51 protein-coding genes (2 of these 51 only partly in view) are annotated in these 57,671 nt (G+C 49.3%); 4 read left to right on the forward strand and 47 right to left on the reverse strand.

Going from position 1 to position 57,671, the window contains the following annotated elements:
* The 5 genes from ADS79_RS33080 to ADS79_RS33100 form a co-directional block, all read right to left on the reverse strand.
* Positions 1 to 138, reverse strand: the beginning of a protein-coding gene (locus ADS79_RS33080) for a cytosine permease (protein ID WP_049742735.1). It extends 1,344 nt beyond the left edge of the window; 138 of the gene's 1,482 nt are visible here — the first part of the coding sequence; it begins with the start codon at positions 136 to 138; its stop codon lies beyond the left edge, outside the window.
* Between the two features lie 143 nt (positions 139 to 281).
* Positions 282 to 1,706, reverse strand: a complete 1,425-nt coding sequence (locus ADS79_RS33085; protein WP_049742736.1) for a YlbE family protein — start codon at positions 1,704 to 1,706, stop codon at positions 282 to 284.
* Between the two features lie 2 nt (positions 1,707 to 1,708).
* Entirely contained in the window at positions 1,709 to 3,253 is a 1,545-nt protein-coding gene (gene fdrA / locus ADS79_RS33090) for an acyl-CoA synthetase FdrA (RefSeq protein ID WP_049742737.1), read from the reverse strand.
* Positions 3,235 to 4,137 (reverse strand): oxamate carbamoyltransferase subunit AllH family protein, encoded by a 903-nt coding sequence (locus ADS79_RS33095; protein WP_049742738.1) that lies wholly within the window; start codon positions 4,135 to 4,137, stop codon positions 3,235 to 3,237. The genes fdrA and ADS79_RS33095 overlap by 19 nt, the downstream gene beginning before the upstream one ends.
* 7 nt (positions 4,138 to 4,144) lie before the next feature.
* Positions 4,145 to 4,753 carry an ankyrin repeat domain-containing protein gene (locus ADS79_RS33100; RefSeq protein ID WP_049742739.1) on the reverse strand — a complete coding sequence of 203 codons (609 nt, stop codon included), beginning with the start codon at positions 4,751 to 4,753 and terminating at the stop codon, positions 4,145 to 4,147.
* A gap of 214 nt (positions 4,754 to 4,967) precedes the next feature.
* Between ADS79_RS33100 and ADS79_RS33105 the strand changes: the two genes are divergently transcribed.
* Both ADS79_RS33105 and ADS79_RS33110 read left to right on the forward strand, forming a co-directional pair.
* Positions 4,968 to 6,662, forward strand: a complete 1,695-nt coding sequence (locus tag ADS79_RS33105; RefSeq protein ID WP_049742740.1) for a PucR family transcriptional regulator — start codon at positions 4,968 to 4,970, stop codon at positions 6,660 to 6,662.
* A 179-nt stretch (positions 6,663 to 6,841) separates the two neighbouring features.
* On the forward strand, positions 6,842 to 7,696 hold the full coding sequence (locus tag ADS79_RS33110; protein WP_049742741.1) for a DNA/RNA non-specific endonuclease: 855 nt from the start codon (positions 6,842 to 6,844) through the stop codon (positions 7,694 to 7,696).
* Positions 7,697 to 7,724: 28 nt separating this feature from the next.
* On the opposite strand, the gene ADS79_RS33115 is transcribed toward ADS79_RS33110, so the two are convergent.
* The 17 genes from ADS79_RS33115 to ADS79_RS33200 form a co-directional block, all read right to left on the reverse strand.
* Positions 7,725 to 8,459, reverse strand: coding sequence for a GNAT family N-acetyltransferase (locus ADS79_RS33115; RefSeq protein WP_236700184.1), 735 nt, complete (start codon positions 8,457 to 8,459; stop codon positions 7,725 to 7,727).
* Positions 8,460 to 8,624: 165 nt separating this feature from the next.
* A complete protein-coding gene (locus tag ADS79_RS33120) occupies positions 8,625 to 9,182 on the reverse strand; it encodes a nitroreductase family protein (protein ID WP_049742743.1) in 558 nt (185 codons plus the stop codon).
* Between the two features lie 125 nt (positions 9,183 to 9,307).
* The gene (locus ADS79_RS33125) at positions 9,308 to 9,565 is read right to left on the reverse strand and encodes a hypothetical protein (protein ID WP_049742744.1); all 258 of its coding nucleotides are present in this window, start codon (positions 9,563 to 9,565) and stop codon (positions 9,308 to 9,310) included.
* A gap of 518 nt (positions 9,566 to 10,083) precedes the next feature.
* A complete protein-coding gene (locus tag ADS79_RS33135) occupies positions 10,084 to 10,818 on the reverse strand; it encodes a PIG-L deacetylase family protein (RefSeq protein WP_049742746.1) in 735 nt (244 codons plus the stop codon).
* Between the two features lie 10 nt (positions 10,819 to 10,828).
* The gene (locus ADS79_RS33140; protein ID WP_049742747.1) at positions 10,829 to 11,839 is read right to left on the reverse strand and encodes an N-acetylglucosamine kinase; all 1,011 of its coding nucleotides are present in this window, start codon (positions 11,837 to 11,839) and stop codon (positions 10,829 to 10,831) included.
* On the reverse strand, positions 11,839 to 13,347 hold the full coding sequence (gene argH / locus ADS79_RS33145) for an argininosuccinate lyase (protein ID WP_049742748.1): 1,509 nt from the start codon (positions 13,345 to 13,347) through the stop codon (positions 11,839 to 11,841). Before argH ends, ADS79_RS33140 begins: the two co-directional genes overlap by 1 nt.
* Before the next feature lie 153 nt (positions 13,348 to 13,500).
* Complete coding sequence (locus tag ADS79_RS33150; RefSeq protein ID WP_084766168.1) at positions 13,501 to 16,032, reverse strand: NEW3 domain-containing protein; 2,532 nt, start codon at positions 16,030 to 16,032, stop codon at positions 13,501 to 13,503.
* A gap of 177 nt (positions 16,033 to 16,209) precedes the next feature.
* The gene (locus tag ADS79_RS33155) at positions 16,210 to 18,747 is read right to left on the reverse strand and encodes an NEW3 domain-containing protein (protein ID WP_049742750.1); all 2,538 of its coding nucleotides are present in this window, start codon (positions 18,745 to 18,747) and stop codon (positions 16,210 to 16,212) included.
* A 97-nt stretch (positions 18,748 to 18,844) separates the two neighbouring features.
* On the reverse strand, positions 18,845 to 20,572 hold the full coding sequence (locus ADS79_RS33160) for an ABC transporter permease (protein ID WP_049742751.1): 1,728 nt from the start codon (positions 20,570 to 20,572) through the stop codon (positions 18,845 to 18,847).
* 14 nt (positions 20,573 to 20,586) lie between these two features.
* On the reverse strand, positions 20,587 to 21,663 hold the full coding sequence (locus tag ADS79_RS33165; protein ID WP_049742752.1) for an ABC transporter ATP-binding protein: 1,077 nt from the start codon (positions 21,661 to 21,663) through the stop codon (positions 20,587 to 20,589).
* 99 nt (positions 21,664 to 21,762) lie between these two features.
* Positions 21,763 to 22,866, reverse strand: coding sequence for an extracellular solute-binding protein (locus tag ADS79_RS33170; protein ID WP_409362419.1), 1,104 nt, complete (start codon positions 22,864 to 22,866; stop codon positions 21,763 to 21,765).
* Between the two features lie 56 nt (positions 22,867 to 22,922).
* Positions 22,923 to 24,104, reverse strand: a complete 1,182-nt coding sequence (locus tag ADS79_RS33175; protein ID WP_049742754.1) for an ROK family protein — start codon at positions 24,102 to 24,104, stop codon at positions 22,923 to 22,925.
* 139 nt (positions 24,105 to 24,243) lie between these two features.
* Positions 24,244 to 25,125, reverse strand: coding sequence for a LysR family transcriptional regulator (locus ADS79_RS33180; protein WP_049742755.1), 882 nt, complete (start codon positions 25,123 to 25,125; stop codon positions 24,244 to 24,246).
* Positions 25,126 to 25,309: 184 nt separating this feature from the next.
* Positions 25,310 to 26,281, reverse strand: a complete 972-nt coding sequence (locus tag ADS79_RS33185) for a threonine ammonia-lyase (protein ID WP_049742756.1) — start codon at positions 26,279 to 26,281, stop codon at positions 25,310 to 25,312.
* Between the two features lie 74 nt (positions 26,282 to 26,355).
* Positions 26,356 to 27,504 (reverse strand): M20 metallopeptidase family protein, encoded by a 1,149-nt coding sequence (locus ADS79_RS33190; protein ID WP_049742757.1) that lies wholly within the window; start codon positions 27,502 to 27,504, stop codon positions 26,356 to 26,358.
* Positions 27,505 to 27,825: 321 nt separating this feature from the next.
* Entirely contained in the window at positions 27,826 to 28,947 is a 1,122-nt protein-coding gene (locus ADS79_RS33195) for an aminotransferase (protein ID WP_049742758.1), read from the reverse strand.
* Positions 28,948 to 28,980: 33 nt separating this feature from the next.
* On the reverse strand, positions 28,981 to 30,030 hold the full coding sequence (locus ADS79_RS33200; protein ID WP_049742759.1) for an ornithine cyclodeaminase family protein: 1,050 nt from the start codon (positions 30,028 to 30,030) through the stop codon (positions 28,981 to 28,983).
* A gap of 323 nt (positions 30,031 to 30,353) precedes the next feature.
* Here ADS79_RS33200 and ADS79_RS33205 point away from each other — a divergent pair, with 323 nt between their 5' ends.
* The gene (locus tag ADS79_RS33205) at positions 30,354 to 31,091 is read left to right on the forward strand and encodes an SDR family NAD(P)-dependent oxidoreductase (RefSeq protein ID WP_049742760.1); all 738 of its coding nucleotides are present in this window, start codon (positions 30,354 to 30,356) and stop codon (positions 31,089 to 31,091) included.
* Between the two features lie 70 nt (positions 31,092 to 31,161).
* Here the strand turns inward: ADS79_RS33205 and ADS79_RS33210 are convergent, their stop codons facing one another.
* The 18 genes from ADS79_RS33210 to ADS79_RS33295 all read right to left on the reverse strand — a co-directional run bounded on the left by ADS79_RS33210 (position 31,162) and on the right by ADS79_RS33295 (position 49,015).
* Positions 31,162 to 31,923 carry an IclR family transcriptional regulator gene (locus ADS79_RS33210; protein WP_049742761.1) on the reverse strand — a complete coding sequence of 254 codons (762 nt, stop codon included), beginning with the start codon at positions 31,921 to 31,923 and terminating at the stop codon, positions 31,162 to 31,164.
* A gap of 273 nt (positions 31,924 to 32,196) precedes the next feature.
* Entirely contained in the window at positions 32,197 to 32,928 is a 732-nt protein-coding gene (locus ADS79_RS33215) for an IclR family transcriptional regulator (protein WP_049742762.1), read from the reverse strand.
* 25 nt (positions 32,929 to 32,953) lie between these two features.
* Positions 32,954 to 33,640, reverse strand: coding sequence for an amino acid ABC transporter permease (locus ADS79_RS33220; RefSeq protein ID WP_049742763.1), 687 nt, complete (start codon positions 33,638 to 33,640; stop codon positions 32,954 to 32,956).
* 123 nt (positions 33,641 to 33,763) lie between these two features.
* The gene (locus ADS79_RS33225; RefSeq protein ID WP_049742764.1) at positions 33,764 to 34,567 is read right to left on the reverse strand and encodes an ABC transporter substrate-binding protein; all 804 of its coding nucleotides are present in this window, start codon (positions 34,565 to 34,567) and stop codon (positions 33,764 to 33,766) included.
* 35 nt (positions 34,568 to 34,602) lie between these two features.
* The gene (locus ADS79_RS33230; RefSeq protein WP_049742765.1) at positions 34,603 to 35,325 is read right to left on the reverse strand and encodes an amino acid ABC transporter ATP-binding protein; all 723 of its coding nucleotides are present in this window, start codon (positions 35,323 to 35,325) and stop codon (positions 34,603 to 34,605) included.
* 357 nt (positions 35,326 to 35,682) lie between these two features.
* Positions 35,683 to 36,735, reverse strand: a complete 1,053-nt coding sequence (locus ADS79_RS33235) for an aromatic acid exporter family protein (RefSeq protein ID WP_236700185.1) — start codon at positions 36,733 to 36,735, stop codon at positions 35,683 to 35,685.
* Complete coding sequence (locus ADS79_RS33240; protein WP_049742766.1) at positions 36,719 to 37,129, reverse strand: zinc ribbon domain-containing protein; 411 nt, start codon at positions 37,127 to 37,129, stop codon at positions 36,719 to 36,721. The genes ADS79_RS33235 and ADS79_RS33240 overlap by 17 nt, the downstream gene beginning before the upstream one ends.
* A 91-nt stretch (positions 37,130 to 37,220) precedes the next feature.
* Positions 37,221 to 37,499 carry a hypothetical protein gene (locus tag ADS79_RS33245; protein WP_049742767.1) on the reverse strand — a complete coding sequence of 93 codons (279 nt, stop codon included), beginning with the start codon at positions 37,497 to 37,499 and terminating at the stop codon, positions 37,221 to 37,223.
* A 162-nt stretch (positions 37,500 to 37,661) separates the two neighbouring features.
* Positions 37,662 to 39,911, reverse strand: coding sequence for a YcdB/YcdC domain-containing protein (locus tag ADS79_RS33250; protein ID WP_141260960.1), 2,250 nt, complete (start codon positions 39,909 to 39,911; stop codon positions 37,662 to 37,664).
* Between the two features lie 124 nt (positions 39,912 to 40,035).
* Positions 40,036 to 40,788: a hydrogen peroxide-dependent heme synthase gene (gene hemQ / locus ADS79_RS33255; RefSeq protein WP_049742769.1), complete on the reverse strand. Its 753-nt coding sequence runs from the start codon at positions 40,786 to 40,788 to the stop codon at positions 40,036 to 40,038.
* 125 nt (positions 40,789 to 40,913) lie between these two features.
* On the reverse strand, positions 40,914 to 41,672 hold the full coding sequence (nagB, locus tag ADS79_RS33260; protein WP_049742770.1) for a glucosamine-6-phosphate deaminase: 759 nt from the start codon (positions 41,670 to 41,672) through the stop codon (positions 40,914 to 40,916).
* Between the two features lie 15 nt (positions 41,673 to 41,687).
* Complete coding sequence (locus ADS79_RS33265; RefSeq protein ID WP_049742771.1) at positions 41,688 to 42,581, reverse strand: MurR/RpiR family transcriptional regulator; 894 nt, start codon at positions 42,579 to 42,581, stop codon at positions 41,688 to 41,690.
* A 255-nt stretch (positions 42,582 to 42,836) separates the two neighbouring features.
* Positions 42,837 to 43,193, reverse strand: coding sequence for a YisL family protein (locus tag ADS79_RS33270; protein WP_049742772.1), 357 nt, complete (start codon positions 43,191 to 43,193; stop codon positions 42,837 to 42,839).
* A gap of 181 nt (positions 43,194 to 43,374) precedes the next feature.
* Positions 43,375 to 44,379 (reverse strand): proline racemase family protein, encoded by a 1,005-nt coding sequence (locus tag ADS79_RS33275; RefSeq protein ID WP_049742773.1) that lies wholly within the window; start codon positions 44,377 to 44,379, stop codon positions 43,375 to 43,377.
* 32 nt (positions 44,380 to 44,411) lie between these two features.
* A complete protein-coding gene (locus ADS79_RS33280; protein WP_049742774.1) occupies positions 44,412 to 45,851 on the reverse strand; it encodes an aldehyde dehydrogenase family protein in 1,440 nt (479 codons plus the stop codon).
* Positions 45,852 to 45,866: 15 nt separating this feature from the next.
* Positions 45,867 to 46,751 (reverse strand): dihydrodipicolinate synthase family protein, encoded by an 885-nt coding sequence (locus tag ADS79_RS33285; RefSeq protein ID WP_049742775.1) that lies wholly within the window; start codon positions 46,749 to 46,751, stop codon positions 45,867 to 45,869.
* Positions 46,752 to 46,793: 42 nt separating this feature from the next.
* Positions 46,794 to 47,819 (reverse strand): 4-hydroxyproline epimerase, encoded by a 1,026-nt coding sequence (locus ADS79_RS33290; RefSeq protein WP_049742776.1) that lies wholly within the window; start codon positions 47,817 to 47,819, stop codon positions 46,794 to 46,796.
* Positions 47,816 to 49,015 carry an NAD(P)/FAD-dependent oxidoreductase gene (locus ADS79_RS33295; RefSeq protein ID WP_049742777.1) on the reverse strand — a complete coding sequence of 400 codons (1,200 nt, stop codon included), beginning with the start codon at positions 49,013 to 49,015 and terminating at the stop codon, positions 47,816 to 47,818. Before ADS79_RS33295 ends, ADS79_RS33290 begins: the two co-directional genes overlap by 4 nt.
* Before the next feature lie 177 nt (positions 49,016 to 49,192).
* On the opposite strand from ADS79_RS33295, the gene ADS79_RS33300 reads away from it, so the two are divergent.
* Positions 49,193 to 50,911, forward strand: coding sequence for a sigma-54 interaction domain-containing protein (locus ADS79_RS33300; protein ID WP_409362418.1), 1,719 nt, complete (start codon positions 49,193 to 49,195; stop codon positions 50,909 to 50,911).
* Between the two features lie 220 nt (positions 50,912 to 51,131).
* Here ADS79_RS33300 and ADS79_RS33305 read toward each other — a convergent pair whose 3' ends face one another.
* The 7 genes from ADS79_RS33305 to ADS79_RS33335 all read right to left on the reverse strand — a co-directional run.
* Entirely contained in the window at positions 51,132 to 51,848 is a 717-nt protein-coding gene (locus ADS79_RS33305) for an ABC transporter ATP-binding protein (protein ID WP_049742779.1), read from the reverse strand.
* Complete coding sequence (locus ADS79_RS33310) at positions 51,845 to 52,618, reverse strand: ABC transporter ATP-binding protein (RefSeq protein WP_049742780.1); 774 nt, start codon at positions 52,616 to 52,618, stop codon at positions 51,845 to 51,847. The genes ADS79_RS33305 and ADS79_RS33310 overlap by 4 nt, the downstream gene beginning before the upstream one ends.
* The gene (locus ADS79_RS33315; RefSeq protein ID WP_049742781.1) at positions 52,584 to 53,588 is read right to left on the reverse strand and encodes a branched-chain amino acid ABC transporter permease; all 1,005 of its coding nucleotides are present in this window, start codon (positions 53,586 to 53,588) and stop codon (positions 52,584 to 52,586) included. Before ADS79_RS33315 ends, ADS79_RS33310 begins: the two co-directional genes overlap by 35 nt.
* Positions 53,589 to 53,591: 3 nt before the next feature.
* Entirely contained in the window at positions 53,592 to 54,494 is a 903-nt protein-coding gene (locus ADS79_RS33320) for a branched-chain amino acid ABC transporter permease (RefSeq protein ID WP_049742782.1), read from the reverse strand.
* A gap of 43 nt (positions 54,495 to 54,537) precedes the next feature.
* Positions 54,538 to 55,683, reverse strand: a complete 1,146-nt coding sequence (locus ADS79_RS33325; RefSeq protein WP_049742783.1) for a branched-chain amino acid ABC transporter substrate-binding protein — start codon at positions 55,681 to 55,683, stop codon at positions 54,538 to 54,540.
* A gap of 21 nt (positions 55,684 to 55,704) precedes the next feature.
* Positions 55,705 to 57,369: a peptide ABC transporter substrate-binding protein gene (locus tag ADS79_RS33330; RefSeq protein ID WP_049742784.1), complete on the reverse strand. Its 1,665-nt coding sequence runs from the start codon at positions 57,367 to 57,369 to the stop codon at positions 55,705 to 55,707.
* Between the two features lie 258 nt (positions 57,370 to 57,627).
* A protein-coding gene (locus tag ADS79_RS33335) for a M24 family metallopeptidase (protein ID WP_049742785.1) crosses the window boundary here: on the reverse strand, positions 57,628 to 57,671 show its 3' portion. It continues 1,030 nt past the right edge of the window; the window shows 44 of its 1,074 coding nt (coding positions 1,031-1,074); the start codon falls outside the window, past its right edge; it ends in the stop codon at positions 57,628 to 57,630.

Consider the following 57,671-nt stretch of genomic DNA (forward strand, 5'->3'; position numbering starts at 1 on the left):
GTGCACAGCGCCCATCCAAACGGTAACGTAGTTATAGACGCCCCAATCTCGTGTCTCAGCTGTTTTTGGCAAAACTTCCTCTGAATAGCCGTACGACTTCAGTTCTTCATGAGAAATCGCAATCTTCGCTTGCTCCATATTCGTTCACCTTTCTACGGCATCATCTATAAATTCGACTCTCGCAGCGATACACAGAAATGATTCGTTCCCAGCAACTGCACATAACCGATGCAAGCTGCGAAAGTCGGAGTCTTTACAGAAGAAAGCCTGGCAAATTGGTATTAGCTGATTTTCTCGCTCAATGCAAGCAGCGCTTTTTCAAACGCTTCCATCGGTGGGTGCGTAATGCCCGCACCAATCATGCCAATTCCTGCGTCCTTATGGGCAATTGCTGTGTTGATAATCGGCAGGATGCCTGTTTGCACCACTTGGCGAATATCGATACCAGTAGGTACACCCTGGAAGTTCAAAAGTGGAATCGTCACGTTTGGATTTTCACCCAATGTGATTTCTTTCATTTTGGTAGAATAGCCGATTGCTTCATCAACCGTTCCACCGACCAGTGCTACGATCGCTGGTGCTGCTGCCATCGCAAAGCCGCCAATTCCATAAGTCTCGGTGATCGCACTGTCCCCGATATCCAGACCGGAATCTTCTGGTTTGTAGCCGGCAAACATCGGTCCAACTACTTTTTGTGCTGGACCAACGAACCATGTATTGCCTGGCAAACCACTTACACGAATACCGAAATCTACACCGTTACGAGCCATGGTTGTGACAACAGTGGAGTATTCAATTCCATGCGCTGCGTCAAGCGCACATTTGCTCATCGCCATCCAGGTCGGACCGGAGAAGTAGTCGCTGCTTGCTACGAAGTCGAATACTTCACGCTTTTGTTCCTTGGTGAACTCTGTCTCCAGAATGTAAGGAGTCAGTGCTTGAATCAACAGGCTTGTTCCTGCATTGTTGCGGTTGTGGCACTCGTCACCCATGTGCAGAGCTTGGGCAAGCATTAGGCGCAAATCGATTTCGCCTGCAATTTTCATCGCATCGCGCAGCATTGGACCCAATACGTCGCGCATCCAGTTCAAACGAGTGATCACACTTTCATCGTTTGCACCCATGCGCAAGATTTTCGCCATTTGCTCACTCAGGTTGGTGTAAGCGATGTTGCCATACGTTTTGTTTTTCACCACGTGCATGAACATAGAAGCGGAAGTCACACCCGCCATGGAGCCTACGCAATCGTGCTCATGGCAAGGAGAGAACGTAATCTCGCCAGAAGCGGCTACCTTTTCTGCTTCCTCGATATCTTTTGCCAGTCCTTCGAATACGATCGCCCCGGTAACAGCACCTCTCATGGCACCGCACATGCGATCCCAGGTAATTGGCGGACCCGAGTGCAGGATCGTTGTTTTGGTCATACCTGGAACGACATGAATCGCTTGGTCGTAGCCGATCAGTACAGGCTGGGAATTGATGATTCGTTCAACAGCCAGCTTGTTCGCTTCCTCAATTTTTTGTTCCAGCGTAGCGTTTTCCAGGCTGTCCAATGCTTTGATGATTTCAGGCTTTCCGCCGCCTGGTGGCTTCCATTCCAAATGAATGGCGTCAGCATTTTGCTTTTTGATATCATCTTTAAAAAATTCGATCCCTACGTTGATCGCATGAATTTTACTGGTAAAAAGCTCGTTGATTTTACTCATGGTTAAACCCCTTTCGCTACAAATTCTCTAGCCAGCAGACCAGCATTGGTACTGCTGCTTGCGATTGTCACGCCTGCGTCCATCAGCTTTTGCACTTGATCCTCGAATTTAGGGCTGTCGAGATCGGTTCCCATCACATAGCCGAGGATTTCCAAATGTCTGCCTTCCTTTTCTGCCAATTGCTTCGCTTCGATAATCGCCGGCAGCATCACCCCGACTGGATCTTCATGAGAACCAAAGCCAAGAATGAAGTCCATCACAATAACGCCAACAGAAGGATCTTTTGCTTCCTGCAAGAATCTGGAGATACGCGTGGATGGGTCAATCATTGGATGCGGCTTGCCGTTTGTGAAATCGTCATCACCCATGTCTAGGAACGTATGAGCGATACTCTCGTGCAGGTTTTTCAGCTTGTATTCTGGTTTCTTCTGAATGTTGCTGTATACATCTTGATAAGTGTCCATCGCGAGGTACATCGCTTCATCACACAGCGTTCCGCCGCAGAACAATCCGCGAATGTACTTTTGCTCCGGTGTCAATTTTGCGCGTACTTCCTCGATCAACGGCCAGTTGAGTGCACGCTTGTTGAGCTCGTCCTCGTTGGCACCTGCCAGTACAACTGCTTTGAGGGCAGCTTCTTTTGTCGTTTTGGCAAAATGTCCGCCCGCTGCTACGACTGCGGTTTCTTCTCCGCCGATGAAGTAGACAACGACTGGCTTTTTGCAATTTTTGATCTGTGCCAGCACTTTTTCTTCCACACTTGGTGCCGGTGGCTTGGAGATGAGCACGATTACTTTTGTCGCCTCGTCCTCGTCCAGTGCCTTCATTCCGTCCAGCATCATGATGCCGCCTACTTGCTCGCTCAAATCACGGCCACCTGTACCGATCAGCTGGGTGATACCGCCGCCGAAGTCGTGAATACGCACGCTTACTTCTTGGCTGCCAGTACCGGATGCGCCGACGATTCCAATGTTGCCTTTGCGAACAGCGTTACCGAAGCACAGTGCTACGTTGCCAATAATCGCGGTACCGCAGTCAGGTCCCATCATCAACAGGCCTTTCTCGTGTGCGAACTGCTTCAGAGCGATTTCATCCTCGATGCTTACGTTGTCTGAGAACAGCATCACGTGCAGGTCGTTTTCCAACGCTTTTCTCGCTTCTCTCGCTGCAAACGCACCATTCACGGAAATAACAGCCAGATTTGCTTCTGGAATGGATTTTGCCGCAGAATCGATCGTTGCGTATTTGATCTCGCTTTTGCCTTTGGTGTCGCTTTTTTTTGTGAACAGTTCCTCGATTCCTGCATATGCGCTCTCGCACAGTTCATCGGTCGCTGCTTTTACCACGATCATCAAATCGCTTGTTTTCGCTGCTTCCAGCTCAGGTGTGATTAGCCCTACGTTGCGCAGTACCTCTTTGTTCATTTCTGTACCCATGGCAATAACTGCTTGCTCTACGCCTTCAATCTGATTCGCTTTGGTCGAAAGCGACATCAGAGACACGGAGTCAAAATACGTGCTCTCTTTAATCACGACTTTAATAGACATGCCCTACCTCCTGCTTCAATATTGAGTTCCAAGCCACAGACCAGCCCCAGTGCCATGTCGGTTCCTGAAGATGAACCGATGGCCAGCACCTTTTCCAAAGCGCTAAGCAGCTCCTCTACCGTGCCCTTGGATAGAGCTAGCAGCAAATTCACTACTGACTCTCGCACTTGTCCGCATACTGCTTTTTTTACCATCATGTAGCTGATTTCGTTCGTCAACACTTTTGCTTTCGTTACTATTTCTTCTAAAAAATGGCATGACAAATAATAGGGGGCTCCTGGCATATTCACTATGCTGAACAAACCCACTAAAAAATCGTCACCAGAAGGTGTTAATCCTGGTCCCAGACCCACAAGCCCTAGTGCATACTGCACAGCATCCTCACTTTTGCCTGCTGCCAATGCCTCTCGCAGCAAGCCTGATCGCTGCAGGAGCATAGTGGACATTTCCTCTTCAAACGGTGTCGACGGTCGGAAATTTCTTTTCATGCCGCCGCACTTGCCATGAGTGGCAATATATTCCTTCATGAACGCTATATCAACTTTAAGAGTTTCTATGTTGGAAGGATAGGGAGGCAGTGTGCACTCCCACTCTTTTGCTTGCGTAGCTGCGATTTCTATTTTATTGCCAATCCATAGCGTCTGCCCTTGTGAAAGAACGCGGTCGCCCACTTCCAACCCCATCTCGTGAAAACGCTTTACATCAAGGACTAGCGTATTCGGCCCGTTATCCAGTTGATCACAGGCGACCGTGTATAGCTCGTCATTTTGATCACACTTCAGATTGATCGTTCGTTCGAAAATACTGTGAACCTTCCCGCTAAAGCTTGAGCTTGCCAATATCCGCAAAAACTCGGCATCGCCAGACAATGCGTGAATGTGCATGGAGGAATTACTTCGCTCCCGCTTCCAAAAGGATTTTCTCGATTTCGGTGTAGCCTTTTCTTCTAGCCAGCTCAATTGGAGGAACGCCGTGTTTATCAACCATGTGAACATTGGCACCATGCTCAATCAAAAGCTTGATGATCGTTTGTTGTCTTTCTCCGCCGTCATTTAGGATGATCGCTTCGATGAGTGGCGTCCAACCACAAATGTTGGTATGATTCACATTGATTTCAGTCGTAGTCAAAAGCTCATGTACGATTTCCACGTGACCTTTTTCACTTGCAGGCGTAATCCCTACCCCGCCAAAGCGCGTGAGCAAATCGATGTCTGTATTTGCTTGAATCATCATTTTGACAAGCTCCAGCTTGTTGTTGATGCAACCGTACAAGAACGGATTGAAGCAAGTTTCATCCTGTAAATCAACATTTGCACCTGCGTCTACCAAAAATTGCACGGCTTCATACTGGTCGTTCATTGCAGCAATGAGGATGGCTGTGCGCTTTTGTCTGTTTCTGACATTGATATCAATGCCTTGCTCCAGATGCTGTTTCAGTGAATCGATATTTCCTTGGGCTGCAGCATCGTGAAATGCCTGTACTACGCTTTTGTCCGTCATATTCGCCCTCCATGTACCTGTATTCAAAAGCTTGTCTTTTTCGCTTACTCGCCTTTTCCTTGAAAATAAATTAGACAAGTAAACCATTCTTACAGCATTATTTTAGACAGGAAGTATGCAAACGTCATTGTGTATCGAAACTAAAAAAACTCAGGTTCAGTTGTGCACATTGCACAATCACATGCATGTTCAACATACCAAAGGAGTGAATACGATGCTGACCATAAAAGATTTGCTCCAGATCAAATCAATAGACGGAATCAAGATCATCGCAGGAGAGCAAGGCATCGATAATGTCGTCTCCATCGTCAATATTATGGAGAATCCGGATGCGTTCGACTGGCTTTCCTCCAATGAATTGCTTTTATCGACTGGGTATATTTTCAAGGACAATGAGGAATTGCAAAATAAAATCATCAAAGAGCTGGCGGAAATCAATTGCTCCGGGCTATGTATAAAAATGCACCGGTACTTTGACCAAATTCCACAAAACATGATCGATCATGCAAACAGATACGGTCTGCCGCTTTTGGCTCTACCGTTTGAATATACCTTGTCCAAAGTAATTGCGATCATCAATGAAAAGGCTTCTGGGCGCTATGATTTGTTGAACCGTAAAACATTGGATATGCATAATGCCCTCTTTCGCATTGCACTTGAGGGAGGGGGAATCGATCGAATTTCCTCCGAGCTGGCTGAGACGATAGGCAACCCGCTGCTTATTTTGGATAGAGACTGGAACCTGCTGCACTACACCGAGATCAAACAAAATCCCGTCCCGCTTAAGTCCTGCCTGACGCTTGCGAAAAACAGGCCAGTCTTCACCCGTGAGTTCACCGAAAGCATTCCGATAAATATTAGTCAAATCAAAAAATCAATCAAGCGTATTTATCATGGAAAAGACCAGGAAGTCAAATGCCGTGTGCTTCCCGTAGCAGTAGCCAACTACATTTACGGCTTTATCGTTGTCTGGCAAACGGTTCGGGAGCTGAACGAATTTGACTATATCGTGCTCGAACAAGCCTCGACGATCATGGCGCTGGATCGCATAAAAGCACGGGAGATTGAGGAAGTAAAGCTGAAAATCAGGCAAGACTTTTTCGATGATCTGCTTACGGGAAAAATTACATCAAGCGATTCGATCCAGACGCTGTGCGACCTGCACGGCTTAAACTCGACGTACATGTACTACTGCGCCGTCATTACTATCGAGCCGGTAGAGCTGGAAAATCTGGAGGACATCGTCGATCGCAAATATGAGCTGGATCGGATCGCCAAAAAATGTGTGGATATCGTCTATGATTACGCCAACAAAGCCCACGGGGAGATCACCTGCTTCTATCGCAACAACCGGATTATCATTCTCGTGGGACAAAATGAGCACAAGCCACCAACCTCCGTCAGCGAAGCCAAGCAGTTCGCTACCGAGCTGCGCATGACTCTGCAAGAAAAGATCAAGAAAACCACGTTTTACATGGGAATCGGCAGACAATACAAGACAATTACTTCCTTGCACAAAAGCTTTTCCGAAGCACATGAAGCGATCCGGCTGATGCAAAAATTCGATAGCAAAGGGAACGTCTCCCACTTTGATGACTACTCCGTCTACCATTTTCTCGATTCCAATATTAAAGACATCGAGTTGGAGGACTTCTTTTTAAAACAGCTGGGCACAATCTATGAGCACGATCACAGCTTTGGGACAAGCTTTATGAGTACACTGGAAAATTACTTTGCGTATAACCAAAATGTGAGTGAAGCGGCCAAAGCGATGTTCATTCACCGCAATACCTTTATTTATCGGATCGACAAGATCAAAGAGCTATTGAACATGGACCTGAAAAATTCCGAGGAGCTTTTGCAAATCCAGCTCGCCCTCAAAATTGGCAAGCTGCTGCATAAAGAATAAAAACAGGTGCAAACGCTCTGGCTAACACCTTTCCCCTGGGTGCTTAGCCTTATTTTGTAACTAGTTCATTGGACAGAGTGCCTAACCATTCCAAAATTTGTATAATCGAAATAAAAGTAAGTGGCTTCTGCTAGTTTTACCCTTTTGCCAAAAACATCTTCCCTGGGAGGAGAGGTAGCATGGGTACAAGCTATGATCCACATTTTCTCGATGATAGGCACCCTGTTTTTATGCCGCACCTTTTAGGTGACACGGCTAAAGGCTCTTTGGCTGGAGGAACGGTTTTTGATTTTTGTCATTTTGCAATCGTCATGAGCGAGCAAACGAAATTCGCCATTTTTTCTGCGGCATGCGTAGACAAATCGCGTGCAGTCCCTGTGGCGAGAGACAATACTTCCTGGCATTTTGATGAGCGAATGGGCATGGAAAATCAGGTGGGGCCTGAATATTACGCTGAAAATGATTATGATCGCGGCCATTTGACACGCAGGAAAGATGTTTGCTGGGGAGACATGCAGGAGGCTAGACAAGCCAACTACGACTCTTTTTGTTATGCGAATATCTCGCTCCAGCATCACAATTTTAATACAGGAATCTGGAATTGCCTGGAGGATTGGGTCCTGGAGAGAGTCGGCACGTCGAAGCTGATTGTCATCACAGGCCCCATTCACAAAGCTTCGGACGAAGAATATTGCGGGGTTCGAGGCAAACCGGGGTGTGCCGTGAAGGTTCCGTTCGGTTTTTGGAAAAGCGTTTTTTATATGAACGCAGAGCAGCAGCTCACCTGTCTTTCATTTCTCATCAGACAAAGCGCTGAACGCTCAAAAAATCACTGCGAGTATGATAGACTCGTCACCTATCAAGTCCCGCTAGACACGATAACAAACGAAGCGCAGCTGCAATTCGAGGAAAGCCTTTATGAAATCAATCCACTCGTCTCAAAATTAAGCGCTACGATACCTGTATTCGACCAGCCTGGTCCAGGTATAAAAAGGATTCTACAGCCAGCCGATATCGAGCTTGGTCCTATTTGATTCGTCCCCTTTTCCATGCGTGTGAAGCCTATTCTTTTATCCGATACCAATGCACGTATTGTTCATGATAACCGATTTTTTCATAGAGTCGCAGCGCAGGCAGGTTGTCTTTCATCACCTGCAAATACGAATACTTTGCTCCTTTTTCCTGTCCCCACTGCAACAGATTTAAGACGAGCTGCTCGCCCAGACCTTGATTCCGATACGCTTGATCTGTCACGATATCAAACAGTCCGATATACTCTCGCTCTACTACTCCGAGTCCACATGCTACTACTTTGTTATCCAAATAAAGCGATGCATAACATGCCGTAGGAATAATTTTGGACAGCGTCTTCGTCATCGTCTCTTTTGCCTTTTCGCCCTGGTGGCTTAGTGTACAATAGGCGTCTCTCCACTCCTCTGTGCAATGCTCGTCAAAACGTGCTGTGTGGAGAGACGGCGCTGCCACTTTATCGAGCGATACCGCTTGCATGCTCGTAAACGCTTGGGCAACATACCCCTTTGCCTCTAGTAACTCATCCAGGTCGTGGGGCTCTGCGAACGGTGTCATTTTAAAAATGATGGGAAGCCCCTTTCCCTGATAAAAGGCTTCACAAGCAGCAATTTTACTCTCCAGCTCCTCCGTTGAAGGATACAGGGCACATACAGAGTTTGCTCGTTTGGTATAGCCATCTGCGAATCGCAGCAACCAGCCGTCATATACCATCGTTTCTAATGCTGGCCAGGCGTTCAGTGACAGCTCTTCAAGTTTTGGGTACAAGGTATTTACCTCCACCATTCATAATAATACATAATTATGAATAATTATACACCACTAGGCAATATCTTTCTATTTGCAAACGCATGTACAAAAAGCCGTGGTACGCCCTGCCTTGCCTTTGCAGAACTCCCCACGGCTTTTTCATCTAACGATCTTTTTTCGAAATTACAACCAAGTTGTTTTGTCCTTAGCAGCCACACGATCCGTCTCAGGAGTATCACCATCCGGGTATCCAATAAAGAGCGTGCCGACCACTTTCTTGTTCTCAGGAGAACCGAGGAATTCCAGCAAACGCTCGTCACGAACCAATCCCACGCCTCTTGTCCGCCATACCATTCCCAGTCCCAGCTCCTTGGCAGCGAGCCACATCGAATGAATCGCACAGCATACCGCATATTCATTGTCTTCTGACGAGGCTTCATCGCCCGGAATCACATCTGCTGTTGCCACGATCACCAGCGGTGTTTTTTCCAGCACCTCTAGTGAACTGTTCACAAGATTCGGTTTGGTTGGAAAACGCTCCAGCAAAAAAGCCTTCGCAATGTCCTCAAAGCGTTGTTTTGCTTCTCCTCTGATCACATAAAAATGCCACGGCTGACGCAAGCGGTCATTCGGAGCGAGAACTGCACAATCAAGCAGCGCTTGAATTTTCTCCGTCTCTACTTCTTTCTGAATATAGTTTCGCACAGCTCTGCGATTTTTTAGTAGGTCTTGTACGCTCACTTCTACATCCTCCTCTATGGTCCAAGCAGCTTTCACAAATTTACCATTCATTATATACAAGCCCGTTTGGTTCGTATAGCTCCATGCGGCACGAAAAGGACATTTACATGTGCTACTTGCGTGCGTCATTTCCCATGAATCGCCATGAGGGCTTTATGCTCGTCTTCTTTTTTCACGTATATATCATATTGCGTAAAATCGTTCCTCGGAAAAAAGCCAAAGGTTTGCGAACCGAGTTGATTACTCTCCTGGGAGTAAGTCCTGGTCCGAAACTGCACGCCAGCTGCTCTTAGCTTATGAACGATTTGCAAATATTTTTCATGACCAAATGCTGTGTAAATCAGGCATTTATATTTGGAAAAAAGGGCGTGGAAAAAACTCATTTTCATCCCGCCTCTCGTTTCGTTCGTTGAGAAGGAAAGCTAGTGATTTTGGTGGAAGAGAAAGTGGAAACTTGCTTACATACGCTGAAACATACACATTTCCTCATACAAAAAAAGACTCTTACTAAAAGTCCCTTGGATTTGAATCACAATCGATTTTTAAAGACTTGAACCAATTTATCAAGAAAGTACGCGTCTCGATGACTACTTTAGAGCTATCACCCTTTTGAATATCGAGATATAGGCTGTAGCCATCATCGGATTTGGATTCGATCGGAATCAAATCAATCCATTCGTTAAAATCTTTGACTGCTAAGGTGACACGATCTATTTGTGGCTGGGTTACATCACTTACGATCATTAAAAACTGCCTTTTCAATTATACACCCCATCGTTTTCTCCTTATTATATCACAGTTATGAGGATAAGATAGGATGGGCAATCATCGCTTATTTATATGAGACCAGTCTAAAACATATTTTTATGTTTTGACTGGTCTCTCGTATGCCTATATCGTATCAAAGCTCGATAAGCGGAATTCCATTTGCTGCTACTGGCTCCACTACTTTACCAGCAGAACGAACTAATGTGTAATACTCATAGCAACCAATCACTCCGAAATCCCCATCAATGACTCCAGGATAGGCGCGATTGACAGAATAAACCTGGCTTTGATGGGCTCGCAGTGCTTCGCCTTTTTGCGTCCGATACAGTGTAATATCCACTTTTCCCGTAATCGGTACAGCCGCTTTTGGTCCACGATCAGGGCAGTGGTCATAGTAGTGAGGGATGGACACATAGTACAAATCAGGGTATTCAGCAAGAGTCAGCTGCTGCTCAGCTCGCTCCACTGCGATCGTAGTCGCCTCGCATGTGACGATATGATCAGGATGTCCTGTCACCCCGTCTGGTGGAAAGGTAACGACTACATTTGGCTTCCAATCGATGATCGCTGCCAGTATTTTTGCAATCAGCTCTTCCCGATCCGCATGCACAAGTGAGCCATCCGGGTAACGGAACAAATCAAGCCGATTGATCCCCAGCACTTCTGCTGCTTTGCCCAGCTCCTGCTCACGATGGCGCGCCAGCTTCTCTCGGCAATCGATTTCAAACGGACCCGAACGGCCCTTGCACCCCGAAGTGATGCATAAAAGGCATGTTTGTTGTCCGTGATCCTGACACTTTGCAAGCGTGCCCCCGCACGCAAATGATTCATCATCTGGGTGAGGGAACACGATCATTACTTTTTTCATCTCTGACACCTCATTTACCGTCCACTTGGCTGTCCAAATAAGCCAAGCCTTTCGCAATGACTCCGTAGATTGGAGCGTTTTGCGCATTTTCGATAACGACCTGCGAGGCGTAGCGATTGACCCGCTCTATGACAAGCTCTCGCACTCGCTCGTCGTTTTGCAGGACGCCTCCCTGCAAAATCATCTGGAACTGTTTATTTTTCATCTCCAGCTGATCCATGACGGCTCGAACCGCCAAAAACAGCTCTTCTCCCGCCACTTGCAGGATTGTCTGCGCGACCTGATCGTTGGCATTTGCTGCCTGACTTACAAGTGGCGATAGCTCGGCTACCTTGTCCACCGAGTAATGCGAGCTATAGGTCCAATTGAACAGCTCATCTACACGCGTAAGTCCGACATAGGGAAGAAGCAGTTCTTTGAGGATCGTCTTCTCTCCTCGTCCGTCCGCATCTTTTAAAACTGCCATAATCGCTTGCTTGCCAATCCAGTAGCCGCTGCCTTCGTCTCCAACACGATGACCCCAGCCACCTGCTCGTGCCGTTTGGTGCTTCTCATTTACCCCAAACGCAATCGAGCCTGTTCCCGCTATCACCAATATACCAGGCTTACCACCAGTTGCACCAAGCAATGCGGCAAAGCCATCGTTTTCTACGATCAAATGGCGCACGTTCACGTTTAGCGACTGCAGCACATTTTCCACCATGCCACAAATGACCTGCCGATCATGCACGGTATCCAGTCCAGCAAGACCAAACACCGCACATTCCACTTCCCACTCCACCTGTTCGGTTGTCTGGTGCTGTGACAAAGTGGTTAACCCGTTACGTGCTTTTGCATCCTCCAGTGCCTGTGCGATCGCAGCAATCAGCTCGCGTGATGCCGCTTCCTCTCCAATTCCCTGATAATTACATGAGCCGGAACGTCCCATTCCGACTTCTTGTCTGGATCGGTCCACCAGCACCGCCAGGCACTTGGTGCCCCCTCCGTCCACTGCCAGAAGAGGAATCCGCACCACTGCCATTACCCCACACTCCATTCGGCTGTCATTTGGTCGAGCTTTTGCGAAGCAGCCTTGTAAGACTGCTTCGCCTGTTCCAGCCATGCCGCCTCTTCCTGCAATCCTTTTTGGCGTTCACCAATCATCCGTCTGATCTCATCCGGATTTGGTCCGCCAGGCAGCTTGCGTATCGCTACAAAATGAACCGGGTCCAAAGCGAGCCCCAGCTCTTCTGCTGTAAGCACCAGTTCTCTGCCTATAACAGATTTCGCTATGCGATTCACCAAGGCGAGACTGATTTGATTGGCTGCAAGCCCTGCACCCATCGCTTCTTTCACTACGCCGCTGACGATGTGATGTGCGTTGCGAAACGAGATGCGATCGGTACGCACCAATGTATCTGCCAGCTCTGTTACCGTAGCATAGCTTCCTTTTGCCCGTTCGAGAAGAACGTCCTTGTTTACTTCCATCGTGCCTACCACACACGCCATCAGACGGTACATCTGCTCCAGGACGGACATACTGCGCCATGCGTATGGCTGCATATCATCCTCAGTATCAACGATATCGCCAAATGGTGTATTGTGCATCATCGTCAGGACTGTTGTCGCATTTCCTGCGCAGCTGGACAATAAGGAGCGCATATGCTCAAAGGAAACCGGGTTTCGTTTTTGCGGCATGATCGAGCTGATCTGGACATAGGGGCTTGCCACTTTCAATCCGCCAAACTCCTGTGTGCACCACAGCAGCATGTCTTGTACGGTGCGTCCCAGATTGATCGCTGCCAACTGTACCGCAGTCGCCACCTCTCCCAAATAATCGGCCCCACATACAGCATCATAGGAATTTTCTACCAATTCGTCAAATCCCAGCAATTCTTTCATTCTCTCACGACTGATCGCAAAGCCTGATGTCGTCAAGGCAGCAGCCCCCATCGGGCTTCGATTGCAAGTGTGGTACGCTTGGATCAGACGCTTGATATCACGACTTACCAAATCAGTAGCCGCCATCATGTAATGCGCCATCGTCGTTGGCTGTGCCTGTTGCGTATGAGTATAGCCAATCATGATTGTCTCCGCATGTTCTTGCGCAAAAAGGAGCAAATGCTCTTTCAGATAGAGCGCCGATGCCAGGGTCACAAGCAGTTTTTCACGCAGGACCATGCGGTAAATCGTAATCCCCATGTCATTGCGGCTTCTTGCCAGATGCAGATTGCCCGCTACATCCGGTGCCAGCTCAAGCAAACGGCTCTCTACCTGAAAGAACAAATCTTCAAACTGCCCGGTATACGAAGAGCGGCGCAGTTCATCCAGCTCGATTCCGCTGAGTGCACGAGCTATTCTTTTCGCTTCATCATCTGTGATCAATTCCTGTTCACGTAGCATGATCAGATGCGCCTTGTTGATCGCCATCATCGGTTCCAAGAGATGGCTTTTGGCCTCATTAAATGCGGGCTCCAATACTGCCTCCACATACGTCTTTCCGGGGAAACTAGCCCCCTCTTGCTGAAAAATCCGTTCTCTGTAATCCATTTTTTCGCATCTCCTTCCCTGCCGATTCGTTGGCTACATTTTTTGCGACGAAAGCTCTCACGAAGAATCGGGTGAAGCGACCCGGTAAAAGGGGCCGCCTCACCACTCTACTTGAGAGTTCGTGATCCTTCGATGGACCTCGAATTGCTGCTTTTATTGATGCAGACTAACCATGTTTACAAACATCCGGATTGCGCCTGGCACCAGGGCAGGAATTTCTCGATACCAGACTAGTGAGCTGTAGGTGTAGGTTCCTTTTCCATACTTCGCAGAGAGGAACGTTCCTGTAAACTCATTCTCTCCCGGGTCACCATTGGAGATCAGCTCGATATATTCCTTGCCCCACTCAGCTGGGTTGTAAGCCGAGCGGTCCTGAATCCAGTTGTCCCAATCCTGATCAGTGATTTTATTCGGTGTGTTGAACAGTGGATGATCAGGTGCCAGCATGGTGACTTTGGAGTTTTCATCCGTGACGCGCCACTGAATTAATGGCGTACCGATTTTGATCGGATACGGAGCAAGCTCTGGCTTCCATTTGTCTTCTGGCTTATGATATTGCACGACGAGATTTCCGCCGTTTTCCACGTACTTGAGCAAGCGCGCATTGCTCGGGATCAGCTCTGGACGGAACCCGTATGCACGAATACCCAAAACGATGGTGTTATACTGGCTAAGATCACCTGACTCAATATCTTTGGCAGTCAAATTCGTCACATTGACGCCGACCTGCGACAAGTATTGGTCGATATTGTCAAAGCCGCTGGATACATAACCGACCTTCAGGCCAGCAGGTACCTTGAGATCAAATGCCTGAATCGAAACCGTCGAAGGCTGTACAAAATACGTCGTACCCAGATGCGGATAACGGATGACCTGTGCGCCATGACGACTTTCTTTACCACCACTCGATGCAACTGCCGTGATTGTGTACTGATCCGGCTTGACCGAAGCAGTAGCTTTTACCGTAAAGGCAACAGACTTGGTTTCTCCTTTGGCATCAAAAGCGAGTGGTGCTGCTTTTGGCTCGACCGTCCAGCCTTTGGGCACATCAAGCGAAATGTTTGTTTGTGCTGCGCCCGGATTGTAGTTCTTCACCGTTACCTTTACAGGAATCGGCTCCTCAGGCTTTTGCGTATTCAAAACGGTAGCGCTTGGGCTTGGCACCAGCGAAAAAGATGGAAGGACTGCAATTGCATCTGCTGATACTACGTGGCTATTTGCCGCTTGACCCGACAGGGTGTACGAAACATCAGCCGTAATCACAGGTGCTGCATATGGCTGGAACAAGCTCGCATTGGCTGGAACCGACACATCAAACGTCGTTTGTACCGTCTGGTTGTAGCCCAGCTGCGAAAAGCTGGTAGTGGACAGAGCCTTAGCTTTCCAGCCGTCTGGAACGTTTAATTTCAGCTCGACCTTGCTGACTTTGGATTGCCCTCCGTTGTAGGCGGTTACTGTAACTTTGGTCGTTTGGCCCGCCACCAGCTCAGTCGTCTCCGGCTTCACTTTAGTCACCAGAGAGAGTGCCTCCGCACTTGCCTTGTTCAACTGTGTCTGCTTGATATCGAGACGATGTATCAGGTCAGTTTTGGTTTCGGCAGGCAGTGCTGCTGCTTTCACACTCGCCGTCGTTTTTTGCACATCAGCGAGCATTTCATGTACTTCTTTTGCCACCGTTGCAAACTGCGGGTACGCTGCAATTACTTCGGAAGAATCCTTTTGCAGCTTTTTCAAATCAGCAGCAATTTTTTCTCCGCCAGGCTGTTTTGCAACCTCCTTGGCTAGATCGTCAAAGGTATAAGCGATTCCATCGAAAAAGTCCGTTTCTTTCTTCTTGTTCTCTACTACCGACTGATCCAGCTTGTAGTAGTTGAAGGATGGGCCCTCATCGTAATGACGTCCCATTCCCTGGCTCTTGTGCATGAACCGGGATTCCTCACCCAGCTGCACGTAAGAAGCGCCATAAATCTCATCATAATCCCCGACAGGAACGCTCACCGAGTAGTCGGATTGCTGAGCCGGTAAATACAGCTTTTTCACTTGCCATGGCGTGAGGCCTTCTTTTAGCTGCTCAGGGAAGATGTTTGGATCGGCAGCATCCTTGAAAGCTCTTACGGTAATAACATTAATTGCACGATGATGGCCGTGAGTCGAAGGTTCGTTCAGAAATGCGGGTATCACTACATCAGGTCTAATTGTACGGATCTTGCGAATCAGTCTTTCGTACGCAACTTGCTCTCCCCATTTTTCTAGTGTTTCATCAGGACTCTTGGAAAAGCCGAAGTCAAAAATCGGATCATCGATTTTTTCACTCAGATTCTCCAAATGGATGTTGGTGATCTTGGAAGCCTCCTGCAATTCGCGTGTGCGGATAATTCCTAAGGCATTACCCAGCTCACTGCCGATTTCGTTTTGGCCACCTTCCCCCCTGTTGGCGATGACACTAGACGTGTCCACACCTTTGCCCAGCGATAGATAAGCGAGCATGGCACTGTGCTCGTCATCTGGATGGGCCCCGGTATTCATAGCACTGGCAATCGTAGTCAGCGGTTTAATCGCTTTCCACAGATCGACAACCCCCCGGTCGGCATGGGCAGTCTGGGGTGCTACTGGCATAATCAAGCTGCCTGCTAGCACCGCTGCTGCCGTAATCGTGTACAACTTGGCAAGCTTCCCCTTTTTCAATGAACTCTCCTCCATTCCCCTTTTCCGAGTCTGATCAAAAAGCTGTGTTTCCGTCGCTTTTGAGCATTCTCTTCAGATTGATGTCTATATCAATCATGGCTACTCTAGTAGCTTTTCCTGATGTGCCATGGATCGACCCACGAAAAACATAACGGAGTGGTGAAATAGGTGAATCGCTTACTGCTTTTGACTGATCATGTTGACAAACAGGCGGAATGCACCTGGAACCAGCTGTGGAATTTCTCTGAACCAGGCGAGAGAGCTATAGGTATATGTCCCTTTGCCGTGATGCGCAGTGAGGAAAATCCCTCGAAACTCGGGTTCACCCGGATCACTTGTCGCAATCAGCTCGGCATATTCACTGCCCCAGCGCGAAGGATTGTAAATAGAGCGCTCCTGTACCCAGCCATCCCAGTCCGCTGACGTAATCAGATTGGGCTGGTGAAACATCGGGTGCTCTGGAGCCAGCATGCGTACATCCGATGCTTCATTTGTGACCCGCCAGTCTATCAGCGATTCACCGATAAAAATCGGATACGGAGCAAGCTGCGGTTTCCATTTATCCTCTGGCTTATGGTATTGCACGACGAGATTTCCGCCGTTTTCCACGTATTGCAGCAGTCGTTGATTACTATCGATCAATTCTCTGCGGAATCCATAAGCCCGAATACCGAGGATGATCGTATCGTATCGGGACAAATCACCCGATTGAATCTCGTCTGCATCGAGGTTGATACAATTGACGCCTACCTGGCGCAAATATTTATCAATATTGTCAAAGCCGCTCGATACATAGCCAATCCGTTGATTCTCCGGAATAGCCAGATCAAATGCCTGAACGACCAGCTCTGTTGGAAGAATCAAATAGCTTCTCCCCACATGGGGATACTCGATGACCTGCACATGGCGACCAGGTTCTGTGACACCGTCTGTTCCCATCACTTGCGCCAATATCCGGTATTTTCCATTTTTTACCTTCTGGGTTGTCTTGACCGTAAACGAAATCGTTTTGGTTTCCCCACGGAACGAAAATGGAACATCCACACTGCTTGGCTCGGCTGTCCAGCCATCCGGCAGCTGAAGCGATACCTTTGCAGTCGTTGCACCTGTGCGATACTGCTTCAACGTAACTTTCACCGGAATCGTCTCATTGGTGTGCAGCGTATTAAATACCACCTGATCCGGTGTCAGAGCCAGTGAATAGGGTGGCAATACGGCTACGCAAGTTTCCGGTTCGACACGAAGCGTGCTCGCAGTATCAAAGGCAAAGTACTGGGCCTCCACTTCAAGCGCTGGTGGCTTGTAGGGATGAAACAATCGGGCATCGGTAGGAACCGACACCTCATACACCGTGCAAACCGTCTGGTTATAAGGCAACCTCGGGAAAGTAGTAGGTGTTAGCGGCTTTGCTGTCCAGCCGCGCGGAACACGCAGCCGCAATTGGACATGCTCGATTTCAATCGCTCCACCGTTATAAGCCGTAACCGTGACAGTTGTCGTCTGTCCTGCTACCCACTCGCCAGTCTCCGGCTTGATCTTGACCACAAACGAAAGTGCCTCGGCACTTGCCCGGTTCAACTGTGCTTCTTTAATTCCCAGTCGGTACATGAGATCAATCTTGGTCGTGTTATCGAGAACAGCCGTATGTACCTCTTGCTGTACTGCATGAAGCAATGCTTTCATCCGATGCACACGACTCGCAACCTCTGCGAAGCGCGGGTAAGCGGCGAGGACATCCAGGGCTGCGTCGTGCAGGCGATGGAGGGCTTCTGCCAGCTCTGCTGCCCCCCTCTGCGCTACATCCTCTGCCAGATCCGCAAAGGTCAGTGGCAAACCGGAAAAAAAGTCCCGTTCTTTTTCCTGCGCAGGAACAACCGTGGCATCCAGTCTGTAGTAGTTGTAAGTAGGTCCTTCGTCGTAATGGACCCCCATGCCCTGGGTTTTATGCATGAAGCGCGAGCGCTCGCCCAGCTGAACATAGGAGGATCCGTAGTTTTGATCGTATTCACCGATAGGAACGGCTACATGGTAATCGTCGTTGTCAAGTACTGGCACATACAGCTTCTTGATCTGCCATGGCAACAGCCCACTCTCCTGATGCTGCGGAAATAGGTCAGGGTCTGCAGCCCCCTGAAAGGCCCGTTGGGTCAACAAAGTCATGGCCCGATGATGCCCGTGGGTGGTGGGCTCATTTTCAAAGCAAGCGATTACGACATCAGGACGAAGCTCCCTGATTTTTCGTACCAGTCTCTCGTAGACAACCTCTTCGCCCCACTTGCGGAAGGTTTCCTCTGCGCATTTGGAAAAACCAAAATCATGGATCGGGTCAATCAGCTCTTCGCTTAAAATACCGAGTGTGACATTGCTCATCCGCGATGCTTCTTCCAGCTCTCTTGTACGGATAATGCCTAGAGCAATGCCCTGCTCGCAGCCAATCTCATTTTGTCCACCTTCACCTCTGGTGGCGATAATACTGGAGGTGTACACACCTCGTCCCATCGCGAGATAAGCGAGCATCGCACTGTGTTCATCATCCGGATGAGCACCCGCATTCATCGCGCTGGCTATCGTGGCAAGCGGCTTAATCGCTGTCCACAGATCGAGCAAGCCATATTCTCCATGCCCGGTACGTGCAAACACAGGGATGGGAGGGCACGGCAGCCTGGTTGGCGCCACCCCCGAAACATGTTTGTCGATTGACTCACTGCTTTCCATGAAAAGCTCCTCCTTTATTGCCATGGCGCGTGGTAAAACCGCGACGTGGGTCGGGACGGCTGTCACTATACTGCTGTGCCAGCTTTTTTGGCCGTTACTAAACGGCAGTACCGGCCTTATCCCCCGACAGTTTTCTGGAGATGAACAAGACGATGATGATGACCACGATTTGCAATACGCCATAGGCACACGCGGTACCGAATTCAAAATTATACATGCGTTGGAACACCGCTACGGACAAAGGCGTCGTCCGTGGCGTAAAGATCAGGATGGAGGCAACGAATTCTCCGATACACTGTACGAACGCCAACAGCGTTCCGGCGAGAATCCCCCCCAAAGCCATCGGAAACACAACACGTCTGAAGCTGTACCACCAGGAAGCTCCCAAATTGCGGGCCGCCTCTTCTACCGAAGGGTCCATCTGCATCAGCGTCGCCGATGTAGAACGGAACACCAAAGGAAGGTGGCGGACAAAGTAGGCGAGGGGAATGATCCAGAACGTTCCGATCAATACTTGCCCAAAGCTGAATACGTTTGGCTGGCTAAAGGCTGCGATCAGGTTTACGGCAACTACTGTACCAGGCAAAGCCCAAGGCAGCATGATCAGTACGTCCAAAAGTGTCTTGCCACGGAACTTGAGTCGAACCATCGAGTAGGCGGCAGCTACACCAAACAGAACAATTCCGATGGAGGCAATCGCAGATAGCTGCAAGCTGTTGGCGATCGGGCGCCACGTCTTGCTGTCTGTAAACAAATCGATGTAATGACTCATCGTATATTGAGGTGGCATTATCTGTACCGTCCACGTACCGTCTACCGAAAAGGAAATCAGTACCAGGACGAGAATTGGCAGCATCAGGATGATCGTGCCGATAAACGACAGCACAATCGTGACATAACGCCCAGCTTTACTCTTGATCTCTGTACGGTGTACACTAACCCCTTTGCTGAGGTTCTGGTAATTACGTGCGCCTTGATACCAGCGCATGATCAGCAAAAAGGCTATCGAGACGATGGACAAGATCGTCGATTGTGTTGCCGCCATGTCCAAGTCCCCATTCGTTCGGGAAAGGTAGATTTGCATGGTCATCGTCCGATCGATCCCAAAAATAAGCGGTGCGGTGTAAGAAGCCATCGCGATCATAAACACAAGAAGCGAAGACGCTACAATCGCAGGTGTCAGCATCGGCAGGATGACACGGCGCCAAACCGTGAATCGGTTTGCTCCGAGACTTGCTGCCGCCTCTTCCAGCGAAGGATCAAGTCCTTTGATGGCAGCCGTTGCCGTCATGAAAAAGTACGGATACATCGTAAACGCATGAACCACAACGACTCCCCAAAATCCTTTCAGGGAGAAAGGCACTTGTGCCAGATCAAACAGTTCCTTGAACAATCTCGGGAAGATTCCACTTTCTCCATATAAGAAGGTAAACGAAAGGACCCCAATGAGTGGCGGCAGTGCCATCGGAACAAGTGCCAGGACGGACAAGATTTTTCGTCCGGGGAACTCATAGCGTTCCAGCAAAAACGCCATCGCCACACCGACAATTCCACAACTGATGACACTCAGGATGGAGATGTAGACGCTGGTCCAAAGTGCTTCCAGATTGGCCGTATGCTCCAGACTGAAAAAGCGCGTGTAGTTTTTCCACGTAATTTGTTCTTCGACACTGATACTTGCAAGAAAGGTTTCAAACAATGGATAGATGACATATGCGAGTAAGATCAAAAAGAGCGGCGAAACCAGAACATAGACGAAGGCGGGTGAAGAAGTGATAGACTTCCGTCTGGCTAATGCCGGCACTTGCTGCAAATCTGCTTTCAATAGCTTCTTCCCCCTTATCCTGCGAAATAGATGCTCTCTTTCGGAATATGCAGCCCGATTGAGTCTCCCCGCTGTTTCACTGGTCTGCCGAGATTAATGGACATACTGCGCAGCTGTTCCTGTCCGACCATGGTCGTGTAATTCACGCAAGCTCCTGTAAATTCAGACATCTCCACAGATCCGGATACAACATTGGCTCCCTCTGTCACTGTGCTCTCCTGAACGGATTCAGGTCGGATCGACATCGTAATCGTCTCTCCTTCCGTCAGACGAGCGCGTGGCGAAGCATTTTGTTTCAAGCCGCTCAGCACATGGCCGGATGCGATACGTACCTTGACCTCATCCCCCTCGATTCCAACAACCGTTCCTTCCCACAAATTCGTCTCGCCAATAAAGGAGGCGACAAAACGATTTACAGGGTGATGGTAAATCTCATGCGGGGTGCCTATCTGCTGTACTTCTCCACTTTGCATAACCATGATCCGATCTGACATGGACATGGCTTCCGCCTGATCGTGCGTCACGTAGATGGTAGTAATTCCGAGCTCCAGCTGCAGTCGCTTGATTTCAAAACGGGTTTCCTCACGCAGCTTGGCATCCAGGTTGGATAATGGTTCATCTAGCAGCAGGATTTGCGGTTCAATCACAAGTGCACGGGCCAGCGCCACCCTTTGCTGCTGTCCGCCAGAGAGCTGGTCAATCCGTCTGTCTCCGTAGCCCTCCAGTCGTACGAGCTTCATGATGCGCAGGGCGCGTTCCTTTGTATCTGTCTTGTTGATTTTGCGCACCTGTAGTCCAAATGCGATATTTTCAAACACGGTCATATGCGGGAAAAGAGCATAGTTTTGGAACACCATCCCGGTATTGCGCTTGTGGGGCGGTAATGCCGTAACTTCCTGGCTTCCAAAACGGATTTGTCCTTCTGTCGGAAAGTAAAAGCCCGCGATCATTCGCAAGGTGGTTGTTTTGCCGCAACCGCTTGGCCCCAAAAACGTGAAGAATTCACCTGATTCAATATGAATGTGAACATCCTCGACTCCTTTTGCATTGCCAAACCGTTTGTATACGTGATCAAGTGTTACGCTGCTCATCAGGTTTGCTTTCCTCCTTTGTGGCAAGTCGTGGCCACATGCCCTAGCATTGCACAAGTGACTAGACGGAAAGGAATCATCCTTCCCGTCTAGACGTCATTACTTCTTGCCTTTACCTTTAATGTTTTCATCCCAATGCTGCATCCACTCTTTTTCTTTTGCAGCCATTACATCCCAATTGAGATCCATCGGTTTGAGCTCCAGATTCTTCATGAAGTCCGGCAAATCGTCCTTGCTGATATCGGTACGAGCAGGGAACTGGAAGCGCTCCTTAGCCAGCTGTGAAGCCATTTCCGGGCTCATCAGGAATTCCATGAAGTTTTTCGCTGCATCCATGTTTTTCGCGCCCTTGACGACAGCGATACCGTCTACGAGAATCGGTGCTCCACTCTTTGGATAAATGAAATCATAAGGATGGTTGTTCTTTTTGCCTTGCAACAGGACATCCTGCAGGTTCCACAGGGAGATTACGCCTTCTTGACGATCTAGCTTAAGGTAGAGGTTGGTTGGGTCTTGGGTGTATTCCTTCGTATTGGCATCCAGCTTCAACAGCCAGTCGTAGCCTTTTTCAGGTGTATCCGCACCTTGACGGAAGATCATAGCGGAATAAATGGTACGCATTGTGCCAGACGGCAAAACGTTACGGATCACGATTTTGTCTTTGAATTTCGGATCGAGCAATTCATCCCAATCTTGTGGCGCTTCTTCTGGCTTGAGCACATCCTTGTTGTACATGATGACCTCTGGCAAGAGCATTTCACCATACCAGCGATCTTGCGGGTCTTTGTACAAATCAGGAACCTTGTCAGAGAAGGTAGGCTTGTAAGCTTCCAGCAGTCCTTCATTAGCAGCTGTGCTCAATGCGGACTGTGTACCACCCCACCAGAAGTCAGCTTGCGGGTTGGCTTTTTCTGCACGAACACGCTCCAAAATTTGTTGGGCGCCCATCTCCAGTGTTTCCACCTCGATGTTCGGATACTTCTCCTTGAACTTCGGCAGGACGACTTCAAAAATGTTCTTATCGCGTCCTGTATAAATAACCAGCTTTTGCGGATCGCCAGACGGAGCTGGTGTCGCCGGTTGTGCTGCTGGCTGTGAGCCGGATCCCCCACTATTATTGTTGTCAGCAGGTGCAGCTTGTTGTCCTCCTCCAGAGCACGCAGCCACAGTCAAAGCCAAGGAGCTGGCGAATATACCTTGCATCCATTTTTTTATGCTGTTGGACTTTTTCAAAACTTACTCCCCCTCTTCTTCTCTTCTCACTCTTTGTCAAGCAGTCTTCTGAACGGAAACGCTTCCAAGACACAATGCACTGCGCCAATCAAGCCTGCCCGCTCCCCTAAGCTTGCCTTTTCGAGACTCGGCACCTCTGGCACCCACTCGTTCAGCCAATCGTGAATCCGTTTCACCCCTTCTTCGTCGACGTGGACCATCTCCCCGCTCAGGATTAACAGCTCCGGGTTCAATACACTTACGATGTTTGCCATGCCATACGCCCAATGCCGGTACACATCATCAAGAAGCCGTTGTGCATCAGCGTGATTTTGACGGGCAAGGCGAATGAGCTCTTCTATGACACTCGACCCTTCCTGAAGGTCGGAGAGAAATCCCTTTGCTTGCTGCAAAATTCCCGAGGTAGAGTAATTTGTCTCGAAAACACCAGATGCGCCATTCGGGCGGTTATGTACAGGACCAATCATCATAAAGCCGATCTCACCTGCTGCTTCGTGGCTCCCTCGGTAAAATTGTCCATCCAAAATGATTCCCGCGCCAATCCCTGTACCCACATACATGTAGACGACATTGGAATGACCGACTCCTGCTCCGCGGACGTATTCGCCCAGTGTCATCATATTCACATCGTTATCGATGATGACAGGCAGTCCGAGACGCTCCTCGATGTTCTGCTGGATCGGCGAACCCATCCAGCCCGTGCTGGGTGAAAAACTGACGGTACCACTCCCGCGTTGGGTAACCCCTTGCAAGCCGACGCCCACACCGAGCAGTCTGTCTCGCTTGATACCGCTTTCTTCCAGCAATTGCGCAAGACCTGCTGCCAAATCCTCAATGACGGTCTCTCCATTGGAGGGAAGAGCCAGCCGCTTTCGGTAGCGTGCCAAAAACTCGCCTTTCAGATCAGCAATCGCCATATCCAGTGTGGAACCCTCGAAAATCACTCCTGCAATCGCATACGCCTGGTAATTGTATTCCAAGAGAATCGGCTTACGCCCGCCTTTGGAATCTCCCATCCCTACTTCATGGAGCAGACCTTCCTGAATCATCTCATCTACCAGCGCAGAAACACATGGACGACTGAGCATTGTCTCCTTGGAAATATCGGCGCGGGAAATCTGACCGTGCTGTATAACCTGCTGCAAAACCTCTCCCTTGTTCAGCTTCTTCACCAGTTTGCTGTTGCCTGTTTTTCTGGGAACACGCACGCCTCGCCAATCACCACCATAGAGTTAGTTAACTTTACTAACAAAGATTACCCAAATTATACCTGCCCAATTTCGAATAGTCAAACAATTTTGCGCAAAAAAAGCGAATCCCCTTAAATAGGAATTCGCTTTTTATCCCCTACTCTTCACGTACCGTTTGCCATACATCCTTTACCAGCTCAATAAACGTTTGAATCGCTGCCTCATTCTTTCGCCGATCCAGGCACACAAGTGAGGTTTCCGCTTTTTTGGAGAACCGATAGAGCTCTGACAATTCTCCCGTCCGCAACTCCCTCGCAACCAAGGCCGTACTGAGCAGTGCTACTCCCGTTTCGTTCAAAACAGCCCGCTTGATCGTTTCTTCACTGCTGCATTTGATTACAGATGGCGGCACATACGCGATTTCCAGCAAGCATTGGGTAATGAATCCATCGAGATTGCACCCCTCCTGATAGGAAAGAAAGGGGTAAGCAGCGAGAGCCTCCTCCATCGTGCGCCCTTTGATGATGTCCGGTGAGGCGACAAGGGCAAATTCTTCAAGATCGACAATCGTAGAAAAAATTTCGGGCTGTGAGCTGGCCCCAGCAATAATGCCAATATCCGCTTCATGAGCATGAATCTTTTTCAATGCTTCCTGACTCGTACACGAAATAACCTGCAAATTAACCTGCGGGTGAGTCTCGACGTACGCCTTGAGCATTTGCGGCATGTATTGTGTGCAGTAAAACTCGGGTGCAGCCACAACGAGTGGTCCTACAGGCAAGTGCAGGCTGTTGAGCCCTTCTTCCATGTGCTGCAGCACCAGAAACAATTGATCCGTATACTGCTTGACCGTTTTTCCTGCAGGCGTCAAAAAGGTTCGCTTTCCTACCCGATTTAATAAGGGATGTCCAAGCTCGCGTTCCAATGCCTGAATCTGCAAGGTAATGGTTGGCTGGCTGTACCCCAACAGCTCGGCTGCCTTGGTCAAATTCAGATGCTCAGCAGCTACCTGAAACGTTTTTAAATTGCGCAATTCCATATTGGTTCCACTCCCCCCTTCCCATGCATCCGTTTCTTGTACCTATAGAGAGAAGTTTAGCCGAAGAATGGACTTTTGATCAACCGATGCGTTGTCTGATTATCAGCCTGAGTGAATTTACCATTTTTTTCAAGAAAAAAGAAAGGAGGCCACTCGCACATGCGCCGCCCCCTCCTCACTCTTCTTAACGCTCTGAATATCGGCTCACGATGCCAGCCAGCTTCGCTGCATCCACATTGCTGCCACTGACGATGGTCAGCACCTTTTTCCCCTGGAGGTCAGGTACCGTTCCCTGTAGCAATGCGGCAATTCCTACTGCCCCGGAGCCTTCTACCATGAGGTGATGCTCTTTTGCCAGCCAGTACATGGCCTCTGCAACATGCTCTTCTTCTACGAGTACAATATCGTCCACGATCTCAAGCGCCAAATCCAGATTTCCCTGGGTAATTCCACCGTGCAGACCATCTGCAAGTGAATCGCTGTACTCCACATCAGCCAGTCGTTTTTCACGGAAAGAATAATACCACGGTGGAGAAGCGTGGGTCTGTATGCCAATAACTTTTACATCCGGCTTGATCGCCTTAGCCGCCAGAGCTACCCCGCAAATTAGCCCACCACCACCTGCTGGTACGAGAATCACGTCAAAATCCGGTTCTTCCAGAAGCGCCTCCAGTCCTGCGGTTCCTTGTCCGGCAATAATCTCATTATCTTCAAAGGCGTGAACAAACGTCCTGCCCGTCTCCTCTGCCAGCTTGTAGGCGTAGCTTTCCGCCTCGTCATAGCTGTCGCCATGAACAACCAGCTCAGCCCCATAGCGCTTGATACCTGCTTTTTTCGTCTCTGGCGCTGTTTTCGGCACGACAATCAGCGCAGAAATCCCTTTTAGCGAGGCCGCATAAGCAACCCCTTGGGCATGGTTGCCAGCAGAAGCGGTGATTACTCCCCGCGCGAGCTCTTCCTCTCGGAGCGAAGCGATTTTATTCAGTGCTCCTCTCGCCTTGAAAGACCCGGTTTTTTGATGGCACTCCAGCTTCATCCACACATCCGCACCAGACAAGCCGGACAGTACCGCTGATTGAATCAGGGGTGTCTGGATGACTTGTCCTCTCAAATGTTTGTGTGCTTTGACAATATCGAGAAAAGATACAGTTAGCATATAGACTTCCTCCTTATTTCGAAAAACTGGCTGCTACGCCATGCTTTTTGGCAGGCTCACGCTCGTCTTTCTTTTCAGTCAAAATCCTTGACCAATTGAATAAACAGCTCGACCCCTGTAGGGATCACATCCTCGTCGATATCAAATCGGGGATGATGATGCGGGAAAGAGCTTTTTTCTCCACCCATCCCGATAAACACAAAGGAACCGGGCTTCTTCTCCAGATAATAGGAAAAGTCTTCTCCCCCCATAACTGGCTCCACATAAGACAGCACTTCTGCACCAAAATGCTCGGTGACGACACCTGCGACGTACTCGCTCATCCCTTTGTCATTTACGACTGGCGGCGTGCCCCAGTCCACGATGACCTCACCTATTGCTCCCCAAGCGCTGCATAAAGCCTCGATCGTCTGCTTCAGCTCGGTAGCCAGCAGTCGCCTCGTCTTTTCCGATTGCGCCCGGATCGTTCCGTACAGAATCGCTTGATTCGGGATGATATTGTAGGTAGTTCCAGACTCCATCCGGCAAATTGAAATCACCGCTGGCTCTATCGGATTCACCCGCCGTGACACGACGCCCTGGACTGCCGCAATGACCTGACTCGCTACATAGATCGGGTCAATCGTCTCATGCGGCATGGAGCCATGTCCACCATGTCCCGTAATGACGATGCGCAAGTCATCCGAGGAAGCCATCATCGCTCCAGTGCTAATCCCGATTTTGCCTTTCTCAAGCGGCTGCCAGAGATGAAGTCCAAATACAGCGTCTACGTTGTCCATCACACCTTGACGTACGAGCGCTTCCGCACCGCTCGGAAGCATCTCCTCCGATGACTGGAAGAGAAACAGCACATTGGGACGTACCTCGCCCCTGTTCTCTGAGAGCCACTTCGCTGTCGCAAGCAGGATGGCCGTGTGTCCGTCATGCCCACATACATGCGCGACCCCCGGATTTTTGGAAAGATACGATTTCAATCCTTCTTCGTTCACAGGCAATGCATCGATATCGGCACGTAGTGCAATCGTCTTGCTTCCATCCGTTCCACGCAAAAAGCCGACGACGCTGGGAGGCTCACATGGCATCAGTTCGATTTGCCACTCTTGCAGCCATTTTCGAATATAAGCAGCCGTCTGATACTCTTCCCCAGACAGCTCCGGGTATTGATGCAAAAAACGCCGCTCGTTCACCGTCCATTGGGCGAGAGTCGAGGTACAAAGTGTCATGGCCTACACTCCTTTTTGTCAAAATGGTCCATAGCCGATCAACTTACAGCGGCAACTCCGTACTGTATCAATAAAAATCTCAGATATTCCATCTCCAAACTGGTAGGCGAGCACAGCAGTCTGGAGCAATATCATTTTTGTTCAGAATATTCATTCAATTACGAATGCCAAAAGACGACTCCGGAAGCTTCAACCAAGCTGGTGTGCACACTGCTCACCAGACCAGAGGCTCTACAGGTGTAGAATCAATGAATGTGATGACCGGGAGCAGAGCCTCCCTCACAAATGAAGGAGACTCTGGCTGCCCATAAGCCTATTGCGTTACTTTTTTGTAGCGAGGAACTCAGAAACCTTTTCCAAGCCAGCCTTCAGTACCTCTGTAGAGCAGGCGTAACCGATCCGCACCCAGCCCTCCATGTCAAAGCAGCTACCCGGTGTCAAAAACGCGCCGGTTGAGCGGAACAAATCGATGCAAAATGCTTCTGATGGGATGTCCAACTCGTATTTCAGCATCGCGGTTGTTCCTGCCTGTGGCTTCACATATGAAACCAATGGCTCACTTGCTACCCAGTCATCCAGAATCTGAAGATTATCGCGGACGATTTTCAGGTTGCGCTCCATGATCTTGTCACGATTTTTCAGAGCGTGCACAGCCAGCATATCATCCAGCATTCCGCAGCTGATTGTCGTGTAGTCGCGGTGCTGGAAGCAGTTCTTGATGACGTCTACTGGTGCTGCGATCCAGCCCAATCGAATGCCTGCAAGCGAAAACACCTTGGACATGCTGCTGGTTGAAATTCCTTTTTCGTACAGATCCACAATGGAAGGAATCGTGATCTCTGGGTCTTGGTGCAGATTGCGATAAACCTCGTCACATAGCAGATACGCATCCACAGAACGGGCGATTTCTACGATTTCGCGGAGAATCGCTTCGTCCATCAACGCACCAGACGGATTGTTCGGGTTGTTAATGCAAATCAGCTTGGTCTTGTCCGTAACGAGCGAGCGCAGCTCGTCGAGGTCTGGTAAAAACTGATTCTCTGGAAGCAATCTGAGCAGCTTCACCTGTGCCCCGAACGATTCAGGAACGGAATAGATCTGCTGATACGTCGGATGAACCGTGATTACCTCGTCACCTGGCTGCACGAGCGAGAACAGGGTCAGAAAATTGGCCCCAATCGCACCGTTCATAGCCAAAATGTTTTCCGGCTTCATCGTCTTGTACATACCGGCAACCAGGCTGCGGAATTCCGGCGAGCCTTCGATATGACCATACGTCAGCTTCTGTGCTGCCATTTCTTTGAAAAAGTCCTCCGGCTCAGCCGATAGACGAATCAGCTCCTCGACTGTCAGGGAGTCTACACATGTCTCGGCAATATTGTAGACAGCCTCCAGCTCGTATTCGTTCATCCATTCTTCTACCTTAAAAGGGGCAATTCTCATCGCGCGCTCTCTCCTTTTCTCGTTCTTATCCTTTTATAGATCAACAATGGTGCCAACACCACGTTTGTCTGCTGCTTTCAAAATATGGGTAGCCGTCAGCAAGTCTTGAATAGCAATCCCTGTACTGTCAAAGATCGTGATTTCCTCCGCAGTTTTTCTGCCAGTGGCACGACCCAGGATGACGTTGCCGATTTCTGCCTCGATGTCGGCTTCCGTGATGACTCCTTTTTTGATCGGAACCTCTGTTTCGCCTACACGTACAGCCTGCCCGACATCGTCCACAAAGACACGACCAGTCGCAAATAGACGCTCATCAATCTCTTGTTTTCCTTCCATATCCGCTCCGATGCAGGTAATATGTGTGCCTGGTTTCACCCACTCCTTTTGAATCATCGGGGCGCGGGAAGGGGTAGCTGTAATGATAATATCGGCTTGTCTGACGGCATCCTCGATGTTTTCCACCGCAATAAATTCCACATCGCAGCGGCTAGCGTAACACTCGTATTCATCCCCTGTATATTTCGAGACAAACTTGGTGAGCAGCTTGTCTTTGATTTTCGCTGTAAAGCTCTGTGCTTTTTCTGCTGATTTCGGGTGGCAAATATAGACCCGCTTGATATTTTCCATGGTCATCAGGGTCGCCATGATCTGAAAAGGTGCCTGATGCCCCGTACCGACAATGAGGAGGTTTTCTGATTCTGGACGCGCCAAATATTTAGCACCAATCCCTCCGGCTGCTCCCGTACGCATGCAGGTAATGTGCTCTCCACTTAAAATCCCGAGAGGAACACCTGTCTGGCTGTCCAAAACCATCACGGTCCCAACCAGCTGCGGCAACCCTTTTTCTGCGTTGTCTCCAAACCATGAAACGAGCTTGAGTCCAAACACATCGGCTGCTGGCAAATGGCCCGATTTAATATCCATATCAGCCCGGCCCTCTACAAATTCATGAAAGATGAGCGGGAACAATGTCGCCTGTTGGTCTGACTTCATTTGATAAGCCTGCTCTACCACTTCGATGACGCTGGCCATATCCAGCACCTCTTCGGTAGTTTCCTGATTGATTACGCGAAATGGAAACATATGTCTCTCTCCTCTCCTCGATTTCCTTCACACTAACACAGTTTTCTTTCCCTAAAAAATTGAAAGTTCCAATAGTTAGTATTGAGAAATGCAAAACCTGAAATCACGCGCAAAATAGCAGGCTTTTCCCGAAAAAGCATTGATCTTCCCTATCCGGTTTGTTACTATTTTCCTAAAAAAAGAAACTGTTTTTCATAATACGAAACGGGTAATATACCTCCCCGACTGATGAGAATATCGGTTGCCAGATGTATAAAAAGATCCGAGTATCAATAATTATTTAAAAATTCCCACATCATCAAAAAGAAAAGGTGGAGATCTCATTGTTACAAGGAAAAGTGGCTTTGATCACAGGGGCTGCAACAGGAATCGGACGTGCGACCGCTCTGCGCTTGGCCAAAGAAGGCGTACATATCACGATTAATTATTCCAAATCGGAGCAAGAGGCGCGTGAAACGCAAAAAGAGGTAGAAGCTCTCGGGGTGAAAAGTCTATTATACAAAGCGGATGTAGCGGATGATGAGGCTGTACGTCTCATGGTAAAAGAAACGATCCAAGCATTCGGGCGTCTAGACATCCTGATCAATAATGCAGGGATCACGAATTTTGTTGACCATCGCGATTTGGAGGGCTTGAAGGATGAGTATTGGGACCGGGCCATGGATGTCAATGTAAAGGGCGTGTTCCATTGCTGTCGTGCAACGGCTGACGAGCTGAGAAAGCAACAGGGCTGCATCATCAACATCACGTCGATTGCAGGCATGACGGGACTTGGTAGCTCTATCGCTTATGCCGCTTCCAAGGCAGCAGCCATCAGTGTAACAAAATCGTTGGCGAGAGTCATGGCACCGGAAGTGCGCGTAAACTGCGTCTCGCCCGGAGTCGTACAAACCCGCTGGGTAGAAGGCCAGGACGAGCATGTTCAGCGTCTTGCTGCCGGAACACCGATGGGGCGGGTCGCTTCACCCGAGGATGTCTCTGAGGTCATCTACTCCTTGCTCGCTCACTCCCGATTTGTAACCGGACAGAACGTGGTTGTCGATGGTGGCATGTTCATCTAGCTTGCGCATAGAAAAAAAACGTCTAAAAGCAGTGTACACATGGCCTGATGGTTGTGTACACTGCTTTTTTCTACGTCCGGTATCCCAATCGCCCTGAAATCTTATTGGCAATGTCCATGATATGCTCCTGCAATTCTGCAAGCCGCTCTGTCGTCATTCTCATCGTCGGTCCGGAAATGCTCACTGCGGCAACGACCTTGCCCGTATGCTCAAAGATCGGAGCTGCAATACAGGAAATCCCCAGCTCATTCTCTTCCAGATCATACGCAAACCCCTTGCGCTTGATTTCCTGAAGATTCTCAAGCAACTCGTTTTTATCTACAATCGTATTGATCGTATACGCCTCCATCGGCTGGCGATCAATGATTTTGGCTACTTCCGCCGACGGCAAATATGCCATGATGACTTTTCCGAAACCTGTGCAATGCATGGGTGCTCTCGTCCCCACCTTGGAATGCATGCGAAGCGTTTCATTGCCTTCCAGCTTTTCGATATAGACAACCTCGCCACGATCATAGACTACGAGATGAATCACCTCATTTGTAACATTGCCCAATTCTTTTAAAAACGGCTTTGCTTCTGTTCGCAGGTCGATTGATTCTAGCAGTGCCGAACTCAATTCGAGTACTTTATAGCCTAATTTATATTTTTCTGCATCCTGCTCTACATAGCCATGCCGAACAAATGTAGACAACATGCGGTATACCGAGGTTTTGTTCAACCCGATCTCTTTGGATATTTCTGTTACGCCGTATCCTCCCCGACGCGAGCCTAATACTTCGAATATTTGCAAGGCCCGATCAAGAGATTTAACCAAGTTATCACTCGACATAGTGGAGACACCCCAAATCTAGTAGTAAGAAAACCTCTATCGAGGCTTCCCCAAGCGGAGCGACCGCGTTTAGCTGGGGAAATTAAAAAACACAATCGGGCAAGAGTCTTTCGCTTCTGGCAAATACGAGGTAGCTTACGAGATTTTTGGCAACCTCATCTCGAATGATCAGTTTGAGGATTTCCTGACGGTTCCTGGCTATGCCTATTTGAATTAATCAAGCTTTTTTCCATACAAAAACCTCCATTCTCTTCTTCGGAATGGAGGTTTTTTCTAGGTACCGCCGATTCTTGCCGAAATCGTCGACGCCTTTTCCTTTACTTTTTCAATGAATAGCGACAATCGCTCATCCTGGACCCGAAAGCTGGGAGCATTGATTGAAATCGCGCCCACAAGCTGATTTCCGTACCCGATTATGGGAGCAGCGACAGCCATCGTGCCTTCCGTCTTTTCCGCATAACTGACAGCATAGCCGTTTTGCTTCGCCAGCGTCAACTGCTCGACGAAGGACTGCTGCTGAGCCGGTGGCAGCTGGGCACTCACGACTCTCGTAATCTCTGTCGTCTTCCAATGCGCGAGAATCATTTTACTGGGGGCACCGATTGTGAGAGGAATCCGTTCCCCCAAATTCTCGTCAATGCGGATTTTCAATGGACTTTCTACTTTTTCAATCGGAATTGAATCGTTTCCTGCTGGTATGTTGAGAAAGATACTCTCTTCTACCTCTACTGCCAGCTCCTCCATGTAAGGCCTCGCCACGGAGCGCAAGTTCAGCTTCTCATGCAGCAGGAATCCGATTTCCATCCATGTATACCCTGCCTTGTAATGCTTCGTGACGGGTTCCTGCTCGACCAATCCGTAGTGGATCATCGATTCGAGAAAACGGTGGAGCGTACTGATGGGCAGGCCGGTTGCGTCAACTAGCTCCGATATGGGCCAAGCAGGTTTCTCGTCTGAAATCAGTACCCGAATGATTTTCATCGTCCGCTCGATAGATTGAACCATAGTCTCCCGCCTCTACAAAAATGCTTTACGCAGACACGCTGCTATCATTTGCCGTCTGCTTTTTTGTCTTTTTCCCATTGGACAGCTTGCCTTCCAGTCTATTCACAAAGTAGGTGAAGATCATGATCAGGATCAAGTAATATAGACCAACGACCATGTATGTGTCCAATTGACGATAGTTGGACGCCGCTTCGCTAAGCGCTGTCCCCCACAAATCCTGCATCCCTACATAGGCTACGAGCGAAGAGTCCTTGAGTCCGATAATAAACTGGTTGCCCAAGGCAGGAATCGCTCGGCGAAATGCTTGCGGCAGAACAATTCGGCGCATCGCCAGCGGATAGGACATCCCCAAGGAACGAGAGGCCTCCATCTGCCCACGATCAATCGATTGGATCGCCCCGCGGAAAATTTCTGCAATATAGGCTCCGTTGTGAACCGCGAGTGCCAGTGCCCCTGCCCAAAAATTAGAGAGTGTGATCAGGTTGGCAATCCCGAAATACAATATCGCAATTTGTACGATCAAAGGGGTTCCGCGAATGACCGTAATGTATGTGTGTGCGAAGTAGTTTAATGGCTTGGAGCTTGAGATACGGAAAAAGGCAATGATCAGACCAACGATACAGCCAAGCACGAGGGCAACTGCCGTCAGCTGGAGCGTGAGCCACGCCGCTTTTAGAAAAAGAGGATAGCTGGATACTAAAATATCAACCACGTAAGATCACTCCTCGCATGAAGTAAAACAACCACTATACCTCTATCGAGGCCTGCTCAGGGGTGAGCGACCGCGTCTGCTGGAAAAAGGGGGGCGTCCTGTCCGGACACCCCGCAACCTCGGTTACTGTTTTTGCAAAATGTCGCGACCAAACCATTTTTCGCTGATTTTTGCGTACGTACCGTCTTTTACGATTTCATCCAACGCTTTGTTGATGCGCTCTACCGATTCTTTGTCATCCTTGCGAACGGCAATCGCTTGCTCGTCAAAGCTCAGCGGCTCACCTACGTCTTTTACTTTTCCAGCGCCTTCTTTAATAAAGCGCAAGCCTACTACCTGGTCCGTAATAACCGCATCGAGACGACCTGTTGGCAAATCGAGCAGTGCCGTGATGTCACTGTCGTACTGTGTGATTTTATCTTCATCGGTCAGCTTTTTCGCCCAATCCAAGTAGTTGGATGCTTTCACAACACCGATTTTTTTGCCTTTCAGATCCTCTTTGGATTTGATCGTGGTATTGTCTTCATTCACAAAAATTTGGGAGCCGGAGCGATAGTACGGGTTCGTAAAGGCAACGGCTTTTTGACGCTCCTCCGTCACTGTCAAACTACCGATGATCGAATCGTATTTGTTGGAATTCAAGCCTTGGATAATCGTTTCGAATGGGTTCGTGATTGGCACTGCGGTCATTCCCATTTTTTCTGCCAGGGCTTGTCCGATTTCTACGTCAAAGCCAGTGAGCGTACCATTTTCTTTAAAGCTAAACGGCTTATACACACCGCTCATGGCATAGGTAAATTCTTTCTTTCCACCAGATCCTCCAGCCGCAGGTGCGCTGCCGCTACCTGAGCCACATGCCGACAACAGGAGTGAGCCTAGCAAAACGGTAGACAGCAAAGCTCCAGACCACATTGAACGTTTTTTCATTTGAAATTCCCCCAATTTTTCTGTTTGTGTTTTATTTAGCGAATGCTTCCCAAAAATTGCTTTGTCCGCTCGTTCTGCGGATTTTCAAAGAATGTCTTGGGCGGCCCTTGCTCCAAAATAACCCCGTTGTCCATGAATACTGCCCGATCCGCTACCTCCCGCGCAAAGCCCATTTCATGGGTCACCACAATCATGGTCATCCCTTCCTGAGCAAGCTGCTTCATAACCTGCAGCACTTCTCCAACGAGCTCAGGGTCGAGAGCGGATGTAGGCTCATCGAACAACAGTACCTTTGGTTTCATCGCCAACGCTCTGGCAATCGCTACCCGTTGCTTTTGTCCACCGGAGAGCATGTCGGGATACACATCTGCTTTGTCCTGCAAATTTACTTTTTTCAATAATTCGAGACCCAGTGCTTTGGCTTCTGCTGGATTCATCTTTTTGACATGAATCGGAGCCTCGATAACGTTTTCCAATGCCGTTTTATGTGGGAACAGGTTGAAATGCTGAAAAACCATACCCACCTCTTCGCGAAAGTGGTTCAAGTTTGTCTTTTGTGGGTCAATCTGCTTGCCGCCTACCCAAATTTCACCTTCGTTATATACTTCCAGAAAATTCAAACATCGCAATAATGTACTTTTCCCGGAGCCACTCGCCCCGAGCAATACGACTACTTCTTGTTCTTTTACTTCAAGCGTCACGCCTTTGAGTACCGTTAACGCCCCAAAAGACTTCACAAGCTGCTTAACCTGAATCATCCTGCTATCCCCCTATCTCTTCGCCACGGGATGACTTGCTGTTTTTCCGATATTCGGAAAACTTTTCTGATTTAAATTATAATTATATTTTTTCAGATATTCAAGAAAATTTTTATTTATTCATTCATTAAAAATATGCTGATCGGAAATAAGCTTGGAATTACGGGGGAAAAACGGGTGGTTGGTCAGTGTTCTTTGGGAGTGTCGTAGATTCAAAGTTCTGACAATGAGTGATTATGCAGTTTCCGGTGCTGGATGCACCTCACGCCTGCTAAGAAAACAAAAACAAGACATTAAAAAACGACCACTTGGCATAACGCCGTGGTCGCTTTTCCTCACGCACAATTGCAGCTTTTCCTAGCCTTTGGCTGTTCTCGGTTGCTTTTTCCCTGTTTTTTCGTCGCTGGTTTTGCCCAGCTCATGCTTGATGAATAAATAACGTTCGATCTCTCTTAGCAAATAAAACAGGGATGCTCTTGTTTCAAACTCTTCCCGTGTTTGCGGCAGGTCGGTTTCTTTGATCTCCTTGCGCATATCCCGCAGCTGGTCGATAAAGCGGTAAGCGGTATTGCCGGGGTGTACGGAATCACTGATCCGTTCGAGAAAATCCGCGATGTGAAGCCCCTGCGGCACCTGGGTATTAAGCGAGGAGACGATCGGCATCATCCGCTCCAATAGCTCAAACTGCTTCTCGCGCATGATGAAGTACTGGTAGTACGAATCATCGCGACGTCCCAAGCGATTGTCGACATCGCGCGATGCCAGACGAATGGCTTTTTCCAAAAGTCCGGGAGCCTCGATCATTTCCCTCCCGTCCCAATCGCTTTCGCCATGGCGCAAATAATAGCAAAACTCCCGCAAAATTTTAATAAACAGCTTTTCCACCTGTCCCTGCATGGCTTGCAGCTCTTTATCCAGGCTTGGCATGTACAAATTTACGACCAAAGCGACGCCGACACCCACGACGAGCAATGCGACTTCGTTTGCGATCAGTGCTGCATCCATTCTTTGCGTGGAATACAAATGCATGAGCACAACGATGCTTGTGACGAAGCCTTCCTGAATTTTAAACCAGACCGCGAGCGGCATGAAAATCAGAATCTCAATCAGGATGGCCAGCGGGGTAAAGCCAAGCACGAGAAACAAGCCCATCCCTAAGACCAAGCCCAAAAAGCTTGCCAAGATCCGATTCCATGCGGTCCGAAACGATTGCTTTACCGTTACCTGAATGCACAGGATCGTAATAATGCCAGCAGAGGCAGGGAACATCAGATCCAGCTGCTGGGCGAGTAAGATCGAAATTGCTGTTCCGATCGCTGTTTTTAGTGTGCGATAACCAATTTTAAATTTGAGCCAATTCAGTCCTGTTCCCCTCCATGCTGCAAAAGCGGCTTTACAGTGTTTTGCCACAGCTCGGGCAATATTGATACCCCGCTTTTACTCGTTCTCCGCAGTATGGACAAAAAGCCTTCTGTACAGTAGTTTCCTCTGTCTGTTCAACTCCCGATGATTGCTGTCCGAATCTACGGTTTAGGGGATCGCCTTCTTCATTGGATTCCGTAATATCAAACAAGGACATTCTTTCCTTGGAAGTCGCGTTCTTGTAATGATAAATCGTCTGGAAAATGCCAATTCCCACAAAAATAATTCCAAACAACGGAAAAATCGTTCCGACAAGCGGAAATGGAGCATCTCTCGTCATAGAAAACGCCATAATTGTCCAAAAAATCCCGAATACGACCATGCCAAGACTTCCAGCAGCCCCCATCGCAGACGGTCCGCGACCTGGCTTGATACTTTTCATCCGAAGCACCTCCACCTAAATCTTACCCTAAAAATGGTTGGGTCACAAACAGAAGCACCCGTTCATAAGACTCTTTTTTGCCCTTGCTGCGTTACGCTGCCGTATCCATTTTTTGTGACGTTCTCACGGTTGCTGCAAAAAACTGTACAACCATAGCTACCAAGTTTATCACGATCAGCCCAATCACGGCGAACAAAAAATCTCCTGTCACATCTTGAATCCATCCGAGCATAATCGGACCTGCTGCACTCATCACATAGCCGACAGATTGATTCATCGCCGTCCATGACGCGGCCTCTGCCCCGCTAGTCGTTGCATCCATCGGAAGCAGTAAATTCGCCGGGATCTGCACGATCTCAAAAATAGTCAAATCTGTCCCATGCGGTTTAGAGGTTCATCGAAACGATGGTAGAAAAACTCAAGATGTAAACAATGCCTGGTTCACCCAAGTAGCTGGCAGAAAGACAAAGAAAGGGGCTGCCTTTCAAAAGTCAAACGCTCCGACTTTTGTGGCAGCCCCTCGTGAAAAGCTCTATTTCTTTTGCGTTTGCTCATACATAGTTTGTACCAGATCTGCTACCTCTGCTCGCGTTAGGGATTCATTCGGGCTAAAGGCAGCTTGCGATTTACCTGCCAGGATTCCTTGTGCATTCACCAGTGCTACTGCCGGAACCTGTTTTTTCTGCAGGTCCGTGTAAGGCGTGACGAATATGTCCGTTTTCTCTAACAGGCTTCCGTATCCAAGCAGACGGGCAAGCATCTCAGCTGCCTCAATCCGCGTAATGGCGCGATCAGGGTTGAACGTCTTGCCTTCCTTGGCGATAATGCGGTGTTGAATCGCTTTTTGAATCGCTGGATAGTACGCGTTTTTCATATCTACATCTGTGAACTGATAAGTCTGATCCTCTTCGCCCTCATAGAACATGCCCAAATTCCGGAATTCATAACGATTTGTCAATCCCGTCAAGATTTGGGCCATTTCCCCGCGCGTCACTTCTTTATCCGGCTCCAGCTTTCCATCCCGGACCGATAGCAGGTCCATACGTACGGCAAATTCAAGCGCTGTTTTTTGAGGATGCTCGTCGATGTCTTGGGGTTGCCGATTTTTTTCAGCCTCCGCATAGCTGACCCATTGTCCCGAAACCGCGTCCACTACACCTTCATCTCCTACGTAACGATAGATGAGGAGTGGCTCCATTGGCTGGGAAGGGAACCCGTAGCTGCTATATTGCGGTTGGTAATAGGTAAGCATGAACTCTTTTTGCTTTTGCATGATTTGGTTGGCCTCTGTATGATCGACTGTTGCTTTGGTTGGTTTTTCCGTAGCGTATACAGGCAATCCGTCCCAAGGAGCTCTGACGCCCTCTGCTTCCCCTGTTTCAGGATCGACGATTACCTCTGTGTACATGCTTTGAATCGTAACTCCATCCTTTAACCAACCAAAACGGACTGCGTACGATTCTCCACGCTCGATCAGCTGCTTCTGCTCTTCTTCCGTAGGTGCCGGCAAAAGGTACATTTCGCCCAATCTGTCATCGTACAGCATTTTCACAAGCTGGATTGCACTTGTCTCTGCTTTGCTCCATGGTACGACTGTGGTGAACTTTCGCCCCCGCTCTCTGAATCGTGCTCCTTCTCTTGCTTCGTATCCCATCAATTCACCACGGTCACCGATTGTAAGCTCTACGCGCTCCTCTGAATCCGTTTTCGATTGCAGTGGGGTAAAGGAGAAATCCCAGTTCTGTCTTCGAATCCCGTCTGGGCCAGAGCTAGCTCCACTCCCATAGTTCCCTTCAAAGCGATAGCTGCCCGGGAACTTTTTGATGAGCTGCTCAGCAATCTTTTGCGCCTCCTCCTTGGTAATGATCCGTTCTTCTCCCTTACTTTTCGCGATAGTCGTTCCGAGTGGCTGGATCTTTCTTTCCACAGCCTCAGTCCCTACCGCATTTACGACCTTGCCACTTAGCGCATCTACAAACTGCGGATCATTTTCCTCAAAACGGTAAACCAGCATATACGGATCAGAGCTTGAATCCCCGCCTCGTAAAGCCTCTCTTTGGTTCACAAATAGCAGAGAAGGCTTCGTTTGCTGCATTAAAAGCTTTTTCCCCTCTTCGGCAGAAATCATTTGTGTCGCCGCAGGGAGCTTGCCATCATACCATTCTCGTGAAAAGAAAGTAAGCTGTCCCTCTTGGTCAAGAACGATTTGAAACCCGTTCTCCAGAAAAGGAATCTCGTTTTCCATCCGGGTAAAGGAGAAGAGATGGATAGACTGCTGCGGGTTAAAGTAAGAATATAACGGTCCGTATTCATTCGGCTTGGACAGATTTTGTCGCTCTTCCGAAGTAGTGACCCGTTGTAAAAACTCCTCCGCTATGCTTTGTGCCTGTTCTGCTGAAAGCTTTTTTTGTGAAGCAGTCGTATTGACTCCGTCCCGATAGTAGGAATATTGCAGCAATTTACCGGAAGCGGCATCGATTGTAGCCGTGATTCGGTTCGATTTTGTGTCTTCCCAAGCGATTCGCCAAGACGACGTTCCGGTAAAAGGATCGCGTTTGGCATCCAGAAAGCTAGCTCGGTCCAATTTATAATCTGTAGGGATGGTGACCCATTTCTTGGCTGCCTGGATCGCTTCCTCCTGTGAAATGCTTTTGGTTTGTTCTTCGGCTGCGTACGTGACCTGTGCTCCTCCACTCATACCAATCGTAGTGAGTACGGATGTTAGCAAAATGGAGGTAGATACTCCCATCGCCACTCCCCATGATTGTCCCCGTTTTAGCACGGTAAAACCACTCCTTTCGATATACAGACTTGTCCCATTTTACCATTGATCTGGAAATTACAGCAAAAAAGATCTGCAAAACAAGCTAATAACTCGCCTGGCAGATCTTTTTCCTTGTTCTTATTTATACTTCCAGCTTTTTGGCGAGTGTTTCTACGTTCAGTACATTCCCCACAAGGAAGTTGCCGAATTCACCGAAGCGCGCACTTACTTCATCAAAGCGCATTTCGTAAACGATGTGCTTGAATTCTAACGGATCGTTGGCAAACAGTGTGACGCCCCATTCCCAATCGTCGAAGCCCACAGAGCCACCGATGATTTGCTTCACGCGACCAGCATAGGAACGGCCGATCAAACCGTGGGAGCGCATCATTTCCTGACGCTCCTGCATGCTCAGCATGTACCAGTTGTCTTGCAGATCACGCTTCTTGTTCATTGGATAGAAGCAGATGTGCTCCCATTTTGGCAGGACTGGGTACAGACGGTCACGCACATGTGGATTCGCCTTTGGATCTTCACCAGGGTTATGTACATAGTTGCTCAGCTCAACGACAGAAACATAGGAATACGGTGCTTCTGTATAGGCAGCAAAGCGTGTTTTATTAAATGCCGTTTTAATTTCATCCAGCTCTTGCATGGTCTCTCGCAAGAACATGAAGACCAGATCAGCCTTGTGTCCCAAAATGGAGTACACAGCGGTGCTTCCTTTTCCTTCTGCTTCATTCGCGTCCCACGTACGGATCAATCCATTCAGCTCGTCCAACGCTTCTTGACGCTCCTGGGCGGAAGCTGCTCTCCACTTTTCCCAATTGATGGTGCGGAAATTATGATACGTATACCAACCTTCTAATGTAAGCAACGCTTCGTTCGTGCTCATTTGAAAATCAGCTCCTTTGAAAAATCTGGTTATCCTGTCTTCACCATTCCCAGTATAGCATAAGCAACTGCTGTATATTCGGAACAGATTGGTGAACAACAAAAGAAACAAGCGGCGCCCGTCGGCTACCGCTTGTCTTCCTTATTTGCTGCTGCAACAGTCAATTGACTTGCTGCCGCTTCATCCACAATGACTGTCACATCCGGATGATGCTGCAGCAAGGAAGCTGGCACATCCGCCGTCGCCTCTCCCTCCAGCATCAGTCGGACTGCCTCTGCTTTTGTCTCACCGCTAGCTAGCAGAACAACCTTTTTGGCCCCGAGAATCGTCTTGATCCCCATGGAAATAGCTTGTGTAGGCACTTCCTCAATGCTGGCAAAATAGCGAGCATTCGCTTCAATCGTGCTCTCGGTCAGCTGGACTACTCGTGTCGTCGATTCTACAGAGGAACCAGGCTCGTTGAAACCGATATGTCCATTGTTGCCGATCCCGAGCACCTGAATGTCGATTCCGCCAGCTTCGCGAATCGCTGTTTCGTAGCTTGCACACTCCTGTTGCAGATCAGCGGCATCCCCCGTCGGAACATGTGTATGGCCTGCTGGCAGGTTAATATGATCAAACAGGTTTTCCTGCATATAGGCGCGATAGCTTTGCGGGTGTGTAGCAGCTAGGCCAACATATTCATCCAGATTAAAACTGCTCGCCTGGGAAAAATCGATGCTTTCCTCCTGATGCAGCTTGATAAGCTCCCGGTACATGCCTACGGGAGTACCTCCTGTAGCCAGACCCAAAACGACTTTCGGGTTGCTCTTTACCTCATCAGCGACCAGTCCTGCCGCCTTTTTGCCGAGCTCCCCGTAATCTTTTACAATTATGAGTTTCAACTCATCTCACCTCAGTTAATATTTTCTCTCCAGGACGGCCTTTGCCGTTCGTTCCTTGTACATAAGCGCTTTTTCCTTGTTGCGCATGGCAAGTGTCGTGCAGATGACGTCCAGCACATGAAGCTGTGCGATCTTTGCCGCCAGTGAGCCTCCCTGCAGCGGACCTTCCTGAGCCGCAGTGAGCAGCGTAATGTCTGCTACATTCGTAATCGGCGAGCGGCGGTAATGTGTCAAGCAGATGATGCTTGCACCTGCCTGTTTTGCCACTTTGAGCGAGTCGATCGTGTCCTTGGTGCTGCCCGATACGGACAATCCGATCGCTACATCGCCTGGGCCGAGTGTCGCAGCCGCCATCGCCTGCAGATGTGACTCACTCATTGCGTCTACACGCAGACCGATCCGCATGAATGCATACTTGGCATCCTGTGCCGTGACAGCCGAGGTACCCACTCCGTAAAAGTGGATGGAGCCCGCTTTTTGCAGCAGCTCCACGCAGCGCTCGACCTGCCCCATATCAAGCAATGCAGCTGTATCACCGACTGCCTGCTGATTGGTTGCCGTTACTTTTTGGGCAATGATATCGAGGGTATCGTTTTCGCCTACTTCTCCGTGCAGATTTTTGGCTGGTGTAACCAGCTCCTGCGCGAGCGCCAGCTTGAACTCCTGATAGCCACGAAAGCCGATCTTCCGGCAAAAACGGAGGACTGTCGTCTCTCCTACACCAGCCTTTTCCGCCAAATCGATGACAGAAGAGTAGATGACGCTGTCCGTTTGCTGCAAGACGATACTTGCGACTTTTTGCTCTGATTTCGTAAAAGAAGGCGTGAGACTCTGTATTTGCAATAGCGTATTTGTCTTGAGAATGGTTGCTGTCCCCAGACTGGACAGCCCCTCTTGATGACCTGCCATATGCTCCCCCTTGGGTAAAAAGACTGATCTCATCCAGTTCTTCATGCACAAAACAAAACGGTCACATCCACTTTTATAAAAAAAGCTAAGACGTTTTTCACAGAAAATGGCCGTATTTCTACAGCCATTATAGCAGAAAAGGAGTTTTCCGCCATCGTTTTTATTTAAAGTGGAGCGTTCCTCCAACGACTAAAAAGGCTTTCGCCTGCAAGCATCCCTTGCGAACGAAAGCCTTTTATCAAGTTGCACGAAAGATTACACAAACACACGGTAGCCGAGCATAATCACGATAACCATGACCACGAGCGCACCGATGAAAAATCCGATACTGCCTTCGTTTCTACGAGCACGTCCCAAAGACATTTCCATCAGGCCGAATAGGATGATGGCGAGTATCCCTTTGACATAGTAGTAGAAATCGCTTGTATGATACTGGAAAAGCAGCCAAGCACCAGAAAGCAGAATGATAACGATCATGAGTCTGAGCAGCATATGTACGATTTTTCCTGCTTTTGCTTTTCCCAAACGATACAAGATATAGCCTACGATCAACAGGACAAACGCAACTTCCCAACCTCCGACATGCGCTTCCTTCAACGCGTTGTAAGGCATCATTTCAACCCCTTTTTTCCTCATTAAATAGCCTGTCCAAGCCATTATAACAGAAGTGTCGGAAAAAAGCAGATGTCCAAATACGTGGCAGTATTGTGACAGGGGGACTCGCTTTTCTCCTTTCTTACTTTTTAAAACTAGAAAAGACCGCACATTGCGTGCAGTCTTTCACTCTAGCATTTTATCGCAGCAAAAATCCATCTGCCAATGGATCGGTCGGGTCGACGACGAATTGGTGCAAACCAGTGAGGAATGCTGTTCCTTCTATCCTCGGGACGATGGCTGGATAATCGCCTACTTGTGTGGTCCCTGTGACCGTACCAACAAATTGGCTTCCTACGATTCCTTCGTGGACGAACTTCTCGCCTATCGCAAGCTTGCCTCTTGCGTATAATGCAGCAAGGCGAGCAGCGGTTCCTGTGCCGCATGGCGAGCGATCGATTTGTTTATCGGCAAAGATTGTGACATTGCGCAAATCGGAGCCTTGTTTTCTCGGCTCATCCGAAATAATGACCCCGTAGATTCCGACCAGCTCTGGCTCTAGTGGGTGTACGACCTGCAGCTTTGCCTCGATTTGTTCCTTGATGCGCGCTCCCCATTCCTGCAGAGCTGGAAGCTGCTCAATCTCTACCTGCACGTCTAAATCCTCGGCATGCACGACCGCGTAAAAGGCACCGCCAAACGCGATATCGACGTGAAAGGTTTTTCCTTCCCATTCAATCGGGACATCCTGGGCAAAGACAAAGGACGGTACATTTTCAAACGAGACGGATTTGACCTCAGTTCCTTCCGCATGGGCACGAGCGAGGATGCGGCCAGCAGGGCTGTCGATGACGATGTTCTCGTCAGGCGCTGGTGCCTGCATCATCCCCGTTTCAATCGCGGCTGTGACTACCGCAATGATTCCGTGTCCACACATGGTACTGTATCCTTCGTTGTGCATAAAGAGTACGCCAAAAGCAGCATCCGGGCTAACAGGAGCAGTAATGACGCAGCCGTACATCCCATGATGTCCTCGCGGCTCATACATGAGCACGCGTCTGATGTAGTCGAGATTCTCACGAAAATAGCGTCGCTTCTCTAAAATCGTCTCGCCCTTCAGTGGGGGGATTCCACCCGTAATGATCCGCAGTGGCTCCCCGCCCGTATGAGCGTCAATGGTCGTGAACAACTGATTGATTTGCATCGTATCCTCACCTCTACCGGGTTGTCCCTGGCCTACCAGGCATATTTGATGGCGCAGGTCTTGATCTCGCTGTAGAAATCAAGAGCCACCTGGCCTTGCTCCCGCGTATGGGAGCTGGACAGCTTCATCCCGCCAAATGGCGCTTGGTATTCCACGCCTGCTGTTTCCTGATTGACGCGAACCATTCCAGCCTGTGCGAGATCGAGGAACCGATGTGCACTTGCCAAATCACGTGTAAACAGCGAGGCGCTGAGTCCATATACAGTCTGATTGCACAGCTCGATCGCTTGATCAAAGTTATCCGCCGCAAGCATGACAGCCAGCGGTCCAAACACTTCCTCCTGAACGAGGGCATGATCAGCTGAGACCCCTTCGACGATCATCGGGCGTATGAAGTAGCCCTGATCGGCTGCATCTACAGCTGGACTTTCAGCCACGAGACGTGCTTGCTCGCTTGCCAGTGAAACGTATTTGTTTACCGTTTCATATTGTGCCGCGGAAGCAACTGGCCCCAGGTATGCCGCAGGATCACTGGCTTCGCCAACCCGGCATGACGCCATCGCTGTCTGCAGTCGCTCCACAAGTGGCTGATAGATTGCCTTCTCCACGATGATCCGGCTCGTCGCCGTACATTTTTGCCCAGCTGAACGAAAAGCTCCACTCAACAGGATCGGTACCGTTTTGTCCAAGTCCGCATCTGCCAAAATAACCGCAGCATTTTTTCCGCCCATTTCAGTTTGATACTTGATGTTGCGTCCCGCGCAAGCGACCGCAATTTGCTTGCCCGTCTCCGATGATCCGGTAAAGCTGACTGCATCGATATCCGCCTCATCTGTGAGGACGTTTCCAATCTCGCGCCCTTTTCCGATCACGAGATTTAGAACCCCGGCAGGCAGCTTCGTCTCGGCAAAAATCTCCGCCAGTCGTGTCGCCGTAAGCGAGCCGTTTTCAGCAGGCTTCCAGATGACAGAGTTTCCGCAAATCAGTGCCGGAGCGATTTTCCAAATCGGAATCGCTACGGGAAAGTTCCACGGTGTAATCACCGCTACAACCCCAAGCGGCACACGACGGCTGTATTGCAGGACATTCGTATCTGCCGCCGGAATCAGATTGCCGTTTGCCCGCATTCCTTCTCCCGCGTAATAGCGAAGCAGATTGACACCACGCATGACTTCCCCGCGCATTTCCACAATTTGCTTTCCCATTTCCCGACTTGCCAGACTAGCCAGATCATCGGCATGCTTTTCCAATGCAGAAGCCATTTGAAATAAAATCTCGCCACGGATTGCACCTGTCTGCGCTGCCCATGACTTTTGCGCCGATCTTGCCGCCTGCTGGGCTTCGAGTACATGGGAGCGGTCGGATAGATGCAGTACCCCAATCTCTTCCGTGAGACGTGAAGGGTTTTTGACCGTCACTTCTTTGCCCGACGGCGTAATCCATTCGCCACCGATCCAGTTTTTGCTTTGCATCCTCGCCTGACCTCCTTATCGACTGCTTGCGGCACCAACTGCAAAGTCAAACGCCTTTTTAATATCCGCATAATATACTTCAGACAGCGGGAGACGTGGCGGTCTTGTTGGTCCGACAGGGAAATTCGCCAGCTCCATCATGTATTTGATCGACTGGACAAGCTGTGGGCTCGCGTCGAAATGGAACAATGGCAATAGTCTGCGGTACAGAGCTTGCGCTTCCTTCAGATTGCCTTCTCTTGCCAGTCGGAACAGCTCCACACCCTCTTTTGGCAGTGCATTCGGTACGCCGGAAATCCAGCCAGTGGCCCCAACCAAAGCACCTTCCATTGCTAAATCGTCAACACCGACCATAACTTCCAAATCAGACATCGCCAGAATATCCTGTATACGGCGCACATCGCCTGTAAATTCTTTGACCGCTACGATATTTTCCATTTTGGACAAGCGAGCCAAAATGTCTGGTGTCAAATCAATTTTGTAGTCATGCGGATTGTTGTACGCGATGATTGGCAAACCGACTGTATTGAGTGCTTCGTAGTGAGCAAACACTTCATTTTCCAGTGGCTTGTAGTTGATTGGCGGCAGGGCCATAACTCCTGCTGCTCCTGCGTCCTTGGAAAATTGGACCCACTCAACCGCCTGACGGGTAGAAGGAGCTGCAGAACCGACAACAACAGGCACGCGACCTTTTGCTGCTGCGATGACCGTATTGATTACCTTTGCCCGCTCTTCTCCTGTCATCGTTGCATATTCACCGAGCGAGCCAGACGGAACCAAGCCATCGATCCCTTCTTGAATCAGCCATTCGCACAGCTCGGTGAGACGCTTGTAATCTACCTCATGCTCTTCTGTAAAAGGGGTAACCAGTGCTACGTAAACGCCATCAAATCTTCCCATTGTTCATTCTCCTCTCGTTCTCTTCCTATTTTTGGATAATCCTTAATGATCGGTTGCCTCCGGGATGAGCAGGAAGCCATTTGCCAGCTCGTCTTCCGGATTGTAAAAAATCGTATGCTTGCCCATCAGCCATGCTGAGCCAGCAATCCGTGTCACCACAGCAGTCAGACCGCCTTCTTTGGTCTCTTCCAGCACCTTTCCTGTAAACAGTGAACCAACGATGCTCTCGTGAACAAACGGTTCATTCAAGTCGATTTCTCCTTTGGCATACAGGGTCGCAAGCTTGGCGGAGGTTCCGGTTCCGCATGGCGAGCGATCGATGCCGCCTGGTGGAACCACGACTGTATTTTTCACATGGGCATCAGGATGGGCGGGAGCTGTATAAAACTCCACATGCGTCAGACCGCGAATGAACGGCTTTTCCGGGTGGACGACCTCTACCTCGTGATTGATCGCCTTGCGGATGCGAACAGCCGTATCAATAATCGTTGAAGCGTTGGACGGCGTCAGCTCAAGCCCCAGCCTGCGTGCATCGGTAATGGCGTAAAAATTACCGCCGTAGGCAATATCGCAGGTCACTTGTCCCAGGCCCTCCACCTCTACGCTGACATCCTGCTTGTAGAGAAAGGCCGGAATGTTTGTAAACGACACTTCGCCAGCTTTGCCACCGTCTACTTGTATCTCTACTTCAACCAGGCCGGCTGGTGTATCGAGCTTGAGCTTGGTTACCGGCTCCGCCACAGGGACAAGCCCCGTCTCGATCAGAGTAGTACATAAGCCAATCGTATCGTGACCACACATGGGCAAATATCCGCCCGTTTCAATGTAGATGACCCCTACGTCCGCATCCGGATGGCACGGCTCCACGATCAGAGCCCCTGACATGACATCGTGCCCGCGCGGCTCGTACATGAGGAGCGTACGTATCCAGTCGTACTCCGCTTTCATATGGAGCATCTTGTCTGCCATCGTCGCACCTTCAAGCTTGGGTAGCCCGCTGATTACTGTACGAGTGGGATTCCCTCCGGTATGGGTATCGACCGTAGAAAACACCCTGCTTGCTTTCATGAATGCAACACCCCTTTTTTCGTAAACCGGTCATGTCGCAGCGGCGTGAGCGGGATGATCGTTTCGCTTTGCTCCGTCAGCATTTCCGCCACCACCTTGCCTGTAACAGCTGCCAGACTGATGCCATCCCCTTCATGCCCTGCCGCGATAAAATAGCCCGGGACCTCCTCTACGCGAGAAATGATCGGCAAATGATCCTCTGTCCATGGTCTCAGTCCGCAATAGGTGCGAATGATCGCAAAGTCCGCAATCTTTGGGTAAAAACGCAGTGCTCTGCGCGCCATACACCTGACTACATTCAAATCCACTCGCGTATCGAAGCCGACGAACTGCCGACTGGAGCCGATGAGGAAATTTTGGCTCTCTGTCGGTTCAAACACCAACGCCACACCGTACTTTTCCGTCTCCTCGTCAACCTGGCGCTGACCTCCGAACTTGGAAATCAGATAGCCAAACTCCATCACCTTGCGTATCCCGACAGGCATCTGCCTGGAAGCGACGATCAGATGACCTTTGCGTGGAAGGATCGGAATATCCAGTCCTACCATCTGGCCGATGTACGGTGCCCAGACACCTGCAGCGTTCACCACCTGCTTGGCAGTCACCCTGCCGACTCCCGTCTCCACATGAAAAATACCTGATGCCTGATCCCGAGTGACCGCTTTTACCTCTGTACGCTGCATGATCCGGGCGCCATGCTTTTTCGCCCCCTCAAACAGGGCAAACGTAAGCATGTACGGATTCACCGTAGAGTCAGTGGCGCATTCCAATCCCCCGAGAAGATCGTCGGCAAAATAAGGCGACTCCTGCCTGATATCGGAGCGATCCAGCATCCGAAATGGCAGCCCTGCTTCCTTTTGCCGTTTCACCCATTCATTCGCAGCCTCCATCTCTGCCTCTGTTTCACAGACCAGAATACTGCCGGGTGCTCGATACTCAAACGAGTGATCCAATTCACGACTCAGCTCATCCACAAGCATCTGACTTTTCAGCGACATCTGACTGTCAAAGCCCGGGTCCTTGTCAATCGCCAGAATGTTGCCGTCACAGCGCGAAGAAGTACCGGATGCCAGCTCGCCCTTTTCCAACACGACCACATCGAGCCCTGCCTTTGCGGCGTAATAGGCGATTGCTCCACCGATAATTCCTCCTCCGATCACAGCCACCTGAGCGTGGGTTTGGGTTTGTACAGTCATGGTTGATTCTCCTCAAAAGCGTAGTGTGGGTCTTCACGCTTTTCTTTTAATGCAAACCGTATGCCAACCTGATTTTTGCTTTTATTTCGTACAATTGTCTAAAATATTTTACAACTCGGATCACCAGTGTATAATTAATGAGAAAGTGTTTACTATTTTATACATTCTTAAAAAGGGATGGTTGGGTTGAAACACAAACTGCCTGCTCTAACCGATTTCATGCAGACGAACATGCTGATTTCCCGTTATCATGAGCATTTTTTCGTTCATACAAAGGCCGATATCCCTGTCTTTCTCGAAGAAGCTGAAGGCTGGCATGTCACCCGCTCCTCGTATTTATCCGTAGACAAAAAAATTGATTTTACTCAGCCTCCCTGGGAAAAAACCACTGTCATCCATGCGGATCTGCCTCTCTCTCAGGTTATTTCCTTACTCGGTGATTATCCCTACCTCCTGATTGCACAAGAAGCGCCAGAGCCAGTCGGTTATCTCGAGCGTTCCCGTGTCCTGCAAGCCATATTTGAGTCATACGAGGTTCTTGAAGCGTATTTTGAAACGATGATCAAGACCATGGATGCTTCTATTTCCGTCATTGATGAGCAGGCGCGAATCATGGTCTGGACAGAAGGAGCCGAAAGCATTTTTTCCTTGAAGCAAAAGGACGTCATCGGCAAGCCCATCACGGATTTTTTTCCTTTGGAGATGCTCGAAACGATTCAATCATTAAAAAGTGGACATTCCCTCTATCGCCATCAACATCAGCCGAGAGAGGATCTCGTCGTCCTGATTAATACCAATCCCATTTTCCTGCATGACAAAATCATTGGGGCTGTCGCCGCGGAAACAGACATTACTAGTCAGGTCAGACTCAATCAGGAGCTGCTCAACGCCAATAAAAAGGTCAATCATTTACAGCAGGAAATGGCCAAGCTGAGTCCGTCTGCCGATCCTTTTCAGCAAATCAAGGGAACAAGTCTCGCCATCCGGCAAATCAAATCGATGATTCAAAAGCTGAATGCCACGGAAGCTACGGTACTGATCCTCGGCGAAAGCGGGGTCGGCAAGGAGCTGTTTGCCAAAGCTGTGCATGATGTGCGCGAGGGTGCCAATGCACCATTTGTCGCCATCAACTGCGGTGCGATCTCTCCGACCTTGTTTGAAAGTGAACTGTTCGGTTATGAAAAGGGGGCCTTCTCCGGTGCCGATCAAAAAGGAAAAAAAGGAATGATCGAGCTGGCGCGTGGAGGCACGCTCTTTCTGGATGAGGTCGGCGAAATGCCGCTCGATATGCAGGTGAAGCTCCTGCGCGTTTTACAGGAAAGAAAGTATTATCCAGTAGGTGGCACCAAGCAGATTGAAGCTGATTTTCGAGTCGTGGCTGCGACCAATAAAAATTTGGAGGACTTGGTGAAGGAAGGGAAATTTCGTGAGGATCTGTTCTACCGTCTCAATGTCGTGACGCTAAAGATTCCTCCTCTTCGCCAGCGCATTGAGGATACGATTGAGCTGGCGCACTTTTTTCTCTATGAGTTTTCGCTGCGCTACAACCGACCTGTCCATGCGATCTCACAAAACGTCATGCAAAACCTGCTCCAGTATGACTGGCCAGGCAACATTCGCGAGCTGCGAAATGCGATAGAAAGATTGGTCGTATTTGCAACTGATGGTGTTATGAAAGAAGAGGACTTGCCCTATTCGCTGCAAGGACAGCCCAAGGTGTCTCCAATCGAATTGCCCGATGACCTGATCTCCTTGCAGGAGGAGCTGGAAGCACATGAGCGCCGCGTCATTTTGCGGGCAATTGAGCTGGAAAACGGCAACAAGCAGGCTGCAGCCAAACGATTGGGCATTTCACGTGCGACGCTGTACAATAAATTAAACAAGGCAGATCAGTAGCTTCTCACAGGGGAAAATAAGGGCTGTCGATCATTTCTCGACAGCCTGACAGCTCGACTAGGGACACGGTTTCCTTTCTTTGCGAGAGAAAAACAAGAGAAGGCGACGACGTACAAAGCGGTAATCACATCCGCTTTTCGGGGGTAGGACCTCAGACAAAATACGGACCAATTCCATAGTTGATTCCTCCTTTGTCGTTTAACAGCAGCCTTCATGTCTCTTACGCACCGAGATAAGCCTTGACGATGGATTCGTCCCCGCGCAGTACCTCTGCCGTGTTTCCCATGACGATTCGCCCGGTTTCGAGGACGTAGCCGCGGTGCGCAAGCCGAAGTGCCGCTTTGGCATTTTGCTCGATCAAAAGGATCGTCGTGCCTTGCTTGTTAATTTCTCTGATGATGTGCATAATCTCCTGCACAATAATCGGGGCAAGTCCCATGGAAGGCTCATCGAGCATCAGCAATTTAGGACGCGCCATCAAGCCCCGGCATATCGCCAGCATCTGCTGCTCTCCGCCGCTGAGTGTTCCTCCCAGTTGTGTGCTCCTCTCCTTCAAGCGTGGAAAAAAGGAAAACGCTTGTTCAATCCCGGCCGCAATCACATTCTTCTTTTTCTTTTGCGTGAATCCGCCCAGCTCCAGATTTTCACGGACGGTCAAGCCCGCAAAAATTCGTCGCCCTTCTGGGACATGAATGATTCCTTCCTCGACAATCTGGTGAGGGGGCATGCCGACAATGCTTTTTCCGTTCAGCAAAATATTACCTTTGCCTGGACGGACAAGCCCGGAGATCGTTTTGAGTGTCGTGCTCTTCCCTGCTCCATTGCTCCCCAATAGTGCCACAATCTCCCCTTGGCGCACCTCCAAACTGATTCCTTTCAACGCTGCGATTTTTCCATAGAACGAATGAACATTGTCGATTGTCAAAAGTGTACTCACATCGCCTCCTCCTCCTTCCCCAAATATGCCTCCACGACGCGAGGATGATTCAGGACTTCGGCAGGAGCTCCCTCAGCAATTTTTTGTCCGTAATCGAGAACAATCACATTTTCAGAGATTTTATGAATCAAGCCCATATCATGCTCAATAATGAGGACAGTCAGCCCGTACTTCTGGCGAATGCGCTTGATGAGCTCAATCAGACTCTCTTTTTCCTCATAGTTCAACCCCGCTGCCGGCTCATCCAGCAGCAGGACATGCGGCTTTGTTGCCAATGCCCTCGCGATTTCCAAATAGCGCTGTTCACCATACGGCAAATTTTTAGCTATGCGGTAACGGGAAGCATCCATCCCGACAAATGCCAGACAATCACGGGCCACGTCTTCGATGAGCCTCTCTTCCTGTTTCTGTGCCGGTGTATGCCACAGAGCTCCCCAGACCGTCTGCTTCGTTCGGCTATGCATGCCTGACTTCACATTGTCTAGCACAGTCAAATTGGGAAACAGGCGCAGGTTCTGAAAGGTTCGTGCCAAGCCTCGCTGTGTGATTTGACTCGGCTTTTTCCCGACAAGACTTTCATTGCCGAGCAGGATTTGACCTGCTGTTGGGCGATAAAATCCGGTAATCATGTTAAAAACGGACGTCTTCCCTGCACCATTTGGTCCGATGATGCTCGTAATCGAGCCAGCAGGAATTTCGAAGGACAGATCGCCCACAGCCGTAAGACCGCCAAATTTAAGCGTTACATTTTTCACTGTCAAGCTGGACATCTCTGTCACTCCCTTCTGTCCTCACCACATCAGCTTCCTGCGCCGAATCCTTACCCGTCTCGTAGCGTGCTGGCCACAGGCCTTGAGGTCGAAAGAGCATCATCGCCACCAAAGCTACGCCAAAAATCAAATAGCGCCAGTCTTCCACCGACCGCAGCAGCTCCGGCAGCGCGATGACCAGGACCGCCCCCAGCACTACACCCGGGATGCTGCCCAAGCCTCCGAGTACAACCGCGAGCAAGATCATTATCGATTGGGTGAAGCTAAAGCTGAGCGGAGCAATCGCGCTCATTTTTACCGCAAAGACAGATCCCCCCAAGCTACCGATGACGGCTCCGATCGAATACGCCAGCAGCTTCATCTTGATCCGATTGATTCCCATCGCCTCGGCTGCGTCCTCATCCTCGCGAATGTACATCCAGGCTCTGCCGATGCGTGAGGAGCCAAGCCTTTTCACCGCAAGAACAGCCAGAATGGCAATAATCAGGATCAGGTAGTAAAAGTCCATTTGTCCTGCCAGCACATAGCTGCCGATAGATGGGCGAGGAATCCCGTAGATTCCCGAGGCGGAGCCCGTGATATCAAGATTGATCGCCAGAATGCGGATAATTTCTCCAAAGCCCAAAGTCACAATCGCCAAATAATCACTGCGCAGGCGAAGCGTCGGTGCTCCGATGATGACGCCAACTACTGCGGCGATCGCCATCGAGACGGGTAGTGTCGTCCAGAACGACCATTGATACACGGTCATCAAAATCCCTGTCGTATACGCTCCGACCGCAAAAAAAGCGGCATAGCCCAAATCAAGAAGTCCAGCAAAGCCGACGACCACATTTAATCCTTGTGCCAGAACGATATAAAACAGGGCAAGAGTCGCTACATCGAGCCAATAGTTGTTGGTGAGAAACGGAAGGCAGGATGCCACGACAAGCAACAGGACGATGGAGAGCTTTTTTCCGAGTGGGTTCATCCGCTACATCCTCTCCGTTACTTTTTCGCCCATGATGCCCGTTGGCTTCAGCACCAGGATCAAAATCAGGAGGGAAAAGGCAACAACATCCTTCCACGAGCCGCCAAAAAGGAATGTTCCTGCCGTCTCCATCATGCCAAGCAGCAGCCCACCCAGCATCGCGCCAGGTATACTGCCGATTCCACCAAGAACGGCTGCCGTAAAGGCTTTGAGCCCGATAATAAAGCCCATCATAAAATTGACCGTGCCGTAATACGCGCCTGCCATTGTCCCTGCGCCCGCTGCCAGCGAAGCCCCGATAAAAAAGGTCAGAGCAATCACCTTGTGTACGTTGATCCCCATCAAATGACATGCTGTCTGATCGTGTGCGATTGCTCTCATCGCTTTCCCGTAGAGCGTCCGGCTAATGAACAGGTGCAAGCCCAGCATCAGCAAAGCTGAGATGATAACCAGTCCGATTTGTGTATACGTAATGTGCGCTCCGAATAGCTCCCACCCATCATGAGACAGCTGGAGCGGGTACACCTGATATTGCGCCCCCCAAAACAGCATGGAGCCATTTTCCAGAAAAAGGGATACACCTATAGCCGTAATCAGGATGGAGAGGCGCGGGGCGAGCAGAAGTGGCCGATAAGCCACCCGCTCGATCCCCATTCCGATCGCACCCACAATTACCATCGTTAGAAACAGCACGACAACAATTCCCATCAAGCCAGCACCTGAACCATTTCCGCTCACTACACTAAGCAGCGTATATCCGACAAAGGCACCGAGCATATACAAATCACCATGTGCAAAATTAAGCAGCTTGATAATCCCAAAGACCATCGTATACCCCAAGGCAATCAAGCTGTAAAAAGCACCGATCACCAACCCGTCTGCTAGGGTCTGGACCAATATATCCATGCATCCACCTCTTTCCTCGTTTCATGGACAAAGCGCTCCGCTGCTACTTCGCCAGCGTAAACTTGCCACCCGCCACTTTTAATACGGCAAAGTTGGAGGTGTCCAAGGTGTTTTGTGCATTAAAGGAAATGGTTTGGCCCAGTGCTTTGAAGTCTTTCGTCTCTTTGATCGCTTTCTTGATCGCATCACGGTCGGTAGAATTTGCTCTCTTGATCGCATCCGCCAGCAGGTTGACCGCATTGTAGCTGAGTGCAGAAAACGGTCCTGGAGCCAAATTGTTGTAGGTTTTTTTGTACTCTGAGGTGAATGCTTCCGCCCCTTCGATAAACTCAGCAGTCGGCGTAGCCGTAATCAGTAGTCCCTCTGCGTTTTCTGCGCCTGCGATTTTAATGACGTCCTCACTAAAGGAACCGTCGCCCACGAAGAAGAGGCCAGAGACGCCTTTTTGCTTAAACTGCTTGACCATCAAGCCGCCTGCCGCATAATAGCCGGTGAAATAGGTGGCATCGGGTCCAATGCCTTTGAGCTTGGTGACCAATGCACTGAAATCTTTTTCCTCGGGGTTAATGGCTTCATAGGCGACTACCGTTCCGCCTGATTTTTCGACTGCTGCCTTGGCAAAATCCGCGAGGTCTTTGGCATAGGCAGAATTGTCGTGAACAAGAGCTACTTTTTTCGCCTGATTCGCTGCCATGTAGTCAGCAGCCGTTTGTGCCTGGTCAGGGGTCAGGCCGTTAATTAGAAACAGGGTGTCATAGCCTTGGGCAGGCAATTTGGCTGAATTCGCTGCAGGGACAATCATCGGGATATTGGCATTTTTAAAGACACCAGATGAGGGCAGTGTTGCTCCGGAGCAGTAGCCACCGACTACGGCAGCTACGTTTTGTGAAACCAGCTTATTAGCAGCAGTTGTGGCCATTTGTGGATCGCAGCCGTCATCCGCCACTTCAATCTTTAGCTTTTTACCGAGCACACCACCAGCATCATTCACTTTTTTGACAGCCATTTCAATCGCATTTTGCATATCTTTTCCATCGGTTGCGTTGTTCCCTGTCACTGGGAGGAGCACCCCGACCAAAATCTCATTCCCGTCCGCAGAGCCTGAAGACTGTCCTTGATTTGCACATCCTGCTACAGCCAGTGAGAGTGTTAACATCGTTGCAACAATCGCACTTCCCCATTTTTTCATAGCCCTTCCCCCGTTCGACTATTATTCGATGGATGCCCATTTCCAGTCGATCGCACCCAGACCGTCCTGGAAGACTCCTTTTACCTTGTCATTTTTCACCCATGTATGTGTGTAGAAATAAATGGGCATGATCGGCATCTCGTCCATCATGATTTGCTCGGCTTCCCGCAGAATTGCCTTGCGTTTCTCTGGATCGCCCTCTGTAGCTGACTGATTCAACAGCTCTTTGAATTTCGGATTTTCCCAGCGCGTATCATTGTTCCCGCCATTTTTCTCTTTGAACAGCTCCAGGAAGTTGATTGGATCGTTGAAGTCACCGGACCAGCCCAGACGACCTACCTGATAGTTGCCCGCATGCATGGTTTCGAGGTATACCTTCCATTCCTGGTTTTCGAGCTTCACTTCTACACCCAGGTTTTTGCGCCACTGATCCTGAATTGCCTCAGCGATTTTTTTATGTCCTTCCGAAGTGTTGTAAACAAGCGTAACTGGTGGAATCTTCGTAATCCCCAGCTCGCTCATGCCTTCTTCCAGCAGCTTTTTAGCCGTTTCTTGATCATTGTCTTTGAAGTAGCCATCCGGATTGAGTGCCATCGTCGGGGGAACAGCTGCCATCGCGGGCTGTTGATTTGCTTGGAGTACGTTATCGATCAGGATTTGACGATTGATCGAGTAGGCAAATGCTTTACGTATTTTCACATTGTTGAACGGAGGTTTTTCTGTATTAAATTTATACCAATACGTCGCGCCAACTGGTTTTACTTGCAGCTTTCCACTGTCCTTTAAGGCAGGCATAGCGTCTGTAGGCAAAGAACTCATCGGAGATCCTGCCCAGTCGATCTCGCCATTTTCAAACATAGACAGCTCAGTGTTCTCGTCCTCTACCATCGAAAACTCGATTTTGTCTAGCTTGACTTTTTCCTTATCCCAATAATTCTCATTTTTTACCAAAACCATTTTGCTCTTATGATCCCAAACTTCCATCTTATATGGTCCGTTACCCAGATGAGTTTTGGCATCTCCTGCCCAGTTTGGCGTACCTTCCACTACCTTTTTATTTACCGGGAAATAAGTTTGGAAGGCAGTCAGCTCCAGGAAAAACGGCGTTGGATTCTCGAGCTCTACCTTTAACGTCTTGTCATCCACTGCCTTTACGCCTACATTTTCCAGCTTTGCTTCACTTTTATTAGCTTTTTCCGCATTTTTGATGTAATACAGCTGATAGGCGTAGTTGGACGCTGTTTTCGGATCGAGTGCACGCTTCCACGCATATTCAAAATCATGGGCGGTTACTGGTTCACCATTGCTCCATTTGGAATCGCGCAGTGTGAATGTATATGTTTTCAAATCGCTAGAGACATCGATTTTCTCGGCTACTGCTTCTTCTGGCTTACCAGATGGTCCGATACGTGTAAGCCCGTCAAAGACTGCCTTTGTAATCGCTGCCGAAGTCGTGTCTTCTGCCAAGCCCGGATCACCAGAGGGTGGCTCTGAGTGAAGATTCCAGCGCAATACCTGTGGTTCCTTTGGCTTTTCTACTGGTGCAGGCTGTGTTCCTGATTGTGCTTGCGTTTGGCCTTGCTGCGTGTGATCTGCTGGTTTGGCTGCTGGCTGTCCCCCACATCCTGCGAGTGCCGCTCCCAGAACAGCGACACTGCTGATTAGGGCAAAAATGCTTCTTTTCAAACGATCAACCCCTCATTCTCTAAAATGATTTAATTTTTACAAAATACTGAAAATGCAAGAGGTATGCCAAATGGAAAAAGGAGGGATCAGGCTATTTCGCATCACTATATGTATCGTTTTTTAGACAACTATGATTGTATGTGTTTTAAATATTAGACAGATGATATTTCTTCCTTAAAAAGGAAAAGCCCTTGACCACTTTCCATGATCAAGGGCTTTGATGCTTCTTTGCTCCTATGCTTCTTTGGTTCACAGATGCTACAGGATAATCAAGTCGCGCGCTGCACTCGTCAGTACGCGGT

It is taken from the genome of Brevibacillus reuszeri, from assembly GCF_001187725.1.
GTDB lineage: Bacteria > Bacillota > Bacilli > Brevibacillales > Brevibacillaceae > Brevibacillus > Brevibacillus reuszeri.

Excerpts from the sequence above, each read along its gene's own strand:
- ADS79_RS33085 (WP_049742736.1), bottom strand. The coding sequence starts at position 1,706 with ATGAGTAAAATCAACGAGCTTTTTACCAGTAAAATTCATGCGATCAAC.
- fdrA (WP_049742737.1), bottom strand. The coding sequence starts at position 3,253 with ATGTCTATTAAAGTCGTGATTAAAGAGAGCACGTATTTTGACTCCGTG.
- ADS79_RS33095 (WP_049742738.1), bottom strand. The coding sequence starts at position 4,137 with ATGCACATTCACGCATTGTCTGGCGATGCCGAGTTTTTGCGGATATTG.
- ADS79_RS33100 (WP_049742739.1), bottom strand. The coding sequence starts at position 4,753 with ATGACGGACAAAAGCGTAGTACAGGCATTTCACGATGCTGCAGCCCAA.
- ADS79_RS33105 (WP_049742740.1), top strand. The coding sequence starts at position 4,968 with ATGCTGACCATAAAAGATTTGCTCCAGATCAAATCAATAGACGGAATC.
- ADS79_RS33110 (WP_049742741.1), top strand. The coding sequence starts at position 6,842 with ATGGGTACAAGCTATGATCCACATTTTCTCGATGATAGGCACCCTGTT.
- ADS79_RS33125 (WP_049742744.1), bottom strand. The coding sequence starts at position 9,565 with ATGAGTTTTTTCCACGCCCTTTTTTCCAAATATAAATGCCTGATTTAC.
- ADS79_RS33135 (WP_049742746.1), bottom strand. The coding sequence starts at position 10,818 with ATGAAAAAAGTAATGATCGTGTTCCCTCACCCAGATGATGAATCATTT.
- ADS79_RS33140 (WP_049742747.1), bottom strand. The coding sequence starts at position 11,839 with ATGGCAGTGGTGCGGATTCCTCTTCTGGCAGTGGACGGAGGGGGCACC.
- argH (WP_049742748.1), bottom strand. The coding sequence starts at position 13,347 with ATGGATTACAGAGAACGGATTTTTCAGCAAGAGGGGGCTAGTTTCCCC.
- ADS79_RS33155 (WP_049742750.1), bottom strand. The coding sequence starts at position 18,747 with ATGGAAAGCAGTGAGTCAATCGACAAACATGTTTCGGGGGTGGCGCCA.
- ADS79_RS33165 (WP_049742752.1), bottom strand. The coding sequence starts at position 21,663 with ATGAGCAGCGTAACACTTGATCACGTATACAAACGGTTTGGCAATGCA.
- ADS79_RS33170 (WP_409362419.1), bottom strand. The coding sequence starts at position 22,866 with ATGCAAGGTATATTCGCCAGCTCCTTGGCTTTGACTGTGGCTGCGTGC.
- ADS79_RS33180 (WP_049742755.1), bottom strand. The coding sequence starts at position 25,125 with ATGGAATTGCGCAATTTAAAAACGTTTCAGGTAGCTGCTGAGCATCTG.
- ADS79_RS33185 (WP_049742756.1), bottom strand. The coding sequence starts at position 26,281 with ATGCTAACTGTATCTTTTCTCGATATTGTCAAAGCACACAAACATTTG.
- ADS79_RS33190 (WP_049742757.1), bottom strand. The coding sequence starts at position 27,504 with ATGACACTTTGTACCTCGACTCTCGCCCAATGGACGGTGAACGAGCGG.
- ADS79_RS33195 (WP_049742758.1), bottom strand. The coding sequence starts at position 28,947 with ATGAGAATTGCCCCTTTTAAGGTAGAAGAATGGATGAACGAATACGAG.
- ADS79_RS33200 (WP_049742759.1), bottom strand. The coding sequence starts at position 30,030 with ATGTTTCCATTTCGCGTAATCAATCAGGAAACTACCGAAGAGGTGCTG.
- ADS79_RS33210 (WP_049742761.1), bottom strand. The coding sequence starts at position 31,923 with ATGTCGAGTGATAACTTGGTTAAATCTCTTGATCGGGCCTTGCAAATA.
- ADS79_RS33215 (WP_049742762.1), bottom strand. The coding sequence starts at position 32,928 with ATGGTTCAATCTATCGAGCGGACGATGAAAATCATTCGGGTACTGATT.
- ADS79_RS33225 (WP_049742764.1), bottom strand. The coding sequence starts at position 34,567 with ATGAAAAAACGTTCAATGTGGTCTGGAGCTTTGCTGTCTACCGTTTTG.
- ADS79_RS33230 (WP_049742765.1), bottom strand. The coding sequence starts at position 35,325 with ATGATTCAGGTTAAGCAGCTTGTGAAGTCTTTTGGGGCGTTAACGGTA.
- ADS79_RS33240 (WP_049742766.1), bottom strand. The coding sequence starts at position 37,129 with ATGAAAAGTATCAAGCCAGGTCGCGGACCGTCTGCGATGGGGGCTGCT.
- hemQ (WP_049742769.1), bottom strand. The coding sequence starts at position 40,788 with ATGAGCACGAACGAAGCGTTGCTTACATTAGAAGGTTGGTATACGTAT.
- ADS79_RS33265 (WP_049742771.1), bottom strand. The coding sequence starts at position 42,581 with ATGGCAGGTCATCAAGAGGGGCTGTCCAGTCTGGGGACAGCAACCATT.
- ADS79_RS33270 (WP_049742772.1), bottom strand. The coding sequence starts at position 43,193 with ATGCCTTACAACGCGTTGAAGGAAGCGCATGTCGGAGGTTGGGAAGTT.
- ADS79_RS33275 (WP_049742773.1), bottom strand. The coding sequence starts at position 44,379 with ATGCAAATCAATCAGTTGTTCACGACCATTGACGCTCATACGGGCGGG.
- ADS79_RS33280 (WP_049742774.1), bottom strand. The coding sequence starts at position 45,851 with ATGCAAAGCAAAAACTGGATCGGTGGCGAATGGATTACGCCGTCGGGC.
- ADS79_RS33285 (WP_049742775.1), bottom strand. The coding sequence starts at position 46,751 with ATGGGAAGATTTGATGGCGTTTACGTAGCACTGGTTACCCCTTTTACA.
- ADS79_RS33290 (WP_049742776.1), bottom strand. The coding sequence starts at position 47,819 with ATGAAAGCAAGCAGGGTGTTTTCTACGGTCGATACCCATACCGGAGGG.
- ADS79_RS33295 (WP_049742777.1), bottom strand. The coding sequence starts at position 49,015 with ATGACTGTACAAACCCAAACCCACGCTCAGGTGGCTGTGATCGGAGGA.
- ADS79_RS33300 (WP_409362418.1), top strand. The coding sequence starts at position 49,193 with ATGGTTGGGTTGAAACACAAACTGCCTGCTCTAACCGATTTCATGCAG.
- ADS79_RS33310 (WP_049742780.1), bottom strand. The coding sequence starts at position 52,618 with ATGTCCAGCTTGACAGTGAAAAATGTAACGCTTAAATTTGGCGGTCTT.
- ADS79_RS33315 (WP_049742781.1), bottom strand. The coding sequence starts at position 53,588 with ATGAACCCACTCGGAAAAAAGCTCTCCATCGTCCTGTTGCTTGTCGTG.
- ADS79_RS33320 (WP_049742782.1), bottom strand. The coding sequence starts at position 54,494 with ATGGATATATTGGTCCAGACCCTAGCAGACGGGTTGGTGATCGGTGCT.
- ADS79_RS33325 (WP_049742783.1), bottom strand. The coding sequence starts at position 55,683 with ATGAAAAAATGGGGAAGTGCGATTGTTGCAACGATGTTAACACTCTCA.